Genomic DNA, 57,671 nt, shown 5'->3' with positions numbered 1-57,671 from the left:
AAACCGTTTTTCCCGGGTTGATCGATGCGCACTGTCATTTCACAGGTTTTGCAACCGATAAATGGAAATGCGAATTATGGGGCACAAAATCTTGGGATGAAATTGTTACAAGGATTTCAGATTACGCCAAGACCGCTCCAAAAGAATGGTTATACGGCAGAAGTTGGGATCAGAATGACTGGACTGTGAAAGAATTTCCGAATAAAGAAAAATTAGATGAGTTGTTCCCAAACCGTCCGGTTTATTTAAAAAGAATCGATGGTCATGCCGCTGTAGCCAATCAAAAAGCGTTGGATATTGCCGGGATTACAAAAGATTCAAAAGTATCAGGTGGCGAAATTGAAGTTAAAAATGGAAAACTGACGGGAATATTAATCGATAACGCAATGTTGTTGGTGGAAAAGCATCTTCCCGAAATTGAAGACGAAGAGGCCATTCGGTATTTCTCCGAACTTCAAAAAGAATGTTTCTCCTATGGGCTGACTTCGTTGCACGATTGCGGAATTACAGAAAAAACTTTAGGGCTTTTAGAAAAAGCACAGTCGCAGGATGTTTTGCAAATGAAAATTTTCGCTTTGTTGGAAGACAATCCTGACTATTACGACCGATGGATAAAAAAAGGAAGATATACCAATAAAAACATTACCGTTGGCGGGTTTAAGGTGTACTCTGATGGCGCACTCGGCTCTCGTGGTGCGTGTTTAATTCACGATTATACCGACAAAAAAGATTGGAAAGGTTTCCTATTGAGCGACCGAGAACATTTTGAAAATTTAGCTAAGAAATTGAAAGAAACTGATTTGCAGATGTGTACGCATGCCATCGGAGATTCTGCCAACCGCACCATTCTTCAAATTTATGGTGATGTTTTGGGCGTAAAAAATGACAGAAGATGGAGAATTGAACACGCACAGATTGTGGCTAAAAATGATTTCGATTTGTTCGGAAAATATTCCATTATTCCATCAGTACAACCAACGCATGCTACTTCTGATATGTATTGGGCGGAAGAACGATTGGGCAAAGACCGTTTAAAATATTCTTATGCCTATGAAGATTTACTGAAACAAAATGGATGGCTTCCGTTGGGAACAGATTTTCCGGTAGAGGAAATCAGTCCGCTAAAAACTTTTTATTCTGCGGTGGCGAGAAAGGATTCCAAACATTATCCGGCCAACGGATTTCAGAAAGAAAATGCTTTGACCAGAGAACAGGCGCTACGTGGAATGACGATTTGGGCGGCTAAAGCTGCTTTTCAGGAAAATGAAATCGGAAGTTTGGAAGTTGGTAAGTCTGCGGATTTTATTATTGTAGATCAGGATCTAATGACGGTTCCAGAAGTTCAAATTTTAAATACTAAAGTGTTAGAAACCTACAGCAACGGAATTAAAGTATTTTAATTTCACCTGCATGCTCATCATCTGAATTTTGAAAAAAATCGCTTATATTGAACTCGATACCCATGCAGAAATTGCAAGGAATTTCATGGTGCTAATGAATGAGTCAAAAGAATTTGTGGTGGATTACTATTTTTCGGAAAAAATTTTCAAACAAATAGGAAAGCATCAAACCAATATTTTTTTAACTGAAAGTACTGAACTTCTCAATCAATTAAATCTTAAGAAATATGATTTGATTATTATTGGGACAGTTCATCGGTATTTTAATTTATTTAATGAAATCGCCACAACGTATAATACGTCGGTTATTGTTCATAACATTAATTTTACGAAGATTTCACGATTTCAACTTTTTAAAAACATTTTTAAAAAAGATTTTAAATATCGATTGAAGTTACTACTAAAAGAAGATTTAATTTCTGCACCAAAAATTTTTAAAAAGGCAAAAAATCTTTTGGTTTTAGATGAAAGTTTCTCGCAAAAAAATCTAAAATATTTACCGCTTTTCTTTAATCAATACCAAGAAAATAAGCCCGCAGAAATTTACACGATTGTTATTCCAGGTGCGGTTTCGCAGGCGAGAAGAGATTATAAAAAAGTACTTGCGGAGCTGAAAAATTTCAGCCATAATCACGCTACTTATGAACAACCGATTCAAGTTATTTTTCTTGGAAAAGTACAAGGGAAAGAACTTTTATGGTTGAAAGATTTTGAAAAAGAGCTATCCAACGCGATTTCCATTCAATATTTTACAGAGAAAGTTTCTCAAAATATATTCGATCAATGGATGAATAAAGCGGATGTTTTATGGTGTCCGATCCAGCGATCAACCGAGTTTTTTAGTCATCCAGAAATCTACAGCAGAACCAAAATGAGCGGAAATATCGGCGATGCTATCAAATACGGAAAAGTTGCATTCTTTCCAAAGCGTAATCCCTCCAAACTTCCATTCATTATGAATGAGGAAAGTTTTGAAAAAATACTCCATGTTCAAACATTGAATTTGATGAATTTTCAGAAAGAATTTAATCAGAAAAAAATTGCTGCTGATTTGGAAGAGACTTTAAAAATGCTACTTTTAGAATTTAAAATTTAAAGAGGCTTTTGAAGAATTTTTTATTGAGGTATTGCTCAACAGGGAAAATTTTCATGACGTGGTTGGCGCCAAAAATAACTATTAACACAAAAGCCGGTTTGTAGCAGAGATTCACCAAATTGCTTGTCGTTTCAGGCAGCATAATCGCAATATTAATCGCCAGAGTACAAATAATCAAAACGTACATCATCTCGATGGTCAGCGGGAAAACTTTAAATTTCGAATAGTTAAAGTAAATTTTTATCATATTGAATAAGGTCAATGAAATCGCTGTTGCCATAGCAATTCCGATAATGCCAAATTCTGTTTTGGTAAGGAAAAGATAGTTGAGTACAATGGTGGTTATGGCTAAGAACAGCATCACCACAATATTAAATCGGTAGTGTTTTGAAAGTGAAATGATATGTCCGTTGAAGCCGGTAGCCAAATCAAAGATCATCGCACAACCAAGAATCCACACAACGGGTTCTGCCTGGCGCAATTGTTCGCCATTTTTTATAAAATTACTGAGGTAAGGAAATCCAACCAAAATACAGGAAAAGAGTACGGCACCTAGAAAAAATAAGGTTAATGAGGTCTTTTTATGAAAACGGTCGAGTTCTTCGAATTCGCCTTCTGCAATGGTTTTATTAATGATCGGCGCGGAAATATTATACAAGCCCATCTGCGGAATAAGAATAAAAGATAGAATCGACAAAATAATACTGTACACCCCATTTTCTTCGAAGTTTAGGAATTCGCCAATCATGAAATTATCAACTCTAAAGGCGATGTAATTCCCGATATTTCCTAGAAAACCGTAGAAACTATAGTTGAGAATTTCTTTCCATAGATGTTCTTTTTTTATATAATCGGTACTGAAATCAGGTTTAATTTTTTCGAGGGTGTTGGCGTAGAAGAAATAGCCGATTAAGGATAAGATAAACATTCCCAGGAAAAATCCATATGAACTTTTTTCAGAAACGCCCAAAAAGAAAAATAATGAAAACGCACCTAAATTCGCAATTTTCGGAAATAGATTTTCAAAAATATTAGGAATTACGATTCGCTTATAGTTGGTAATATACTTGCTGAAAACGGCAGAGAAAGCCATGACTAAAATAAGTGGCAGAATGAGCAGTTTCATTTTCCACAATTGTAAACTCTTGAACTGCGGGAAAAAGTAAAAGAAAAGGAAAAATAAAACAGAAAATAGGACGAAATTTAAAAATACACCCACCAAAGAGAGTGATAATAAATTTTGATTTTTACCATCTTTTTGCGCTTGATGAAAAAATTTAACATTAGAAAAAGAAAGTCCGAAAACTACGATGGGTAAAAGCATTTCTGCCGTCGGCATGATGTAACGCAATTTTCCATAAAACTCCATATCGTACGGAAAAATGAAGATTGCGGAAATTGTCCCGAGTAAAAAACCGAAATATCCGATTAAGGAATATTTAAAACCCTGACGTGCAACTACACTCATTTTTGGCAGGTTTTAAAAGGGTTTCGGGCTTTTCTGAATGGGAAATACGTCATTAATTTTTTATAAAAATTCTAGGCGAAATGTTGAAATTGTCTTTCGTAAAAATCGATCGCAATAAGGTGTTTTTTTTAATTCAAGAAAACAAAGATAATAAAATATGTTAAATAAATGTTAAAATGAAACCAAACCCTGAAATGATTTGTTGAAAAAGTGCTTTTCTTTCTTATGTTAGACCCTGCGTTTTCGCAGTTTTAGTTGTAAATTGCAAGAGTATTTTTATTAAATATTTCTCATGAAAAAAATTCTTATTCTTCTCGGTTTTGGTATTCTTACCTCGTGCGGTTCGGTAAAAAATAGTTCAGAAAAACCTTTTGTTTGGGAAGGAGCCAACGTTTATTTCTTACTGACTGACCGTTTTAAAAATGGGGATATCACCAACGATATTAATTTTGACCGAAAGGAAAAAGCCGCTGTTCTTCGTGGTTTTGAAGGCGGAGATTTACGAGGTATTATTCAGAAAATTGATGATAATTATTTTTCCGATTTGGGGATTAACGCAATTTGGATGACACCGATTGTGGAACAAATCCATGGTGCAACCAATGAAGGAACGGGTAATACCTACGGATTTCATGGGTATTGGACCAAAGATTGGACGGAGCTTGATCCGAATTTCGGAACAAAAAAAGACCTCAAAGAATTGGTAGAAAAAGCCCATCATAAAGGAATACGCATTGTTTTGGATGCGGTTGTTAACCATACCGGACCGGTTACGAAGAGCGATCCTGTTTATCCAAATTCCTGGGTGCGAACCTCACCAACCTGCAATTATCAGAATTATCAAAATACCACTGCTTGTACTTTGGTTGCAAATCTCCCGGATATTTTGACGGAATCAAGCGAACCTACTGCACTTCCAAAAATACTGATTGATAAATGGAAAAAAGAAGGAAAATATGAATCGGAAATGAAATCGCTTGATGCGTTTTTTGCCCGAACCGGTTATCCGCGTGCCCCGAAATATTACATCATGAAATGGCTTGCAGATTACGTTGAAAACTATGGAATTGATGGCTACCGGGTAGATACTGTAAAACATACCAATGAAGATGTTTGGAAAGATTTCCAGAAAATTTGTCAAGAATCTTTCGATATTTTTAAAAGAAATAATCCTTCAAAAGTACTCGATAACAATCTCTTTTTTACGGTAGGCGAAGTGTATGGGTATGGCATCTCGCAAAAACAAATTTACGATTTCGGTGATAAAAAAGTGAATTATTATCAAAATGGTTTTAAATCGCTCATCAATTTTGATTTTAAAGGAGATGCCAACAAATCCTATGAAGAATTGTTTTCTCAGTATTCAAAACAATTGCAGTCTGATCTGAACGGTAAAACAGTGATGAATTATTTGACTTCACATGACGACGGTTCACCGTTTGACAAAGATAGAAAGAGAACTTACGAAGCCGGTACTAAACTGTTATTAACGCCTGGAATTTCGCAAGTTTATTATGGTGATGAAACTGCCAGAACTCTAACAGTTCCCGGAGCAGAAGGTGATGCAACACTTCGATCCAACATGAATTGGAGTGATATTAAGGGAACAACCGCTACACAAAACATTTTGACGCATTATCAAAAACTAGGGAAATTCAGAGCGAACCATCCGTCAATTGGTGCAGGGATTCATCAGATGGTTTCCTCGTCGCCGTATTGGTTTACGAGAACTTACAATGATGATAAAGTTTTGATCGGTTTAGATTTGGATTCAGGAATCAAAGAAATATCGGTCTCTGGTATCTTTCAGGAGGGTTTACAACTTCGGGATGCTTATTCGGGAAAAGTTATTAAGGTTAAAAATGGAAAAGCAATCATTAATACAGAATATACCGTGGTCTTATTTGAAAAAATTTAAACAATGAAAAAACTCATTCAATTATTTTTGGTATCTGTTTCAGTCGTAATTTTTGCACAAAAAATTCCAGAAATCAACAAAAATGAATTTTCTAAAGAAGCACTGCAACAAAAGATCAGTTCTTTGGAAGGAAAAAAATCTTCTATTTCCGAAGTGTTAAAAAAACATGAAGGCCGAATATTGATTATTGATTTCTGGGCGAGTTGGTGTAGAGACTGTATTCTTGCTTTGCCGGCTACCAAAGCATTAAAAGAGAAAAACCCTGCAATAGACTTTGTTTATTTTTCGTTGGATCGTTCGCACGAGCAGTGGAAGAGGGGACTAAATAAATACAATATTGCCGAGCAGGAAAATTATTGGTTTGATGAAGGTTGGAAAAATAATTTCAACAATTACATCGATTTGAATTGGGTGCCAAGATTTATGGTGATCGATCAAACTGGGAAAATAGCCAAGTATTACGCCATTCATCCAAGTGATCCGGATATTCAGAAAACGATTGATCAATTAACACAAAATGCACTTTAACTAAAAGGCAATTGTAAAAAATCATTCAACGGTTGAATACTTTGAAATATTTTTGCAAATTTTTTAGTGGATTCTTTTTCCAAGAGGGCTTCATCAGCAATAGGATGGCTTACTGTAAAGCTTTTTAATTTTAGATATTCTGCCAGGGGATGATCTTTTTCAAAACCGGTAGGGACTCTTTGTAATTTGTGTTCCACACTTAATCCACGGAAATTATTTCGGAATTCCTTTTGTTTCAAAATCTTTAAAAAATCTTCGCCACTAGCCGAAATTTCTTTTCTAATTTCTTTTAACACGGCAGGTTCCGGCTTGTAAACCCCACCTGCTAAAAATGATTTTCCCGGTTCGATGTGCAAATAGTAACCCGAAATTTTAGCGCCTTTTCCCATGCCTAAACTTGCGCCAAAATGTGTTTTGTAGGGTGTTTTATCTTTAGAAAAACGGGTGTCTCGATAAATTCTAAAGAGTGCTTTTTTGGGCTCGATTTTTAAAATTTCTTCATCGAAGTGAGAAATTTCCTGGATTAAATCCTCAACAAACGAAATCACGTCTTGCTGAGCAGCCAAGTAAAGTTCTTTATTTTCATTAAACCAGTCGCGGTTGTTATTTCTGTGCAAGATCTTTAAAAACGTAAGGCTAGAGGCAGTAATTGATGGATTCATAAGTCTAGATTTTAACCAAATTTAAAGAAATAAATGGAGGTTAACTTGGATGAGATGATAATTAACAATTATTTAATAAACAGCCCATATAATTATCATAAATAAAAAACGTATCTTTGCACCCAATTTATAGACGATCTTTTACATGAATTTATTTACGGAGACCAATCTAAGTCCTGAAATCTTGAAGGCAATTGGCGAACTGGGCTTTATTAGTCCAACAGAAATCCAAAAACAGACTATCCCTTTTATCTCTACAGATACACGCGATCTAATCGCACTTGCGCAAACGGGAACAGGCAAAACAGCAGCGTTTACGCTTCCGATTTTGGATATGATTGACGACGGGAGTCGCAAAATCCAATTATTGGTGCTTTGTCCAACCAGAGAACTTTGTTTGCAAATTACCAAAGACATTATTAATTACTCGAAATACATGCGAAACATCAAAACTACAGCAGTTTATGGTGGAAGCAGTATTACAGATCAAATCAGATCACTTCGCGAGAAACCGCAAATTATTGTGGGAACTCCAGGACGTGTTATTGACTTGATTAACAGAAAAGCCCTTGATTTCTCAGAAATTCAATGGTTAATTCTGGATGAAGCTGATGAAATGCTTTCAATGGGTTTCAAAGAAGATTTGGCGACCATTCTACGCGAAACACCAGAAACCAAACAAACGCTTTTGTTCTCGGCAACGATGAACAGAGAAGTAGAAAGAATTTCTAAAAACTATTTGACCAATGCTCACCGTATTTCTGTGGGTTCCATCAATGAAGTGAAGAAAAACATCAAACACGAATTCTACGTGGTTGGGTACCGAAACAAAAAAGAAGCATTAAAGAGATTGATCGATGCAAATCCAAATCAATATTCGATTCTTTTTTGTAGAACCCGTATGGAAACTCAGGAAGTCGCAGACTTTTTGATGCAAAACGGTTATGCTGCAGATGCACTTCACGGTGATTTATCGCAAGCACAACGGGATACGGTGATGAAAAAATTCCGTTTGAAAAACATTGATATCTTAGTTGCGACTGATGTTGCGGCCAGAGGTTTGGATGTTGATTCATTAACGCACGTTATTCACTTTTCTTTACCAGATGATCCAGAAGTTTTTGTTCACCGTAGTGGTAGAACAGGACGTGCTGGGAAAGATGGAATCTCTATTTCTTTAATTAAACCGGAGGAATCAAGAAAACTAAAACAAATCAAATCGGTAACAAAAATTGATATTACAGAGAAGAAAATTCCAACCGGTAAAAAAATTATCGAAGCTCAGGTAGCTGGTGTTTTCGAAAAATTATTTACAGAGCACGAGAACCTTGTTGAATTCGACAACGAATTAATTCCAGATTTATCAGCCTTTACCAAAGAAGAATTGGTTCACCAGTTATTGCAATTGCAATTAAGAGACATGGCGCTTTATTATAAAGATAAAGACGATTTGGTTGATCAGAAATTCAACAATGATGACCGCGGAGGTGATCGAGGCAGAGATCGAGGCAGAGACCGTGATGGAAGAGGCAGAGATCGCGACAGAGGTGGCGATAGAAGAGACAGCGGAAACAGATTCGGAAATAGCCGTGATGGTGGAAGTCGTGATTTCGGAAGGGATCGAGATGGTGGAAACAGAGGTGAATCTAGAGATAGAAAACCAAGAAAAAATAGTGAAGACATGGTTCGGTTTTTCTTTAATTTAGGAAAAAGAGACCATTTGAAAAAAATCGACATGTTGGAAATCATTAACAAGTCGACTGAAAAATCAAGAAAAAGACCAGATATTGGGAATATCGAGATTCTGGAAAAATTCTCTTTCTTTGAAGTAGAAAAATCATTTAAAGATGAAGTTCTGAAAGGATTACAAACTCAGAAATTTAAAGGAAAGGAAATGAGAGCCGAAGAATCGAACTAATTCTTTCCTTTTGTTGCCAGCTATAAAGTCCCATTATCATTTATGGGGCTTTTTTTGTTAATAATTATTTTCGTTATGTTAATAAAACTTAATATAAAAGCGAGAAACCTATTGCTCTTTTTCCGAAATTTGCGTCACTAATTATAAATGAAAAATAATGGGAATCGGAAATATTTTTAAAATGTTCCAGCCGAAAGACAAAGTGTTTTTTGTACTGTTTGAAAAAGTGGCGGAAGAGCTTGTAGCGATGTCAAAAGAATTTCACGAGAGTTTACTCGATTTTGACATTAATGATGATACCATGTTGCAACACATGAGTGATTACGAACACCGAATGGACGATCTTACGCATGAAATTTTCGTGCAATTGGGCGAGAATTTTATTACCCCGTTTGATCGAGAAGACATCAGTCATTTGGCCAGTGGATTAGATGATATTGCTGATTTTATGTATGCTTCTGCCAAATATATTTATTTGTATAAAGCACCGCTAGACCCAGCATATACAGAGTTTACCTTGTTGATTTACAAGTCTTGTCTTGAGATTCAGAGTGCGCTAAGAAACTTAAATGATTTTAAGGATCCTAAAGCCGTGAAAGAGTCTTGCATTAAAATCAATTCCTTTGAAAATATTGCAGATGATGTATTAAGCCAAGCGATTGTAAAGTTATTTGACAGCGAAGATGCGATTACCATCATCAAAGTGAAATCGGTGTTGGAATATCTGGAAATAGTGACCGACAAAGCTGAAGATGTAGCCAATACGATTGATAGTATTTTAATTAAATACGCTTAATCTATTCATTAATTTTATTTTAAAAAAGAAGAATGGATTTACCAATTCTACTCATCATCATCATTGTATTAGCCCTAATATTTGACTATATCAATGGTTTTCATGATGCCGCAAATTCAATTGCGACCATTGTCTCAACAAAAGTTTTAACCCCATTTCAAGCAGTTCTATGGGCTGCACTTTGGAATTTTGCGGCGTTTTTCTTAGCCGCCTATGTTATCGGTGAATTTAAAATCGGAAATACGATTGCAAAATCAGTGAATATTGATTTCATCAACCTGGAAGTTATTTTTGCGGGCTTAATTGCGGCAATCTTCTGGAATTTATTAACCTGGTGGTTTGGGATTCCCTCGTCTTCCTCTCACACCTTGATCGGAGGGTTTTTGGGTGCTGCCTTGATGTACGCTTTGGTTTCTGACTATCATGTAGTTGCCCTAGCGAATCCCGATTTGTCTATTGTAGATAAACTGATACTCGCCTTCAAGCAACTCTTTACCCAAAATGTAGTTCGGTATGATAAAGTAATTCCTATTTTCTTATTCATATTCTTGGCACCGGTGATCGGGTCTTTAATTTCTATTTTGATTACGCTATTTATTGTAAATGTTTCTAAAAAAACAAGTCCAAGAAAAGCCGATAATATCTTTAAGAAATTACAATTGGTTTCCTCTGCATTTTTCAGTTTAGGTCACGGTCTTAATGATGCGCAGAAGGTAATGGGGATTATTGGTGCTGCTGTAATATTCCATCATACCCAAACTTTGCAAGATCCTGCTTACCTTAATTTAGATGGGTCACATCAATTTAATTATTTTGTAGATCATTATTTCTGGGTACCATTTGTATCGTTTTTAATGATTTCTTTAGGAACATTGAGCGGCGGTTGGAAGATTGTAAAAACCATGGGAACACGGATAACAAAAGTAACGCCCTTAGAAGGTGTTGCCGCCGAAACCTCTGGTGCAATTACGCTTTTTATAACCGAGCACTTTGGGATTCCAGTATCAACCACACACACCATCACTGGTGCTATTATCGGGGTTGGACTCACCAAAAGAGTTTCGGCAGTACGATGGGGAATTACCATCAGCTTACTATGGGCTTGGATTTTAACCATTCCAATTTCAGCGCTCGTCGCAGGAGTTACATATTTAGCAGTGATCTTTTTGAGGTAATTTGAACAGAACAAACCCATAAAATAGACACAAAAACCATCTCGTTCGAGATGGTTTTTTCTGGTTTATTTTTTTAATAGATTGACGATCTGATTGATTTGATTAAATACCAATTGTTCCGTGGGCTTTATATCTTCCGTTTGAGATTGTTTAAAAGCCATTTCCATATTGGCAATATTCAAGGGATCGAAAACCAGCGATGGTTTACAGACCGCATACGTATAGGGTAAGTCTGCACCGATAACTTTGCAGCCATTTTCGATCGCTTCTACGATGCCTAAGCCAAAACTCTCGGCAAGAGAGGGGAAAATGAGATATTCATTACTTTGGTAAATTTCAACCAAGTCATGGCGTTTTACAAAACCATGATTAACCAATGGATACCCTTCTTCAATTTTTTGGTTAATGAGCGAAATGAGTGCGGTAAATTCCGGGGCGATCGTCAAATGTAAAATTCCTTTTTTTTCAGCGTCATAAAAATTACAAAACGCTTCAATCAGGTTGAGGTGATTTTTGTGCAAAGATCCACTGCTGATATAGACAAAACCATCTTTTCTTCGCTCATATACTTTCTGCTGATGCTGGTCCAAAGGCGGATAAAACGGAAGCAATTGCACGTCATTAATATCCACTTTGTATTTTGAGGCAAGGCGGGTTTTTACTTGTTCAGATTGTACAAACCAAACGTTGGTGTTTGACTTTAGCGCATTTAAAACCATGGATTTTACTTTGGCTTTCATTTTGTCTCGTACCGACATTGATTCTGGAGTATCTAAAAATAGCAATTGATGAAAATAGGTATATACAGGTACATCCAGTGGAATGGTGGGAGCTAAATTCCCAAAACAAAATACATGGGAAAATTTCTTTTTTTTCCGTTTGTAGAAACTGTGTCTGTTGATTAAAGTTGCTTTCATAAACACTTTCCTTCTATTAGGGACCATAGGAAAATCGCCTTTACAGCGCTCATCAAATAAATAATAAGTTGGTATTTTATGGGTTTCTAATATTTCTACCAGATAATCCAGCAGGATTTTTCCGCCGCTGTTGTTGATGTATAAACTATCGAGTAGGAGCATTTTGAAGTGTTTTATATAGAAGATTATTTAAAATAACATTATTTTTTGATTCATACCTGTTCTGACAACTTAAATTTTGCCCATTTTTTCCACCAATAAACCGTTATGAAATGAGAGAAAGACAAAACTCCAAATTAAAATTCCAATTCCTCCAATTGAAAACAAAGTTGCTTCACCCATTATAGTTATTAGTGCGATTAATGGAAGAACCAATAAATTATTATAACTGTTCTGATGTAATTTTAGTAAAGCAATAATGGTTAAGAAAAGTATTACTGAACCTATTATACCCAATTCCTCTAGGCTTGCAAGAAACATATTTCCTTTTTCATAAGCTTTTCCTGTGGAAAAAATATCATCGATTTTTTTTAGATCTGAAGGATTTTTAAAACCTATTCCAAAAATAGGATTATTACTTATATTAAGTACTTGTTTGTCAATTAAACTTCCTCGCGATAATAAAACACTTTCTGTTATTGACCCAGTATTACTTTTATCTAGAAAATTAATAAAGTAATTGCTTAACGAGCCTAAATAAACAACAATAAAAGCTGAACTTACCACTAAAAAAACGATTAATTTACGAAGCACGACCACTCTTAATTTTCTATTTATTAAAATCGCGAATATGCAACCAAGAATTAATGCAAGTAAAGAGGTTCTAGATTGGGTTAGAATTAAAAATATAAAGCTAACTACTGTTATAAATAGATCTTTTTTATTAAATTTCAGAAGTAATTGTAATATCTTCCATCCTATATACGGGGCAATTACAACTCCGAAAGCATTTGGATGATTAGTAATACCCCTAAAGCCGTAGGTATCTTCACCGTAAGAAATAGATGGCAAAGCGAAAGAAAATAAAGATAAAAAGAGTAAAGCTAAATACATAGCTTCGATTGATGTGAAAATTCTATCTCTCTCTGTAATATTTTCGAAATAAGTATTTTTGAAGGTAAAAAAGAATAGTATTACAAAACTTAATAGTTCAAATAAACTATTACCTAAGTTATACGAAAAAATAATAGAATGCATTATTAGGAAAAGTAACAGTGCAGAAAAATACATTGGTTTAATAAAGATTCTATGGTACGTAAACATTTTTGTACCAATCGTTTTTAAAAAACTAATAGGAATTAATAGAAAACGAAGATTGTTTAAACCGCTTCCGATATCGTTAGATGTAGTATTTTGAATAAGAAAAAGCAGAAAAAATAAAATAATCAATTCAATATTATATATCCGGTTTTTAAAAAACAAAAAGATTGATATCCCGATTAAAAATATTGAGCCATATGGAATAAATAGTATCAATAGCATTACTATCGTCCATTTTATAATTTCTTTTATTAAAATATTCATTTATTTAAAAGTATTGTTTCAAATTCATGCACGATTTTATGAGAATATCTATTTACAAAATCATTCATAGCTAAAATACGAGTAGAATCTAATTCTTTTTTAAAATTTAGCAGAACGGTATAAATCGCAGTTTCTAATGCATTCTCTTCATTATCACGGTATACAACTCCACGTTGCATCTCTTCAACAATACAACTTGCACCGCAGTTAGTATTGGTAATAACTTTTACGCCTCTTGATAAAGCCTCATTAATTACAGCACCCCAACCATCAAATTTACTTGGTAAAATTAGGTAATCAGCTTTAGCAAGAATATCCATTGCATTATTGTTTTCTAAATTGCCATAGAAAACGACTTTATTTTCTAAATTATTTTCTTTTACTACATTCTCTAATTTCACTTTCAAGGGACCATCTCCTATTATTTCCAATAAAAACTGTTCATCTTTTAAATGTGTAAAAGCGCGTATCAAAGCAGTTATGTTTTTTCGGTCAATTAGCTGACCAATAAATATAAAATTTGGTATCGAATTTAAAGAATTAGAAGGAATAGATTGATAAGAAGGTAATTCAGTAAAGTACTGAAACCTGTGAATTTTTTTTGGAGGGAAGCCAACCGACTTATACCAGTCTACTCCCAAATTTCCCATTGCAAAAATATAATCTATTTTTCGATTGTATTTTAAATACTTAAAATAATAAAGCAATCTTTTAATATGTTTTTGCCAGCCAGATGTCGAAACAGGTTCCACGATAACACCAATAGTTTGTTTTTTATCTATTTTATTAAAAACTTCTTTTAAATTTTTATATACCGCGATACCAGAAAAAATATGTACTGCGCCTTCGTTTCTATTAAGTAATTCAAAAGCAAAATCCTTTGTGTTAAGAATAACAATTTGTGCTTTTCCGGTATCTGGTTTTTTCCAACCTTGCGTTATTCTATCAAATGATATTTCTTCATTAACTGCCAATATTACATCATTATTTTCTGCAAGCTTTCTAATAAAAAAAGATTGGTGGGGACTGATAATGTTCTGCCAAAAAACTATTCTCATATAAATTTGAAATGATAATAAAAGTATTTATTTTTCTTGGTACGAGAAACCTTTATAATTCTACAATGAATTTTTCATATATTCTCTTTACTGTAAATTCTTTATAATTTGCTTCAATAATATTTTTATCACAAATGTGATTATTATATTGTTGTATAAAAAGTTGTAGCTTACCTGCTAAAAATTTTTCATTTTCAGTATTTTCCATAATTAATAATTTAACAGGATAGCGTTCTAAAAGCTGCTCACAAATATCATTTTTCACAGTAGTCAAATTGATAATTGGTTTTCTAAAGCCAATGTAATCAAGAATTTTACTGGGCAATTGAATTGTGGTTACATTACTAATGTTAATTAGAAATGATGCTTCTTTAAGAATGTTTGGAATATCACTTCTAGGCACAGCATCGTGAATAACTAATTTATTACCCAATAAGTTGACATATTGCTCATCTAGTGCTGATCTGTCTGCTCCATAAATATGTAAAGTCCAATCTTCGTCCTTTATCATGCAAAACAATTTCAACATAAATGTAGGATCTCTAAATTTTTTAGAGAGCGCGCCAGTATATACAATTTTATTATCACTACCAGTATTTTTGACATAATTATCTGAGTGAATACTTAACATTGGAATTCCTAATTTCACAAATTTACTTTTAAATCGTTTATAAATATTATTGCTATAAAGATTATAAAGCTGATCCGTTAGAAATATTTTATTTGCGCTTTCAAAGACCTTTCTCTCCTTGATCCAGCGATAGGTAAATAATAGTTTGGGAAACCTTAAGAGAGAATTAAAAGCATAGGGGTCTAGTTGATAAATTATCAAGCTGATTTTTGGATTTGTTAATTTTACCTCTTTACCAATTTCTAAAATAATATAAGGAAATCCGACACAAACCAAATTATCAAAATGTTTATGTTTTGCTAGATCATTGATAAAATCTACGGCATCATCTTTAAATATATTTAGAACTTCTTTAATGTGAACGGAGTTATTATATTGGGAGTTTTTATTTAGGTTGTAGATGCAAATATCATCTATAAAGTATTTTTCCGGCTTTCCCGCAATGGAAGTTATTACAGAAAAATTGCTTTTATCCTCAACATGAGAAAGGAGATTATACATGCAAATTGCATTGGCATTACGGCTTTCTTCACCCTCATATTCATAGCAAAGAATTAAGGTTTTTTTACTGCTTTTATTCATTATGCATTATTTGTTTTAAATAGGTAGTTGAGTTGAAAATAAAATGTAATCCCTAAAATACCCATAAAAAAAACATTTGCGTAGATTACCCCAGGTATTCCATATATTCCTCCAAGATAAAAAGAGAACGGTATGTTCAAAATTGCAGCAAAGATCATTAAATACATCTGCAGTTTAATTTTTCCTAGGCCATTTATAATATAATTATGGCTCGCCTGAAAAGTAATTACTATACTGTAAATCATCATTGCAAAGGAAACTTTTGAAGAAATAATTATGGTATCTCCTATCCAGATTTTATACAAGAAAGGCGCTAATAAATAAAGTGCAATATTGCAAAATGAAAGTATAAGCCAAATTTTCCTAATAATTTGCAGATTTTTCCTCATCCATATAAAATCTTTTCTCGCCCACGCATCACTATACGCACTCCAATATGGTGTAAGAATTATAAAAGAAACCATTGTTGTTAGCGAAAATAACTTATAAGCAATATTGAATTCTGCTACAGCCTCTGGTCCCAATACTTTACTAATAACAAAATTATCTGTTTGAAAAAGAACTAAAGCACCAAGTTGTACAATAAAAAATGCACCTCCTAAATTGAAGATACTTTTCAAATGCTTTCTACTAACATATTTGACAGAAGGTTTTACATATTGTAAATCTGTTCGGAATAATATTATTGATGCTATAGTGATAATTATTATCGGAATTGAAGTTAAGACTATAAATAAATATAAGAGATTTGGTTGACAAAAAAGTTTCAGTAAATAAACACCCACCAAAACGCCAGCTTGACCTAGAAAAATCATAAAACCAGATAATGCCGCTTTATGCAAAGCTAAAAGTATGGAATTTATTACGCCAATTGTTAGTTGAATGCAAAAAGAAGTAACTACAACTAAAAAAAGTAATTGGAGTGTTTTATTATTTATGTTGTATACATTAAGAATCAGTTGCCAATCAAAAAAATGATTGCTGATGAAAAACAATAGAAGTATAAAAATTGATATAGCTCCAATTGCGGCATAAGTTGTACTGACATATTTTCTACTTTCATTTACATTTTTATTAGCGTTAGATTCACTTAATCTATTTCGTAAACCATTAGCCAAACCAATATCAAAAAATGATAACCAACTAACAATAGAACTGACGGTTAACCAAATTCCATATTCAGCGGGAGACACATATCCTAACGTAATTGGTACTAGTAATAATCCAACAACTATACTTCCTACCCTAACACCGAATGACATTAGAACATTTTTTAAAATAGTCTGCGATAATTCATTATCTCTAACTAAATATTTTTTAAATTTTTTTATAATCGAAAATTTATCAATAATCTTACCCAATTTTCAATTTTTTTAACTTTATATACTATCCATTATTGGTAATTTCAAACTGTAAATATGAAGAAAACTCCTTTAAAATATTTATAGAAAGAATACACCTTATTTTGGAAATAATTTTATTTATTATAAAAAAAACTCCAGAAATTTTTCTTTTCTTCTGAGTAATAACCATAACCATATTTACCTCCGTAGCCGTATCTTAATTCATCTTTTTTTACATCATTTAAAACTATTCCTACTTTTTTAACATTTTCATCATCAGCAACTACATGCACATATTCTAATAGTTTTTTCTCCGTATAATTGGCTCTAGACACATATACTAAAATATCCGCTTTATTTAGAATGTGAAAAGTATCACTCACCATCATCATCGGCGCCGAATCTATTAATACATAGTCATACATGGTTGCCAATTCGTCCAAAAGCTGCTGTAAACGGTTGTCTTCCAACAGATCTGTCGGATTAGGAGGTATGTTTCCAGAGCCTATAATATCTAAGTTATTGTCCAAACCTGAGGGAATTATGATTTCGGCTAATTGCATGTTAGAAGTTGCCAAATAATCTGATAAACCTATATGTTTACCTGAGATATATCTTCCTAATTGCGGGTTTCTTAAATCGGCTCCTATTAATATAACTTTTTTATTAGAACTCAAACTTAGGGCAGAATTTATAGAAACTGTGGTTTTACCCTCACCCTTTACAGACGAAGTAAATAAAATTACTGGTGCTCTACCTACAACTTTACTAAGCATAAATTTTAGATTTGTAGTAAGAATCCTGAAAGATTCTGCAAAAACAGAAAGGTCATTTTTCAAAAAGAGATCTCCAGCTTTAGAATCTGCAGTTGGTATCTCTGCAAGTAAAGGTATATTAGGCAAAACTGCCAGAACATCAGATTTATTAGAAACTTTTGTGTCAAGTATAGATTTAAAATAGATTATCAGAAAAGGTAGCATTATAGCTAAAGCAAATGCGACTAAATAAATTTTAGATTTCTGTGGTGCCACAGGGTTTAGAAAAGTATACGCCGGATTCACAACCCTTGCTTTCGGAGTGGTAACCGCTAAGGAAATTGAGGTCTCTTCCCGCTTTTGTAACAGGAAAAGATAAAGGGCTTCCTTAATATTTTGCTGTCTGTCTATGTTTCTGAAAATCTTTTCTTGCCCTGGAAATCTCCCCACTGCCGCTTTATTTTCATTCACCTTTTCTTGTAAAGAAGAAATGTTGGATTGCAGTGAAGCACGTGATTTTTGTAAATTTTCTTTAATAAGACTTCGCATGGAAGCAATGTCTCTATTGAACTGAATAACAGCGGGGTTCGCAGCGGTCGCTTGTCGTAATGTCTTATTTCGGGTCAATACCAATTGATTATACTCATTGATCACCTGGTCTAATCCAGAAGGCATCCCCATATTGCTGGGCAACAATTGTTCATTGTTCGCAGAATTTGCATAATTCAAAACAGAATTCACCATCTCTAATTGCGTACCGACTTCCATAATTTTTTTTGTAGCCTCATTCGCATTCTCTACGGAGATTTGTGCTTGGGTTACCAAATCGGTGATTTGATTGCTTCTTTTAAAAGAAGCTTTTTGGTCTTCAATATTGCCTAATTCTTTGGTAATGAGATCCAAACGGGCATCAATAAAATTGGCGGTATTTTCAGATTCAAGATTCTTATTGTCAATCGCATCTTTATTATATTGCTTAATCAGTTCATTTAATATATTCTCTGATTTTTGCGGGATCGCGCCTTGTATACTGAGCGTAATAATATTCGATTGATTCTTGGTGTCCTGATCACCAATAATACTTTGTTCTAAGGAGTTTACAACCTCTTGTGGATGAACGAGGGCGATGTTTACAGGTTTTTCAAATTTGACCAACGGTTGCCGATAAATTGTAAAATTGCCATGTTTTAAAGGGATTTTCTGACCGTATTGATGCGTTTTTTCCGAAATCCCCTCTTGCTTTAATTTAAATTGGGTCGCATTAACGGGTATAAACGAAAAATATTGACTTTCAAATTTCTTCGGATTAGTCACTTCTAAATTTCCGAAAATGGGAGTTTCATCATAAATATTGGTCGTAATTAACCGGCCTTCATTGGAGACCTGAACGTCTAAGTTTAAATTTTTGACCAAATCATACAGAATCGGTTTTGATTTCATTATCGCAATTTCATCTTGTAAATTGTTTCCACCAAACCCTCCGCCCAGCGGCATGTTTGTGAAATCTTGCATCGAGACAGAACTGCTTTTGTTTTTCGAGGTAGAAACTAACACTGAAGCATTGGTCAAGTATTGTTTAGGCGTATACCTAAGGTATAACCAAGCGAGAATCATTGCTACCAAAAGAGATAGCAAAAACCAGGGCCACTTTTTCAAATACTTATTAAGTTCTGCTTGCAGGTCAAAAGAAGAATGATCCTCTTGTTCTTTGTATTGGTTCATTTCTGTGAAAGTTATCTGGTTAATCCAATAATTAAAGATAATACGCCCAAAGCTGCCCCACCGATTTGAAACCAAAGGTTACGATTAGGATTTGAGTTGGCAGCAATCTGGCTGTTTCGATCTGGTTCAACATAGAGTACATCATTCTGTTGCATATAGTAATACGGTGAAGAGGTCATGTTTTTATCGGTAAGATTGATGAGGTGTGTTTGGTCAATTCCATTTTCGTGGCGCAGTAGTTTTATTTTCGTGCGTTCTCCACCAGGCGTTAAATCACCTGCCATTCCCAATGCTTGAAAAATAGTTACTTTATCGTTAGCACTGGTGTATCGACCAGGATTTTTTACTTCTCCTAAAACCGTGATATTGAAATTGAGCTGCCGGATTGAAACCATGGGATCGGAAAGATATTCAAGCAATCTTTTTTCCAGGTCAGCACGCAATTCAGACATTGTTAGATTCTGAACATAAATTTTACCAAGAACAGGAAAAATGAGATACCCTTCATTACTTACCAAATAGCCATCGGGAATGGTTTGGGCAGCAGGACTTTGTATCATTTCATTGGTGTTGCCTGCCTGATTCATCGAGTGCAGGTTAAATGGTCGTACTGCGTATTCATCAAAAGCAGTCACTTTAATATCCAGCAGGTCACCTGCTTGTAAATGAGTGCCTTGAAATACGGCATTCTTTACTTCCTGATCCATCGTAGAAACATTATTTTCCATATAGACCATGTTCTCTTTCGGTTTGCAAGAAAATAGAGTCGTAAACACGGCTCCTATTACTATTAAACTTTTTAATTTTTTCATTATGTTTTTTTGCTGGTGCAAAAATAGAAAAAATTAACCACTTATAATTCGTGATTGAAGTATATTGTACTTGGCTTATTATGTTTTGCGAAATATAATCGATGCCTTTGTAATTTAACTGGAAAAAATTTAACTTTCATTGGATTTTTCTTTAAAGTTTTTTTTAAATAGTAAAATTTGCACCCTCGCCTCACCGTTAAAAATATTAAAAAAAGTCACAATAAATCCTATGAAAACGAAGAGTTTAGAAGTCTTTTAAACCGACTAAATACAGCGGCTTTTCTCTCCGATACGATGGCAGAGATCAATAATTTTTGTTACGCCGTAAGGTCGTGTAATTAAAAACTGCTTCTAAATTTTACCAATGAATAGTCTTTATTTCAAAGAATAACAAAGCGTGTTCACCCTATTTTTAAAACGAATCAAGGCAAATTTTTTTTATCCCTTATTTTAAAGGAAAAAACTTTTTTAAATCGTATTTTTGCACAAACAAGAAATTTATGCAGTTTTTAGATGAATATCAGGAGATGGTTGCCACGGCAATCGAAAAATATATCTTCAAAGATAAACCCGAGGAACTTTACGCTCCCATGAATTATATCATTTCGCATGGCGGAAAAAGACTTCGTCCCATGATGGTCCTGATGGCCTGCGAAATGTTTGATGGCGATTTAAAAAAAGCTTTGAAACCCGCTTTAGCCATTGAGTTCTTTCATAATTTCACCCTCATTCATGATGATATTATGGATGAAGCGCCACTTCGTCGTGGGAAACCTACCATTCACACTTTACACGGTATCAATACCGGAATTCTTTCTGGTGATGCCTTGATGTTTAAAGCCATAAAGTTTTTTGAAGACCTGGAGGCTGAGTTGTACAAAGCATGCATGCGCGTATTCATCCACACCGGTTTATTGCTTTGTGAAGGTCAGCAATATGATATTAATTTTGAAACTCAGGAAGAAGTAACCTACAATGATTATCTCAGGATGATTACCTATAAAACTGGAATATTAAGTGCCTCATCGTTTGAAATAGGTGCGTTAATTGCTGGTGCCGACTTTAAAGCGGCAAAAGCAATTTTTAATTTCGGAAAACATGTCGGCATCGCCTTCCAGATTATGGATGATTATTTGGATGTCTTCGGAAACCAGGAACAATTCGGTAAAAAACATGCGGGCGATATTTACGAAAACAAAAAAACCGTCTTGTATTTGTTGGCAAAAGAACATGGCACCGAAGAAGAAAGAAAAGAACTCGAATTTTGGTATTCTAAAAAAACAGATAATGTGGACAAGGTTTACAGCGTAGAAAAGATTTTCCGCCGAACAAGAGTCGACGAAAAAACTTTGCTGTTGATTCAGGAACACAATGAGTTGGCTCAGAAATACCTGCATGAAATTAATGTTTCTGATGAAAAGAAAAAACCGTTTATCGAACTGGCTAATTATTTACTGCGCCGAGAAAGTTAAAGGAATCTTTCAACTCCCAGCAATCCATCAACCCATCATCATGGTAAAAAAATGAAATTCCGAACAGAAGTAGAAATTCCGAATTCAAATAAAAAAATAGAAGTTGAAGATCACCTCTTTTCAATCGGCTCCTGCTTTGCGACTGAAATCAGTGATTTGCTTCAAAACGGACAATTACAAACTGTTAATAATCCGTTCGGAACGCTTTTTAACCCATTTTCAATCAATACCGCGGTAAAAAAATTACATGAGGCTCAGTATTATGAGGAAAGTGATTTAATCAGTTTTAATGAAGAGGTGATTTCTCTGGATCACCACAGCTCGTTTAATAGCCGCTTTGTTCATCAAACTTTAGACAAGATTAATTTTCAAATTGAACAAGGAAATCAGTTTCTTCGAAAAACCAACTGGATCGTGATTACTTACGGCAGCTCATTTATTTACGAGTTTTTACCCAAGAAAAAGCTGGTTGCCAATTGTCATAAAATTCCCGCCAAGTATTTTGAAAAAAGGCTGCTGACGAATGTTGAGTTAACCGATTCTATCAGGGAGACCATCGTTAACCTAACAGACATTGGTAAGGAAGATATTCAGATTTTATTTACCGTTTCGCCCGTTCGTCACACCAAAGATGGCATGGTCGAAAATAATGTAAGCAAATCGAAATTAATCACAGCGCTACAAGAGGTTTTACCTCAGTTCGAGCATTGTCATTATCTGCCGGTTTATGAAATCGTTATGGATGATCTTCGCGACTATCGTTTTTACAAAGAAGATTTAGTGCACCCTAATTCTCAGGCGATCAATTACATCTGGGAGAAATTTGGGAATGCTTATTTTTCTGATGAAACCATGGATTTTATCGAAGAGAATTTTAAAATTGCAAAATCGTTAGGCCATAAAACGACGGATGAAAAAAATCCGAAATACCAGGAATTTTTAGAGAAACTGTATTCAAGGATTTCCGTACAGCAAGCAAAAGTGAAACACAAAATATTTTAAAAGGTTCACCTACTTTGTACCTTATACAATTGTTTAACAAATGATCGATACCCACACCCATTTATATTCCGAAGAGTTTGATGATGATCGAAAAGAGATGATCGACAGAGCAATTTCAAAAGGAGTTTCTAAATTTTATCTTCCCGCCATTAATTCTGAAACGCACGAAAAAATGCTCGCTTTAGAAAGCGAATACCCAGAACAGATTTTCTCGATGATGGGTCTTCATCCTTGTTATGTAAAACCAGAATCCTGGGTGCAGGAGCTGCAAGTGGTTGAAGATTATCTGAATAAAAGAACCTTTGCTGCCATTGGAGAAATCGGAATAGATTTGCATTGGGATCAAACCACTTTGGATATCCAGGTAAAAGCTTTTGAGCAGCAAATCGACTGGGCGATTGAAAAAGATTTGCCAATTGTCATTCACACCAGAGAAAGTTTTGATGAGGTTTTTGAAGTATTAGACCGAAAAAAGCATCCTCAATTGCGCGGTATTTTTCACTGTTTTTCCGGAACTTTAGAGCAGGCGCAGCGCGCCATCGACCTTCAGTTTATTTTGGGAATCGGTGGAGTAGTCACCTTTAAAAATGGAAAAATAGATCAGTTTTTAAGCGAGATCCCTTTAGATAAAATTGTTCTGGAAACAGATTCGCCTTATCTCGCGCCTGTTCCACATCGGGGAAAAAGAAATGAAAGTTCTTATCTGGATTTAGTCGTTGGAAAACTGGTGAATATTTACCAAAAAGATTTTGTAGAAATCGAGCGGATTACTACAGAAAATTCGGAACGCTTGTTTCGTTAATGTAAACTTTAAAACAATAAAAAAAACCGTCTCTTTAAAAAATGAAGGGACGGTTTTACGTTTTTCCTCAATAGAAAGTTACCTTCCTCTAGAGAAATTATTTTTGTTATTGGGTTTTTTAGTTCCACTATTGTTGCTCGCTTGAGGTCTCGGTCGGAAAGGTTTATTGTTAGAATCTCTCTTTTCGGCCACCAAATTATCCGTGTGGAAAGGGTGATCTCTTTCAATCGGAATTTTTTTACCAATTAATTTTTCGGTGTTTTTTAGATTTAATAAGTCTAAACCATCAACGAATGAGATAGAACTTCCTTCTGCACCAGCTCTTCCGGTTCTTCCGATCCGGTGAACGTAGGTTTCAGAAACGTCAGACAGTTCAAAATTCACCACATATTTCAGCTCATCAATATCAATTCCTCTTGCTGCAATATCAGTCGCCACCAAGATTCTTGTTTTCCCAGATTTAAAGTTTGAAAGTGCATTTTGTCTTTGGTTCTGCGATTTATTTCCGTGAATGGCTTCTGCAGAAATTTTGTGGCTTTGCAATTTACGAGCGATTTTATCAGCACCATGTTTGGTACGTGAGAACACCAAAACCGATTCCTTGATGTCTTGCTGTAAAATATGAGTCAACAAATCGAGTTTGTTGTCTTTATCTACGAAATACACCTTTTGTTGAATGGTATCTGCCGTAGCTGATACGGGTGCCACTTCAACTTGAATGGGGTTGGTCAACATGGAGCTGGCCAATTTGTTAATCTCTTCTGGGAAGGTTGCCGAGAAGAAAAGGGTCTGTCTTTTGGGTGGGAGTAATTTAATAATTCTCTTCACATCGTGTACAAAGCCCATGTCGAGCATTCGGTCGGCTTCGTCTAAAACGAAAACTTCTAAATGTTTTAATGAAATAATTCCTTGTGAAATAAAATCCAATAATCTGCCGGGAGTTGCCACTAAAACATCAACTCCTCTTTTCAAAGCGTTTTCTTGGGCTCCTTGTTTTACGCCGCCGAAAACCACGAGATTTCTTAATCTGAGGTGTCTTCCGTAGGATTTGAAACTCTCATCAATTTGAATGGCTAATTCCCGCGTTGGCGTAAGAATCAATACTTTGATGTGATTGTTTTTTTGGTTTTTAATGGCCAGGTTTTGCAGAATCGGAATCGCAAATGCTGCGGTTTTTCCGGTTCCTGTTTGTGCAGTTCCTAATAAATCTCTGCCCTGTAAAATATGAGGAATCGATTTTTGTTGAATAGGTGTTGGTTGGGTGTAACCCTCTTCCTTAAGCGCTTTTGCGATAGGATCAATAAGTTGTAAGTCGGTAAAATTCAAATGAAATGTTTTTAATTAAAATGAAACTCGTGTCATTCTATAGTATATGTAACGAAGAAAATGAAGTAAAAAAACTTTTTGGGTTTTCAGTTCCGCAGGCAGCGGATTCATCTAGAATGACTACGTCCATAAAAAATCCTTCCGCGAAGAAGGAATTTAGTTTTGCAAATATAGTTTAATTATTTTTAGTAATGATTCTGTCGGAATTATTCGATTTTAGCCATGCAACTGTTTCCAAATTGCATCTTTCAACTCCATTAATCCTTCTTGGGTAACGGCTGAAAAATAAATGGGCTGTTTGTTTTCTGGGAATTCTTTAGAAATTTCAGCCTTTAATTCATCATCTAATAAATCAGCTTTGGAAACAGAAATAATAAAATCTTTATCTAAAAGCTCTGGATTGTATTCTTGTAATTCATTTTCTAAAATCTTAAACTCTTCGAAATGACTTTCTGAATCGGCTGGGATTAAAAATAGAAGAATAGAATTTCTTTCGATATGTCTTAAAAAACGATGGCCAAGACCTTTGCCTTCCGCTGCACCTTCAATGATTCCAGGGATATCTGCCATTACAAATGATTTGTAATTCCGGTAATCTACAATTCCTAAATTGGGAGTTAAGGTGGTAAATGCGTAGTTCGCGATTTTTGGTTTTGCTGCAGAAACCGCCGCGAGTAAAGTTGATTTTCCAGCATTTGGAAATCCTACGAGACCTACATCTGCCAATAATTTTAATTCAAAAGTGATATAACCTTCTTCACCCGGAAGTCCTGGTTGTGCATATCGTGGCGTCTGATTGGTAGAAGATTTAAAATGCTCATTTCCTTTTCCTCCTTTGCCACCATGTTTAAGAATGATTTCTTGGCCGTGTTCCAAAATTTCTGCAACGATTTCTCCTTCTTCATTTTTTGCAATGGTTCCTAAAGGGACTTCAATATAAACATCTTCACCATAAGCGCCAGTTAATTGGTTTTTACTCCCGTTTTTACCGCGTTCAGCTTTAATATGTCGTGTATATCTTAAAGGAAGTAAAGTCCATTCATGCGAATCTCCTCTTAAAATTACGTGACCACCACGTCCGCCATCGCCACCGTCTGGGCCACCTTTGGGAACATATTTTTCACGGTTAAGATGCGCTGAGCCAGCACCGCCATGACCACTTGTACAATGGATTTTTACATAATCTACGAAATTTGACATATTTATTTAGGTTGTCGGTTTTAGGGTTTAGGTAGTAATTTGTAGGTTGTTGCAATTTTCTTATTTTTAAGTAGATTTAAATCATTTTAATTAAAACTATAGACCACCACCTATAACCTATAACCTATTTAATTTTTTCTACTTCCGCGAAAAGTTTTTCCGAGATTACGGCAATTTCGCCAACTCCGTTAACCTCTACATATTTACCTTGCTGCTTGTACAACTCGGCAACTTCTGCAGTTTTTGCGTAGTATTCTTTAATTCTATTGCTGATGATTTCTTTGTTAGAATCATCGGTTCTTCCGCTGGTTTCTCCTCTTTTTAAAAGACGCTCTACTAAAACTTGATCTTCTACAATTAAAGAAAGGCATACGTTGATCTCACCATTTAAAACGTCTTTTACGATTTGTTCTAAAGCTTCGGTTTGTTTCGCTGTTCTTGGGAATCCGTCGAAAATAAATCCTTGTGCATCACATGGTTTTTTTAATTCATCCGTCAACATATCGATGGTCACTTGGTCTGGAACCAATTCGCCTTTGTCGATGTATGATTTTGCCAATTCACCCAATTCGGTGTTGTTTTTCATGTTATAACGAAATAAGTCGCCAGTCGAAATTTGTTTTAAATTGAATTTTTCAATCAAATTCTGCGCTTGTGTACCTTTTCCGCTTCCTGGAGGACCGAAGAGAACGATGTTTATCATTTTTATCAGATTTATTTTTAGTGATTTATTCTTCCTTCAGACAATTGATAGAGATCTGGAAGATTTCTTCCCAATTCATCGTAATCAAGTCCGTAACCTAAGACAAATTTATTTGGAATTTCTTTCGCAACGTAATCAATTTTAAATTTTTTCGTGTAGACATCGGGCTTTAATAATAAAGAGGCTACCCGTAGAGATTTCGGCCGTTGCGTGTTTTTAAAGTATTCGAAAAGACTTTCAATCGTATTGCCAGTATCTACGATATCTTCCATCAAGATGATGTGGCGACCTTCTACTTCTTTGGTTAATTCCATTTTTTTGTAGACAATTCCCGTAGACTGCAATCCACCGCCATAAGAACTCATTTGTATAAATGCGATTTCACATTGACCAGGATAATGTTTTAGAAAATCTGAAAAGAACATAATCACGCCATTCAAAACCCCAATGAAAACGGGAACTTCGTCTTTATAATCTGCATACACTTTCTGTGCAAGGTCTTTGATGAGGGACTGAATTTCGTCGTTTTTCAGGTACGGAACGAACTCTTTATCGTGAATTTTAACTATATCCATATGTTTTTCTAAAGTGCAAATTTAAGGAAATAATTCGAAAGTGAAGTGGCTTACTCAACCCTATGACGTAGCGGGTGTAAATAATTATCTCTAAATTTTGTGCAAGATTATTATTAAAACTATTTTTGTAGAAATCTAAAAAAAAGTAAAATATGGCAACTTACGTTGTGGTTGGTCTTCAGTATGGCGACGAAGGCAAAGGAAAAATTACGGATGTTCTCTCTGCAAAATCGGACTATGTTGTGCGTTTTCAAGGTGGTGATAATGCCGGACATACCGTCTATGCAGGCGAAGAAAAATTTGTTTTACACTTACTTCCCTCGGGAGTTTTGCAGTGCAAAGGAAAGTGTATCATCGCAAATGGAGTCGTGGTGAACCCAAAAGCATTTTTGAAAGAAATTTCACAAATCGAAGAAAAAGGGATGCGTACCGATCACGTTTTTATCAGCAGAAGAGCGCATGTAATTATGCCGTATCATATCTTGCTCGACACCTATCGGGAAGAAGAAGCAGGCGGAACACACATCGGTACAACAAAAAAAGGAATCGGCCCTTGTTATGAAGATAAAATCGCACGGGTAGGAATCCGCATGGTGGATCTACTGAATCCTGAAGTTCTCGCTGAAAAGATCCAGAAAAACTTAAAAAATAAAAATTCACTTTTCGAAAAGTATTTTGAAAAACCTACTCTAGAGTTTAACGAAATTTATAATGAGTTTTTAGAATTGGGTCAAAAACTGAAAGATCGCATCGTAGACACGGAAGTTGAATTGAATCAAGCCATCCACGACGGAAAAAATATTTTGTTTGAAGGTGCACAAGCTGCAATGTTAGATATCGATTTCGGAACTTATCCTTACGTCACCTCCTCATCGCCAACTACAGGCGGCGTTTGCTCAGGTGCTGGAGTTCCTCCTACAAGCCTTCAGAATTTGATTGGCGTAGCAAAAGCGTACACCACAAGAGTGGGCGAAGGACCTTTTCCTACGGAATTAGACAATGAACTTGGAGAGGAAATTAGAAAAATCGGATTTGAATTTGGCGCTACTACAGGAAGGCCGCGCAGAACCGGTTGGCTCGACTTGGTTTCTCTAAAACATGCAACCATGATTAACGGAATCAATAATTTAGTAATCACTAAACTGGATGTCCTTTCCGGAATTTCACCGTTGAAAATCGCAACGAAATACAAAACGGAAGACGGAAAAATTATTGATTATTTCACGTCCTCAACCACGAAATTGTACAATTATGAACCCATCTATGAGGAATTAGAAGGTTGGGATGAAGACCTTACCAAAGTACGCAGTTACGATGAACTCCCAGAAAATGCTAAAAAGTACATTAAGTTTATAGAAAATTATTTAGGAATCAGTGTTTATCTCGTTTCGGTTGGTCCGGAAAGAAGTCAAAATATTATTCGAAAAGAATTATTTTAATTATTTTACACGTTTTTTAGCAAAATAGTAAGCATTACCACTCTGAAAAGGGTGGTTTTTTGTTTTAAAAGTTAAAAATATTATTATGCTATGTTTTGAATGGTTTTATTTGATGATTGATAATTAGTTGGCTTTAATTTTGATAGTAAATCATTAAAATTAAGTATAAAGTATAAAACTAATAATCGCACGTAATTTTTAAAACCAACCAATTAAAATAATTTAGTGATGAAAAATTTACTACAAAACAAAGAATTCCAACTTGATGAAATCCTTTTCGAAAACCGAAACAAAAACTACGGTGCGTATGTTCTACGAAACGAATCTGACCGAATTTTAACCAAATCAATGTTTATAGGAATTGGTGTTTTTGCCATGATTGCACTTACGCCTTTGATGATTAATGCATTTAACAGCGCGGAAAAATCGGGAACTACAGAGCTTCCGCCACCTTATATTATGAAAGATGTTAATGAACCGCCGGAAGTAGCTCCTGTTGCTCCCGTAATTCCTCCAGCAGCAACGCCAGTGAACACCTTGGATTCTACGGTTCCGACTCCTACTAAAAACCCAGACGTGGAGAAGGTAATGCCGAAACAATCCGATTATATCGACGCTGTTCCAGGTACGAAAGACATTATTGGCGATCCTCCTGTCATAAATTATATCCCACCCGCAGTTCAAAATATTCCCGTCAAAGGTCCAGAGATTAGTCTTCCAAAGCCGGTAGACAATTCCCCAAAAACAACAGTTGATGTTTCTGCAAATTTTGCAGGTGGCATTGATGCCTTCAGAAATAAAGTTGTGAATCAGTTTGATACTTCCGTCATGGATGGAACTGGAGAAGTCGCAAAAACAACCATCATTTTCATTGTTGAAAAAGATGGAACAATTAGTGAGGTAAAAGCAACAGGACCCAACGCAGATTTCAATCGTGAAGCCATCAAAACGATTAAATCGGTTAAAGGAAAATGGGTTCCTGCAAAGCTAAATGGCGAAAATGTAAGAAGCTATTTTAAGTTTCCTATTTCAATGCAATTTGAGTAAATATTTCGTTTTAATAAGATGAAATGGACTTATCCACAAAATACCTTATTTTGTGGATAATTATTTTTTTGATTAAATCGCTAAATAACAATACTTTAACTTTATTACAAAGTTTAGTTATCGTTTGAAAATGATAAAAAAGTGTATTTTTGGAGCTTAAATTTAAAGAATGGCTAAAATTATCGGTATTGCTAATCAGAAAGGTGGCGTTGGTAAAACCACAACTGCGGTTAACCTCGCTGCAGCATTGGGGGTGTTAGAAAAGAGAATTCTTCTTATTGATGCTGATCCTCAAGCGAATGCAACTTCTGGATTAGGGATTGAAGATGCAACATATTCTACCTACCACTTACTGGAGCACAGCGTGCAGGTCGAAAAATGTATTCAAAAAACCGCCTCTCCTAATTTAGATATTATTGCCTCACATATTGATTTAGTCGCCGCTGAAATAGAACTAGTGGATCGTGAGAATCGGGAATATATGCTCAAAAAAGCTTTGCAACCAATCAAAGGAAACTATGACTATATCATTATCGATTGTGCGCCGAGTTTAGGCTTGATTACCGTGAATGCTCTTACCGCAGCAGATTCTGTAATTATTCCGATTCAATGCGAATATTTTGCCTTAGAAGGTTTGGGTAAATTACTGAATACCATTAAAAATGTTCAGAAAATTCATAATAAAGATTTGGATATTGAAGGATTGCTTTTGACCATGTTTGATTCCCGTTTGCGCCTATCCAATCAAGTAGTAGAAGAGGTTCATCTGCATTTTCCGGAAATGGTTTTCGAAACAATTATTAGCAGAAATGTGCGTTTAAGTGAAGCGCCAAGTTTCGGAGAAAGTATTCTAAATTACGATGCAGAAAGCAAAGGAGCCATTCAGTATCTTCAGTTGGCTGAGGAAGTATTACTGAAAAATGAAAATTTAATCAATAAGTAAGAAACGATTTTTAAATTTTAAAGTCGAGAAAATTTTATAAGAATGAAAGATAAGAAAAGGGCAATGGGACGTGGATTAGGTGCGATTTTGAGCGCTGAATCAAAAGCGTCTGTCAACTCCGCTACTGATGAAGGTGCCGACAAATTTGTAGGTAATATTATGGAGGTCTCTTTAGAAGATATCGATCCGAATGCAACGCAACCACGAACCTATTTTGACGAGAAAGCCCTGAATGATTTAGCGCAATCCATCAAAACATTGGGCGTTATTCAGCCGATTACCTTACGAAAAGAAGGAAATCGATTTGAAATTATTTCCGGTGAAAGACGATTCAGAGCCAGTAAAATGGCAGGGTTAAAAAGTGTGCCGGCGTATATTCGATTGGTAAATGATCAAGAATTACTCGAAATGGCTTTGGTGGAAAATATCCAAAGAGAAGATTTAGACGCGATTGAAATTGCACTGACCTACCAAAGATTGTTGGAGGAAATTGGTCTGACCCAAGAGAATTTGAGTCAAAGAGTTGGCAAAGAACGAAGTACCATTACCAATTCGATTCGATTGTTGCGTTTAAACCCTGACGTGCAGAATGCCATTAGAAGTGGTGAGATTTCTGCTGGTCATGGTCGCGCGATTATCAGTTTGGAAGATTCAGAAAAGCAATCCGAACTTTTTCATAAAATTCTAAAGAATACCTTGAGTGTTCGCCAAGCAGAGCAAGAAGCGAGTTTGCTGAAAAATCCTAATGAAGCGAGTAAGAAACCAAAAGCGCAATTGCCAAACCATTTCAAAAAAGTAGAGAAGAATTTAGCGGATATTTTAGAGGTAAAAGTTGAAATAAAAACCGCTGCCAATGGCAAAAAAGGAAAAATCGTTCTCGATTTCAAAAACGAAGAGGAATTAGCACAAATCCTCTCACATTTTAAATAATGCAAAGACTTACCGTTTTATTTTTGATCCTGTTTTCCCTTAAAGCTTTCGCACAAATCAGTCCGAAAGATACCATTCGTGTAGAGAATTTTCCCACAGATTCTGTTTCTACACAACAAACTCCTTCGGAAATTGAAGTACTAGCCGATATCAAGGAATCCAACGCTCCAGTTAAAACAATGAAATACAATCCTACGAAAGCAGGATTATATTCTGCAATTCTACCAGGTTTAGGGCAATATTATAATAAAAAGTACTGGAAAATTCCAATTGTTTGGGGTGGCATCGGAACAGGGGTTGGCGTTACCTTATGGAATCAAAAACAGTATAATCGGTACAGAGATGCTTTTGTAGCGGAACTTAATGGTCAACAACATGAGTTTTCAAACATTCCTGGCGTGACCAAAGAAGTTTTAGGAAGGACACAAGACCGTGTAAAGCGACAACGCGATTATGCCATTGCAATTACCAGTTTGGTGTATATCCTGGGAATCGTAGATGCAGTCGTAGATGCACATTTATATGAAGGACGAAAAGATCCCGATTTGGCGCTAAAACCAACCGTTATTTTTGATGAATTTGGAAAAACAAATTCTAAAGCTGGGTTAAGTTTAAGTTATAATTTTTAATTAAAATCAAACGCTTATGCGTTCTAATACGATGAAAATAGCACTTGTAGGATACGGAAAAATGGGACATATTATTGATGAAATTGCGACCAAAAGAAAACATGAAGTGGTGGCGAGATTAAATCAAACACCAAATGCTGAAAATCTAAATAAGCCAGATGTTGTAATCGAGTTTTCAAACCCTGAAGTGGCTTTTAACAATATTAAAATTTGTTTGGAAAACAAAATCCCGGTGATCTGTGGAACAACAGGTTGGCTCGATCGAAAAGCAGAAATTCAGGAAATTGCCTTAAAAAATAATACTGCTTTTCTTTACGGATCGAACTTTTCCTTGGGCGTCAACCTTTTTTTTGCTTTGAATGAAAAATTAGCAAATCTGATGAAAGACTTTTCGGAATATACGATTCAGCTGGAAGAAATTCACCATACCCACAAAAAAGATGCACCGAGTGGAACCGCCATTTCCTTAGCCGAAGGAATTATTAAAAATGATCAACGATTTGATGGTTGGAAATTAAATGAGACTCAGCATAGCGAACTTGGGATTTTTGCCCTTCGCGAAGATGAAGTGCCAGGAACCCACAGTGTATTCTACAAAAGCGATGTGGATGAAATTGAAATCAAACATACCGCTTTTAACAGAAATGGCTTTGCCGTAGGTGCCGTAATTGCCGCCGAATGGATCCTGGGAAAAACCGGAAATTTTACCATGAAGGATGTTCTTTTTAATCAATAATTGATAAGTAGTAATAAGCAATTGCTCATTATTCATCATTAATTAGGTATGATCATGTAACAATTTCCAATTATAATAAACCAATAGTGATAAGCATACAATATGGATTACTTTCTTACTTATACGATTTATGTTCTGATTCTCTCTTTATTAATGGGAGTTTCTACCTGGCAACTTTTCAAAAAGATGGGCTATAATCCACTTTTTGCATTCATTCCATTTTACAACTATTTCATTATTCTTAAAGAAACCGAACATTCAAAGTGGTGGGCGGTGTTATCATACGTTCCGATTGTCGGCCCAATCATGTTGACCGCTTTTCATTTGTTTTTAATGAGGCATTTCGGAAAGAAATCTTTTGTGCAGACACTGTTAACGATTTTTCTTCCTTTTATTTACTTAGCAGTGGTCAACTACTCTAAAGATGCGGAGGTTGAAAAGGAAGAAGCCCTATATTTAAGTGAAGAAGAAGTAGTTGCAAAAAAGAAAGATACGTTTGCTGGTTCTATCACTTTTGCAGTGGTATTTGCAACCATCATACACGTTTTTGTGACCCAGCCTTTTGGGATTCCAACCGGCTCGATGGAAAGAACACTTTTGGTTGGTGATTTCTTGTTTGTCAATAAATGGACCTATGGTTTCAGAATGCCGATGCGCCCTGTTGCGCTTCCATTCTTACAGGGAACCGTTATGGATACAGGCCAAAAAGGAAATCCTAAAGATGATTCGAAATCCTATGTGGAGGCGGTTAAACTTCCTTACACCCGCATTTTACAGTTAAAAAAACCACAGAAAAATGATATTGTAGTTTTCAATTATCCGCAAGATTCTGTACATACAGCCATTGATCGAAAAGATCCATACGTTAAAAGATGTGTTGCAGTAGCTGGCGATGTGCTAGAAATGCGAGCCGGCAGATTGTTCGTTAATGGCAAGCCAGAAGTGGTTTTAGGAGATCAACAAAAGCAGCATAAATATATCGCAACCACTGGCAGTCAGTTAGATATTCCGGCTTTATACAAAACATACGGCTTTTTACCGGTACAGGAAACGCAAACTCAAAACGGATTTATTTATGATTTCCAGGGCTTAACTGATAAAACCGCCAAAGAAATAAAAGAACTTCCCCAGATTATCGACCTCAAAGAACATATTTGGGACAAGGATTCTGCTGCAATCTCATACAAAGTTAATGCAGCCAGAGATGCCTATACCAAAAATATAGATACAACCCAATCTATTTTTCCGGTCAATAAAAAATGGAATCAGGATTGGTACGGTCCTTTAAGAATTCCGAAAAAAGGTGACATCGTTACCTTAAATCAAGAAACCTTACCAGAATATCAGTGGATTATTTCCGAATATGAACACCACCATCTGGAAAATAAAAACGGAAAAATCTATATCGACGGTAAAGAATCTACGCAATACACGATTCAACAAGATTACTATATGATGGTTGGTGACAATCGCGATGCCTCCCTAGATGCCCGATTTTTCGGCTTCGTTCCAGAAGAAAATATTGTTGGATCACCCATGTTTACATGGATGAGCGTACAGGGACTCTTCAAAGATGGAGGCTCAACTTATCAGGCCGACACCAAAGTTCGTTGGGACCGAATGTTCAAAGCGACCAACACTGGAGAATTGCACAAAACCTCCTATTGGTGGGTGGCAGTCTTAATTCTAGGTTTGTTTTTCGGTTGGGATTTCATCATGAATCTCTTTAAAAAGAAAGAAGAAGAAAATTAATTCTTTTGAGGAGCTTTTTCCCGCTGTCCACTATATCTTTTTTGCCTGGCTAATTCCAACGCGAAAAAAAGGATGCCGTTTCCATCGGGGCTAGGATTCAGGTTGCCCCAAAAAAATATGAGATAGTTGCTGCAGTTGAGCCATCATCAAAGCAGTATTTTTTATTATTTTCAAAATAAAGATTTATAAAAATGCAGATTCTATTACCTATATTTTATCTTCCGCCAATTTCATGGTTTGCCATCTTTTTGCAGGATGATGCTGAGATTGTTTTCGAGCAGTATGAGAATTTTCCGAAACAAACCTACCGTAATCGAACCAATATCTATGGAGCCAATGGTAAATTATCATTGATTATTCCCATGAATCATAATGGCACCAGAGTGCTGAAAGATATTCAAACCTCAACCCGCGAAAAATGGAAACCACTGCACTGGAAATCCATTAAAATAGCCTATCAAACCTCTCCTTATTTCGAATATTACGAAGATCAATTGGAAGCAATTTTTACCTTTAAGGCAAATTCATTACTGGATTTTAATCTAAATGCTTTAAAAATTATCCAAAAGATTTTAAAAACCGAGAAGGCATATTCTTTGAATAACGAGTTCCTCAAACAACCACAGGGTTTTAATTTCCGCGATCAATTTTCCGCGAAATCAGAGACTGCATTCCTTATGGAAGTTTATTATCAGGGTTTTTCAGACAAATATGGTTTTTTAGAAGACTTGTCGATTATTGACCTTATTTGTAACAAAGGACCGGAATCATTGACCTATATTAGAAATGTTAAACATAAATAAAATGAATAAAATACTTATTGCAGCTTGTTTTATGACAGGTTTTGCCACATTTGCGCAGAAAGCAGATGCGGTTCCTTTAGATCCAATGAAAGATAAAAATTTGATGACGTGGTATCATCAGGATTTTTCTTCTAGTAACACCTATGGTGTTAATACCCAAAATGCGTACAAGTATTTAGAATCCAAAGGATTAAAAGCGAAACCTGTAATTGTGGGAGTTTTAGACAGCGGAGTAGAAGTAGATCATCCCGGTTTAATAAAAAACATGTGGAAAAACGTAAACGAAGTTCCAAATAATGGTAAAGATGACGATGGAAATGGTTATATCGATGATATCTACGGCTGGAATTTCAGCGGCGGAAAAAAAGGGGATGTCGATATAGATAATATGGAAGTTACCCGTGTTGTGAAAAAATTCCAGTCGATTTTTGAAGGTTCAAATTCAACCCAAAACAAAGCAAATCAAGCAAAGATGCCTGAGGAATTTGCAATGTACATGAAATCCAAAGAAATCTTCACCAAGAAAAGTGTGGAGGCTAAACAGAATTATGAGACGTATAAGAGAATCCAAGGAATGATTCCGCTGATGATCACCATGCTGAACGGGAAGAACTTAACACAAGAAGTAGTAGGAGCAATCAAACCAACCACTGCGGAACAAGCGATGGCAGCCGCAGTTCTAAGCCAAATCAGTCGCGACCCTTCTATTGCCGACAAAGGTCCAGCAGAAGTGCAAACGTTTTTAGAAGCCCAGATGAAAGAGGCGTTGGATTATTATGAACCGCAAGCTACAAAACAGTATAATTTGGATTACGATCCTAGAGCCTCTATCGTAGGTGATAATTATGAGGACTATTCTGAAAGAAAATATGGAAATAACCACTATGAAGGCCCCGATGCACAACATGGAACACACGTTGCGGGAATTATTGCAGGTCTGCCACAAGGAACAGAAGTGCAGTATGGAGTAGGTTATAAGACGGCAAAAATCATGACTGTCCGTGCAGTTCCAGATGGTGATGAAAGAGATAAAGATATAGCCAACGCTGTTCGTTACGCGGTGGATAACGGTGCTAAAATTTTGAATATGAGTTTCGGTAAACCGGTTTCTCCAGGTAAAGAGGTCGTGTGGGATGCGTTTAAATATGCAGAATCGAAAGGCGTTCTACTGGTAAAAGCAGCTGGAAACGAAAATGAAAATATCGCAGAGAATGTCTACTACCCAACCAATTTCAAGAATGTAGAAGATGCCAAACCCTTCATTAACAATATGATTGTTGTTGGTGCATCTACAAATGACAATGATTTTCTAAGAGCAAGTTTTTCCAACTATAACCAAAAAATGGTGAATGTTTTTGCGCCAGGTGACAAAATCTATTCTACTGTGCCTGATGGTAAATATGAATATTTGCAAGGGACATCCATGGCTTCTCCGGTAGTTGCCGGCGCGGCTTCTGTTTTACTCGCCTACATGCCGAATTTAACTCCAGCCCAAATGATTGAAGCATTGGTAAAGACTTCCAATAAATCATCGGTGAATGCAATGATCAACTCCAACACCAACAATCGATTTGATTTGATCTCGGAAGCAGGCGGGGTAATAGATTTGAAAAAAGCCGCCGAATATGCCTATACACATTTTTATAAACCATCGGCAATCACTATTCCTTCCAAATCAACCCCTTCCAAATCAAAAAAGAAAGTAATTCCGAAAAAAGCAGTTACTAGAAAATAGAAAGAGTATTCTTATAAAAAGCCCGATTTTTTCGGGTTTTTTTTGTAATTTCGTTTAGTTGGCACGGTTTTTTGTACTTCTAAATTAAATAATTATACTACTATGAAAAATTTATTATTAGCAGGGATTTTTGGAGCAGCGATGACTGTTTCATGTTCTACCGCAAAAACAGCTCAAGCAGACAGAGCTGAATTTTTGAAAATGAAAGGCGACTGGGAAATAACCAGTGTAAACTATGACAAGAACTATAAGGTAAAACCATTTGATGAAGGAGCTGATGCGCAATGTTTCGTTGGCAGCCATTGGAGGTTAATTCCAAATAATTGGTCTGGGTCTTATACGATGAATGGCGGAGGAGATTGCCCAAGTGTTATACAACCAATTAAGTTTGAAGTAACAAATGGTAATGAATTCAAATTCAAAAAAATGCTTGAAGGTTCCAAAGCCAAATCTGTTACCGTAGGATATTCTTTAAATTTAATCAGCCAAACCACTGATTCTTTTAGTTTAGAGCATAATATTCCATCTAATGGTGAAAATGTACGAGTGGTTTACAATTTCGCAAGAACGGGAATGAAACAATAAAATAAATATAACATTATGAAAATTTTTAACAAAACAAATATTGCCGCTTTATTCATCTCAACATCATTAGTAATGACGAGCTGTGAAGCAGTAAAAAACTCAAACAATCAACAAAAAGGTACCGTGATCGGAACTGCTGCCGGAGCAATTATTGGTGGTGTACTTGGTAACAATTTAGGAAAAGGTAAAAACGCACCTTTAGGAGCGGTTTTAGGTGGCGTTGTTGGTGGCGTTGCCGGTAATGTAATCGGTGGCAAAATGGATAAGCAAGCCAAAGAGATTAAAGAAACTTTGCCAGGTGCAGAAGTGGAGAGAGTGGGCGAAGGAATTAGAGTAACCATGAAAGAAAACATGGTGAATTTCGGTTTCGATTCTTCTAACTTAACAGAAACTGCTAAAGCGAATTTAGATAAATTAGCTCAGGTCTTAACCAATAACCCAGACACCAACATTAATATTTATGGCCATACCGACAGCAAAGGAGCTGACTCTTATAATCTTTCCCTTTCGGAAAGGAGAGCTGGTGCAGTTAAAAGCTATTTGATGGCGAAAGGCGTTTCTAGCAGTAGAATGCTTGCAATGGGAATGGGCGAAAACGAACCTATTGCTTCCAATGATACCGATGCTGGTAGAGCACAAAATAGAAGAGTAGAATTTGCCATTACCGCAAATGAAGATATGATTAATGAAGCTGCTACTAACCAATAGTAGTAAACTAAATTTGAAATTTTAAAATCCGCTTTGGCGGATTTTTTTATTTAAAATTCACTAATTTTACCGCTGAATTTTATATTAATGATGAAATATTTAAAACTGCTCCGCGTGGAACAGTGGGTCAAAAATCTTTTCGTTTTTGCACCACTGTTTTTTTCTGGCAATATCACGCACTACGACTTACTGGTTAAAAGTGTTTTTGCTTTTATTATATTTTCCTTGGTAGCCAGCAGTATTTACATTATTAATGATTATTCTGATATAGCGTCCGACCGAAAACATCCCGAAAAGAAAAATAGACCCTTAGCAAGCGGAGCTATATCCAAGCAAACCGCCAGAATTATATTAGCAATTCTATTGCTGATTATTGGAGGATTGATATTTTTAAGTCAAGATTTTCTTTCGAAAAATCTCTGGAAGTTCGCCAGCATCATTGGTTTTTACTTTATCATGAATTTAGCATATACCTTTAAGCTAAAGCATGTTGCTATTGTTGATGTCATGATTATTTCAACTGGATTTGTACTTCGTGTATTAGCGGGAGGCTATGCCACCGGAATTTTAATTTCGCAATGGGCAATTTTGCTCACCTTTGTTTTAGCTTTGGTTTTAGCAATTGGCAAAAGAAGAGGTGAGCTAATTAATGCGCAAATTTCTGGAAAAACAAGAAAAGCACTTGATGGTTACAATGTACAATTTGCCGATATTGCACTTTCAATAAGTTGTGCCTTAGCAATCGTTTGTTATTTAATGTTTACCCTTTCACCAGAAGTTCAGCAACGATTTCACCCTCGGGTTTTTTACACGGTCATCTTCGTTGTTTTTGCTTTTTTACGCTATTTGCAACAGACTTTGGTGTACAACAGAACCGAATCACCTACCAAAATTATTTATAAAGACCGCTATATTCAAGTGACTTTGGTGCTTTGGTTAGCTGCGTTTTTATTACAAATTTATTTTAAGAAATGAAACCAAATTATAAACAGACGGTAACGAATTGGGGAAATTTCCCAGTGGTGGAAAAAGAAATGAAATCCGAAGACTCCGCTGTTAAAATACAACAATACGTTCGCAATCATCACGATATTATCGCCAGAGGAAATGGCAGGTGTTACGGCGATGCAGCCCTATCTGAAAATATTTTCTCTACCAAAAGACTAAATAAATTCATCAGTTTTGACCGGTTAAATGGTGTTATCGACTGCGAAGCCGGGGTTTTACTTTCTGATGTTTTAGAAGTTATTGTGCCGCAAGGCTATTTCCTTTTTGTAACGCCGGGGACTAAATTTATTACCGTTGGTGGTGCCATCGCTTCTGATGTGCATGGCAAAAATCATCATGCCGAAGGTTGCTTCTCCGAATATGTGATTGAATTTTCTTTAATGAATGAAAAAGGAGAAATTCTGCGATGTTCCCGTATAGAGAATCCTGAAAAATTCTGGTCAACCATAGGTGGGATGGGACTTACCGGCATTATACTTTCGGCAAAATTCAAATTGAAAAATATTGAAAGCTCCTACATTCGCCAAGAAAGCATCAAAGCTGAAAATTTAGATGAAATTTTTAAATTATTTGATGAAAGTGAATCGTGGACTTATAATGTAGCCTGGATTGATTGTCTGCAAAAAAATAAAAATGTAGGCAGAAGCATCATGATGCGCGGTGAGCACGCTTTTAAACATGAGTTGCCCAAAAAGTTACAGGTAAATGCTTTGAAATTAAAGAAAAGCATTTCACCCTCAATCCCTTTTTATTTCCCAAATTTTGTTCTGAATAATCTTACAGTGAAATTGTTTAATCTTTTATATTACTTTAAGCAAAATAAAAAAGAAGTTAAAAATGTTGTGCATTACGAACCTTTTTTCTATCCGCTTGATATCGTAAATGATTGGAACAGGATTTATGGTAAAACAGGATTTATTCAATATCAAATGGTTATTCCTAAAGAACAAGGGAAAGAAGGAATGAAAAAAATTCTAGAAACCATTGCGAAAAGCGGAAATGGATCATTTTTAGCCGTTTTAAAATTATTTGGAAAAAATAATCCGCAAGCGTACAATTCATTTCCAATGGAAGGCTATACTTTGGCCTTGGATTTTAAAGTAAATTCAAAATTGAAAAAATTAGTTGCGCAACTCGATGCTATTGTGGAAGAGTTTGGTGGAAGAATTTATTTAACCAAAGATTCTATGAGTAAACCATCATTAACCAATTATTTACAAAATGTTCAGAATCCTAAATTCATTTCGATGCAGCAAAAAAGAATTCAAAATAATTAAAGGAACTTCTTGTGATAAATAATTTGAATTCCGTTCAAAAATTCTCCATTTAGAAATAACAGAAATAGACTATGATCGTTTTAGGAAGCAATTCAGAAGTTGCGCAGGCATTTGTTGAGGAAACTTTGAGTGCCGGCGATAAATTTTCAAAAATATACCTCTTTACTTCAAATAAAGAAACTACAGAGAAATTTGCAAAACATTTAGAAGTGAAATTTGTCCAACAATCAGAGATTGTCGAACTCGATCTGTTACGCCCAATCGATTATGCAAAATTGGATGGTATGGAGTCGGATCTTCTTTTCTGCGCCACAGGTTATCTGGGTGAAAGCACCGAAGAAGGGCTTTACGAACATCGAAACACAGAGAAGATTATCGATGTAAATTACGCGAAGTTGATTCCCGTACTAACCTATTTTGCCAGTAAAATGGAGCGTAGAAGAGCAGGAACGATGATTGTTCTTTCATCCGTTGCAGGCGAACGCGGACGCCAAAGTAACTTTATTTACGGGAGTGCAAAAGCTGGATTAACTGCCTATCTAAGTGGTTTAAGAAACTATTTATTTGCCAAGAAAGTACATGTTCTTACGGTAAAACCAGGATTTATGGCAACGAAGATGACCGAAGGACTACCCTTAAATCCAAAATTAACAGCAAGTCCAAAACGAGCCGCAAAATATATTTACAAAGCATACAAAATTAAGAAAAACGTGGTCTATGTCTTACCAATCTGGAGCCTTATCATGTTGATTATTAGGAATATTCCTGAGTTTGTTTTTAAAAAATTAAAATTGTAAATTCTAAAAAGAATTGGATAATAAAAATCATGAAAAAATTATATTGCTTTGATTTTGATGGAACCTTAACCTATAAAGACACCATGTTTTTATATCTACAATTTTACGATGCTTCGAAATTTAGAATACAGTTTATTAAACATATTCCACTTTTTATATTGTTGAAAATGAACCTTTTAGAAGCTGATAAAGTGAAGAGGAGTTTTGTTTCTTCTGTTCTTAAAGGACAAACCAAATCGAAAATTGAGAAAAAATCTCAGCAATTCTTTGATCAATATTACCCAGAAATTTTCAGAGAAAACGCTTTGGATTTTATTAAGAATATCGATCATTCACAAACAGATTGCTATATTGTTTCTGCTTCCCTAGATATTTGGGTGAGACCATTTGCAGAAAAATTCGGGATGAAGCTTTTGGCAACGCAAGCAGCATTTGAAAATAACATTTTTACCGGCAAATTTGTAGGAAAGAACTGCAATGGCCTTGAAAAAGTAAACCGAATTAAAGAAGCAATTAACGAAAAAAAATACGATAAGACCATCGCTTTTGGAGATACTTCCGGGGATCAAGAAATGTTGGATTGGGCAGATGAAGGTCAGTTTAAATTTTTTCATTAATTTTAAACTCTGAAAAAAATCTAAAAATAAAAAGTCAAAATGAATAAAATTTATTTGGATAATGCTGCCACAACGCCGCTCTCCGAGGAGGTTATAGATGCCATGGTAGAGGTGTTGAAGAATAATTTCGGTAACCCATCTTCTACGCATAGTCTTGGGCAGGAAGCTAAAATCCTTATCGAAAATGTACGAAGAGATGTTGCAAATTATCTGAAAGTGACACCTGCGGAAATCATTTTCACTTCGTGTGGAACCGAGTCCAATAATATGATTATCCAATCTTGTGTTAATCATTTGCATGTCGAGCGAATTATTACCTCGCCCATCGAACACAAGTGCGTTGCAGAAACGGTTTTAGACATGAAGAAAAGAAACGGAGTTGAGGTTGCCTATCTTCGTCCTGATCAAAAGGGAGATGTAAGTTTGTCACAGTTAGAAAATCTTTTAAAGAGCTCAGACAAAAAAACCTTGGTTACTTTAATGCACGCCAACAATGAAATAGGAAACTTGCTGGATATTAAAAAAGTAGCCATACTTTGTAAAGAAAACAATGCCTTATTTCATTCTGATACCGTACAATCAATGGCGCATATGGATTTAGATTTTTCTGATATTCCCATTGATTTTGCGTCTTGTAGCGCCCATAAATTTCACGGTCCGAAAGGGAGTGGTTTTGCTTATATCAGAAAAGCTTCCGGGTTAAAAGGCATTATTACCGGTGGTCCACAAGAAAGAAGTTTGCGCGCAGGCACAGAAAATGTGTGCGGAATCGTAGGTTTAGGAAAAGCATTAGAAATATATTTAAAAAATATGAGCAGTTACGCTGATCATATTAAAGAAATCAAGCAATATACAATTGATCAACTTTCAAAGGAAATTGAAGGTGTAAAATTCAACGGACGAAGCGCCGAAATGGAACACAGTTTATACACAGTCTTGAGTGTTTTGTTACCTTTTAAAGATCCAATGATTGGCCTGAAATTAGACATGAAGGGAATTGCTATTTCACAGGGAAGCGCCTGCTCATCTGGCGCCGCAAAACCGTCGATGGTAATGATGATGGTGCTGGATGAAGAAGAGATGGATCATACGACTCCTTTACGGGTTTCTTTTAGCCACTTTACAACAAAAGAAGAAATTGATACCTTGGTTGAAGCGTTGGTAGAAATTACGACGAGTTTTCAAATAGAAAAAGTAAATAGCGAACATAGATAGACAAGAAGGTTAATTGGCAATATTGTTGTAAATTTGTAGACTAAAAATTAATATTAAAAATATATAAAAATGGCATTAGAGATTACAGATCAATCATTTCAGGAAATGGTTTTAAATTCAGATAAACCCGTATTGGTAGATTTTTGGGCAGTATGGTGTGGACCATGTAGAACCTTGGGTCCAATTATCGAAGAAGTAGCGACAGATTTCGAAGGAAGAGCAGTGGTAGGAAAAGTAGATGTAGATAACAACCAACAAGTTTCTGTAGACTACGGAATCAGAAATATTCCGACTGTTTTGATTTTCAAAAATGGAGAAGTAGTAGATAAAATTGTAGGCGTTGCACCAAAAGAAGTGATCGCTGAAAAATTATCTGCACATTTATAAAAAATAAATTGCTTGAAAATGAGTGCTTTCCTAATTAGGGAAGCATTTTTTTTTAAATATTGTTTGCAGAGTCTGATTAATATTGTACTTTTGCACTCACCAAAAAGAAAGACGTTCTTTGCAAACTAATGATCCGGTAGTTCAGCTGGTTAGAATGCCGCCCTGTCACGGCGGAGGTCGCGGGTTCGAATCCCGTCCGGATCGCTTTTTTATAAATTTCACCCCTTTTATAAAAATCAGTATAAAAGTTTATCAATACTTTTCAAAAAAATTGATCCGGTAGTTCAGCTGGTTAGAATGCCGCCCTGTCACGGCGGAGGTCGCGGGTTCGAATCCCGTCCGGATCGCAACTACAATATCAAAGTAGTACAAAAAGCTTTAAAACATATGTTTTAAAGCTTTTTTTGTTTTATGGGTGTTCAAAAAGAGTTAAAAAAGCACAATCTGAAAGTGACCTATTCAGTGACCTGTTGAAACAGGTTAAAATAGGTCACTGGAAATTCAGATAAACCATGTTCAGAAGCTAGTTCAGCAACTGAACATCTTGTGCTTAGGTTTTACTAAGGTTAATTTTAAATCTTAAAACCACACAATATGAACAAGACCTTTAATTTACTTTTCTATGTAAAAAAAGCCAAAATAAATTCTACGGGAGAAGCTCCTATTTATTTACGAATTACCATTGACGGTAAAATATCCGAAATCAGTACAAAGCGTACTGTAAATCCTTTAAAATGGAATTCTGCGATGCAGAAGGTGAGTGGTTCTTCAGAAGAAAGCAAGTCGCTTAATTTTTATCTAAAAACATTTGAGCAGAAAGTTTACAATATTTATCACGAATTGATGAGAGATAAAGAAACGGTGACTTGTGAAGCGCTTAAAAACAAGTTATTAGGTAGAGGAGAACTTTCAAGAACACTTATTCCGGTTTTTCAGGACCATAATGATCGAATGGAAAAGCTTGTAGGGAAGGAGTTCGCTCCTGGAACATTAATCCGCTATAAAACCACTCTAAAACATACCAAAGAGTTTTTGAAATGGAAGTATAATATTTCAGACATTGATATTAAGAAAATAAATTACGCTTTTCTGAATGATTTTGAACTGTTTTTAAGAACCGAAAAGTCCTGTAATAATAATTCTGCTGTCAAGTATATCAAAAATTTTGGTAAAATTATTCGTATTTGCCTTGCAAATGGATGGATGGAAAGAGATCCTTTTATGAATTATCAATCGAAATATGATGAAGTAACTAGAATGTTTCTCAATGAAAAGGAAATAGAGGTGCTTTTTACTAAAGATTTTAAAAATGAGAGATTGTCTTTGGTAAGAGATATTTTCCTCTTCAGTTGTTTCACAGGATTGGCATATATTGATACTAAAGAACTCACCTATCACAATATCAATTTGGGATTGGACGGATCTCAGTGGATTTATACCAAACGTCAGAAAACTAAAACGACCTCTAATATTCCTCTGCTTTCTCAAACTGAACAAATCATTCAAAAATACAAAAATCATCCTGTATGTGTGAATAATGGAAAGCTACTACCTATTCTTAGCAATCAAAAAATGAATGCTTATTTGAAGGAGATTGCAGACTTATGTGGTATCAACAAAGAATTAACTTATCACATTGCCCGTCATACTTTTGCCACAACTATTACTTTATCCAATGGAGTTTCTATTGAAAGTGTAAGTAAAATGCTTGGTCACAAAAGTATTAAGACTACCCAGCATTATGCAAAAATCTTAGACAAAAAAGTAAGTGAAGACATGATGCTATTGAAACAAAAATTTGTTGATAAAAAGAAGGTGGCAGCAAATTCTCAGGTAATTGGTTCGTGTTGAAGGTTTTCTGAGACCTCAAGAAACTATGTTCAGACCATTTATTAACAGATATTGATAATATTTTAAAGGTATTAAATTATATTTAATAGTTGTTTTTATCTCTCTTGCAATAAGTTGTTATGAAAATACAGTAGACAGACTTGTTAATTTTAATTATAACACATCTCCTTTTCATTCTGTTAGTGAATTTGTAAAGGATATAATGCAGATCTATTGTTTTTTTCATTTCACTTGATTTTCGGAATTTTAAATAATGCTATCTGACTTTCTTTTCATAATTTTATAAACTCTTTAAGTTTAAATTTCATATCTAAATAATGCTTGTAAATAAATCTGTAATAAATGATATAAAGACCATTATTACTCAGTCAAAGGACAATGCTATTCGCGCCGTTGATCATCAGCGAACTTTGATGTATTGGAATATTGGTAAACGTATTTTTGAAGAAGAACAGCAAGGGAAAGACCGTGCTGATTATGGAAAATATCTTACCCAGTACATTGCGAAAGAATTAGAACCTGAATATGGAAGTGGATATTCTAAGAGACAAGTTGAGTTATTTCGGCAGTTTTATCGCACATTCCCAATTGCGAACGCACTGCGTTCGCAATTGAGCTGGACGCAATATAAATCACTCGTAAGAATTGACAATGAGGACAAAAGAGAGTTTTATATTGGCGAAACTGTAAAAAACAATTGGACTTCTCGACAGTTGGAAAGACAGATTTACAGCAGTTTGTATGAGCGTCTTTTGTTGAGTAATGACAAAGAAAGTGTTTTGGCGATTGCCAAAAACGAAAAGCAACCATCCGATGCCAAAGCAATCATCAAAGACCCGATGTTTTTAGAATTTCTTGGTTTGAAAAGAGAAGCATCTTATTACGAAAGAGATTTAGAAAATGTTATTATCACACATTTACAGGATTTTTTGTTGGAGTTAGGCAACGGTTTTTCATTTGTGGCTAGGCAGAAAAGAATGCATATTGAAGGCGATGAATTCTTTGCAGATTTAATTTTCTACAACCGCTTACTGCAATGCTTTGTCATTATCGAAATCAAAACACATAAACTCACACATCAGGATATTGGACAGTTGCAGATGTATGTAAACTATTATGACCGTATAGAAAAATTGCCACGTGAAAATTCAACCATCGGGATTTTGCTTTGTGCCAACAAAAACGATGCAGTTGTACGCTTCACATTACCTGAAAATCAGAAGCAGATTGTCGCAAGCCAATATGAATTGTATTTACCAACTGAAGAACAATTACTGGATGAAGTGAGTAAGGAGTTGGAGAGTTTTGAGGATAAAGGGGACGAAAATAATACTAATACACAATAAAGAGATAGAAAACTATGTGGGCAGATAACGAAACATCAGAAGACCTTTTAGGATTTAAAGTACATGCAGATTTGTTAGTCAATATTATTAATGACGAATCTGTTCTGCCTATTACAATAGGTGTTTTTGGCGATTGGGGAAGTGGAAAATCTAGCATCTTGCAAATTGTAAAAGAAGAATTTGATAAGGAAGATGATAAAGATTCTCTCTGCATATATTTTAATGGATGGACTTTTGAGGGGTATGATGATGCTAAAGCTGCATTGCTCAATTCAATTCTCAAAGAATTGGAAAACAACAAAAAAATTTCCGCTGAAATAAAGGACACGATAAAAGAAAAGGTAAAAAAGCTTTGGAAATCTGTTGATTGGATGCGTGGTGCTGGTATGGTGATGAAAAATGTTGCTCTACCTGCTGTTTCTGCATATTTTACAGGAGGACTAAGCTTAGTTCCTTACGCAATTCAGAAGCTAACAGAATGGGGAGATAATCCAGAAAAAATAATTGAAAAACTTCAATCAGAAGAAGGAAAGGAAATATATAACGCTTTTGTAAAAGAAGGAAAAGAAGAAAATAAAAACTCTACAAATGCAGTAGCGGAATTTAGAACAGACTTTTCGGAACTACTAGAAGCAACAAATTTTAAAAGACTAATTGTAATTATTGACGATTTAGATAGATGTAGTCCTGAAAGAATTATTGAAAATCTTGAAGCGATTAAACTTTTTCTAAATGTTCCTAAAACAGCATTCATTATTGGAGCAGATCCTCGAATTGTAAAATATGCGATTGAACATAAATATAAGAATAACAAAGAAATTGAAGAAGACAATAATAGGATTGTAATTGATTACTTAGAAAAATTAATTCAACTGCCTTATTCTTTACCAAGACTTTCTGAATCAGAGGTTGAAACTTATATATCAATGCTTATCTGTAAAAAAGAAATAAACGAAATTAAGTTTAAAAATGTAATTGATGAATTTAAGAAATATAGATTAACTAATAAATATTCTGCATTTGGACTCTCAAATTTTGAGAAGGTTTTAGAAGCTGAAGATTTTCAGAAAGTGAAAGATAATGTAATTACGATTCCTTCATTAGTTCCCTTACTCACAAATAGCTTGTATGGAAATCCCCGACAAATTAAACGGTTTCTAAATACTTATACTATCAGAAAGAGGCTTGCAGAAGTAGCATCGTTAACAACTTTTAATGATGCCGTTCTTGCAAAAATGATGATACTTGAATATTCTGAACCCAAGTTATTCAAGAAATTATTTGAATGGCAAATTGTCCAAGACGGAGTACCAAAAGAAATAACAGAGATTGAAGCTCTATCTAAAGAGAAAGGAATTGATGATGTTATTTCGGAAATAAAAGAGACAGATTTTAAAGAATGGAGTAAACCCAAAATAATAAAATGGTTTCAAATAGAACCTTTGTTATCAGGAGTTGATTTACGAGATTATTACTGGATTGCTCGTGATAAGTTAGAAAATTCTATCACTGCAACCAGTATGATTCCACCAGTAGTAAGGGCATTGTTCAATGAGTTATTGCCTGAAAATATGACGGCTACAGTTACGAAATCTTTACTCTCTGAAAAGTATCAACCTTTTAGTGATATTGAAAAAGATGCGTTTTTCAATCTTCTAACTTCAAATTTGAAAAGGAATCCTCAGCAAAAGCGGTTTTATGACATTTTCAATGCAATGACAGAGGGTCAAATTGAAAACAGCGTTTATAATTATATTGAGACTCTTAAGATAATTAGTGTATCAGATATTGAACCTGCGGTTGCTACAAGATTAGCAGACTTTAAATCAGAACCTGAATTTGGGGAATTCTTAAATGATTATTTCAAAGATGGAAAATCAAGAGCAAGTAAGGCATATAATCTAAAAAAATAAAAATGGGAACATCTAAATCATTTTCTGATGTAAAACACTCAATGGTTCCGAATTGGGGTACACTAAGTTCTTCGCTTACCTCAAATTGTGATTCTTCTGTTCTTCCTGCCCAGAAGCTACAAAATATTATGGGACATTTTGTATCAGCATTGGGTGGAGCATCAGCAGGCGGACGTGGCGGTTCAAAGGCAGGAGGAAAAAGTAGTATCAGAACTGCAAAGAAAATCGGGGGAGTTTTTTCAAAGTTTATTAGTTCCGGTAATAATATTAGACAGACACTTGAATCTACCGGATTAACAGATATTGATAATAAAACAGTTGGTGATGTAATTAACCACCTGATTGAATATTGTTCTGGTAGTGCAACTTCAATTGATGATAATGCCGCGAAAGAAGCTACAAGATTATTGTTAGAAGAACTAATGGGACAAGCTGAATCCATTGATGAGGTACAAACTTTTTTGCAAGAAACTTTTACAACCAATACTTTGGAAGATGTAATAATAAAATATTTCGGGTATTATGTTAATGAACTTTTGTCAAAATGGTTCTATGAAAATCTAATAAAAAGTAAGAATGAAAGTGATTGTAATAATCTTTTCAATCAAATTAAAAATTTCATAGTTGAACGAGTTGGTGATATGCACAAAAGAAACCCATTGCAAAACATTGATTGGAGTTCTGATGAAGCTGATAAACTTATAAAAAATATTCAACAAGATATATTAACAGTATTTGAATAATTATGAGAGTAAAAATAATCATTGATGATGCAGATTATGGCAAGTTTTCAGATTTGAAACTTTGTTATACAGATAACGGAATAGAAAGAAAAGTACCATTGTCTTTTTTACAATATGAAAGAGTTTTTGATTTTACAAATGATTTCACATCTGTGAAATTTGATTTCTTTCTTATATCAGCAATAGTGTACGGTATTGACAACTTACTTAGTAGGGCTATTTATTCAAATGATGGTTGGACAAGAGACATAGAAATAGAACTTCCTGTAAATAATCTATCTGTTTGGAATGGAAAAGAAGAAAAATTGAAACAAATATTAGATTTCTTAACGGGAGATAATTGGATTGTTAATTTTAGGCAAAACACACAAGATTCGCTTTATTATCCGCGCCCTTTATCAAGAAGAAGAAAAATCCCACCAACCTATGAAATGGATTCAATAAAATCTGTAAGTTTGTTCTCAGGCGGATTAGATTCTTTAATCGGTGTAATTGATGAATTAGAAAAGCTTAGAAATAATGAAAAAATACTTTTAGTTTCTCATTTTGATTCTAAATCACCGGGTCCGAATGGAGACCAAACAAAGTTACTGAGACATTTAATAACTCAATATCCGAATAAAACATATTGGGTACAGTCAAAATTGGCATTGTCAAGAAAAGATACTGACGGCAACAGAGTAACGATAGAAAACAATTATCGTAGCCGCTCGCTATTTTTCATTGGATTAGGGTGTTATCTATCTCCGATTGATGAATTAATAATTCCTGAGAATGGAACAATTTCAATCAATTATCCATTGACCCCATCAAGAGTTAGTTCTTTGAGTACCAGAACGACCCATCCTTATGTTTTAAAAAATACTCAAGAACTGCTTACTGAATTGGGGTTATCTACTATAATACATAATCCTTATACTTTTAAGACAAAAGGGGAAATGTTTATTGAATGTACTAACCAAACATTTATACAAGGCGTTTTTCAAGATTCGGTTTCTTGCGGCAAAAGAGGCAGAAAGCAAAATTGGCAAGTAAAGACTGGCATTCAAGAGTGTGGAATATGTATGCCCTGTATTTATAGAAGATCAGCGTTAAATAAAGCAGGATTAGATAATGAAAACCACTATGGTAATTTTATTACTAAAGCCAATTCACGAAATTATAGTAAAGATTTACCCGCATTAATCAGCTATCTAAAAAGAAATATTTCATTGGAAAAAATGAAAAGAGATTTGTTGGTGAATGGAAATATTGAGATTGATAATCTTGAACAATATGCAAATATGGTATTAAGGTCTAGAGAAGAAGTTTTAGAATTATTTAGAGAAAAAGGAAATAGATTTGTAAAATCTGAGTTAGGGATAAGATGATTATTGATACACACTGCCATATAGATCTATACCAGAATCCAAAAAAAAAATTACAGGATTGCGTAAAAGCTGATATATCGGTATTAGCAATGACTAATCTTCCAAGCCATTTCGAAATGGGATATGCTCATTTTCAATCATTGAAAAAAATAAGATTAGCTTTAGGAATGCATCCCTTAATGGCAGATTCACACAAAAAGGAATTCAATTTATTTCTAAAGAACATTAATAAAACATCATACATTGGTGAAATTGGTTTAGACTTCTCCAAAGGGGGTATTACTACAAAAGAAATTCAAATAGATACTTTTTCAAAAATACTAAATGTAGTTTCTGGACAAAAAAAAGTCTTAAGTATTCATTCCAGAAAAGCGGAGAAAGAAGTTTTAGAGCTTTTAGTAAAAAACAATATACAGTCCGCAATTTTCCATTGGTATTCCGGTGGGCTAAATTTGATTGATGCTATTGTAGAAGCTGGTTATTTTTTTTCTATTAATCCTGCAATGGTAAAATCTATATCAGGTAAGAAGATTATATCAAAAATTCCTAAAGAATTTATTTTGACAGAAACTGATGGTCCATTCATTTCTGAAAATGAATTACCTATCCAGCCTGGCCAAATACAACCTGTCATTACCTTTCTAGCTGAAGAATGGATGATAAGTAGTGATGAAGTAAAAAAAATAATTTGGTCAAATTTTCAGAATATTATTAAGCGTTTAAAATAAACAAGGTGCTTTTTTAATATGAATGAATCTATTTCTGACAACATCAACTCGTTTCATACCCTATTTCAAGGTCGCGAAGAAGTATTTTACATCCGTTGGGAAAAATCAGGAAAAGCAGCAGGTTACATTCCCGCTTATCATTACAACCCATATCATTGTCATCCTTTCAAGTTGAGCTTACATTGAAAGTGTAAGCAAGATGCTTGGTCACAAAAGTATTAAGACCACCCAGCATTATGCAAAAATCTTAGACAAAAAACTAAGCGAAGACATGATACTATTGAAAAAAAATTTGTTGATAAAAAGAATGTGACAGCAAGTTTTCAGGTAGTTGGTTAGTGTTGATGTTTTTTGATAAAAGAAAGCATCCAAAAAATTGCAAAGAATTTGGAAAGCCATGTCTCTTTAATTCTGCACAGAAAACTTATTTCTTGGCAATCCAATTTCATGTTCTTGGGGATAAGGTTTTCTATGCGTCATACTTACGTCTTCTTGTAGGTTTCTTGCAGTTTCTAGAGATTTTTCTTTATCCATCGAATATCTGGGATCGGGTATAAAAGGCATTTTTGCCATTTTATGAATGGTGATTGTTGGAAAATGGAAGTCCACTTCCACCGTTCCCAACAACAAATAACAGCCACCACCTTGAAAAGGATACTGTTCCAAACAATTCGGAAAATGAGCCGTGTCAAAATATTTACCTTCGGCATCGATCCAGGTTCCGAAAAACATCGTTCCTCTTTTTGTGGGAACATGTTTTCTGGAAATCAGATACGCCAACATTTTCACTTGTCGCTTATGATATTTTGCTAAATCTTTAGCCATGACGCTCCCTCTGTATCGGGTTTGTAAGAGGTCAAAAGGGTTGAATGAAACAGGGAATCCTAAGATCTCAATTTCATCAAACGCATCTTCAAATGGATTTCTTTCTATTTTTGGGAGTTGATAGTTTTTCTGTGGTTCATCTAATAACGTGGGATGTTTGAAAGTTGCTTTATGTTTTCCTAAAATAAATCGGGCTTCGATTAGCAATTCGTGTTTCTGTTTTCCTGTGAATCTAAATGCTCCGATGAAAATCAAAATCTGTAAGGTTTCAATACCGATAGGAATTCTTTTTACAAAATTGTCTAAAGAATTATAATCGCCATTTTCCTTTCTTTCTTCAGGAATTAATTCCGCCAATTTCCCTTCAACTTTTTCGATGTGCATTAATCCTAAATACAGATCAGTTCCATAAACGGTGGTCTTGAATTCACTGAAATTCACGCACGGATTATGAATCGTCGCACCCGACATTTTTGCTTCGTGAACATACACTTCGGTTCGGTAAAATCCGCCACCATTATTAATGGCACAAACCATAAATTCAATAGGGTAGTAAACCTTCAAATACAAACTCTGGTAACTTTCCACGGCATAAGATGCCGAATGCGCTTTGCAAAAAGAATATCCTGCAAAAGATTCAATCTGACGGTAAACCTCTTTTGATAATTGTTCGGGATGTCCGAGTGCTTTGCAGGATTCAAAAAAATGATCTTTCACTTTTTGTAATGCCGATAGTGATCTGCCTTTGCCACTCATTGCTCTTCTTAAAACATCACCATCAGGTGCAGATAAACCACCAAAATGAAGCGCAATTTTAATTACATCTTCCTGATAAACCATAATGCCATAGGTTTCCCCCAATTCTTTTTTAAATACATCATGAAAATATTCAAACTTGGTGGGATTATTATGCCTGAAAATATATTCCTTCATCATTCCGCTTTGCGCTACTCCAGGACGAATGATGGAAGAAGCAGCTACCAAAACCTTATAATTATCGCATTTTAATCGTCTTAATAATCCTCGCATCGCAGGACTTTCAATATAAAAACAGCCAATGGTTTTTCCGATGCTCAAAAATTCATTGCATTTTGTTTCATCTTTTGAAAGCGTAGTGTCTTTAATATCAATGCAAATTCCTCTTTTTTCTTTGATGAGTTCTACGGTGTCTTTGATGGTACCCAATCCTCTCTGTGATAGAATATCGAATTTTTCCAAACCGATTTCCTCAGCCGTATGCATATCGAACTGTACAATCGGAAAACCTTTGGGCGGCATTTCCAACCCTGAATAATTGGTGATGGGTTCCTCAGAGATTAAGATTCCACAAGAATGCATACTTCTTTGGTTCGGATATTTTTCTAAAAGTTTCCCATATTGATGAACCGATCTGAATACCGAATTATCATCATGTTGATCCATCGGCTTTTTGGTCAGTACATCCAGTTCTTCTTTTGGCAGTCCAAATGCTTTCCCGACCTCCCGAAAAATAGATTTGTACTTAAACTCCACATTCGTTCCGCAGAATGCTACATGATCTTTTCCATATTTATTGAAAATGTATTCTAAAATTGCATCTCTGTTTTGCCAGCTCCAATCGACGTCAAAATCAGGCGGTGTTTTCCGATTAAGATTTAAAAACCTTTCAAAATATAAATCCAGTTCCAAGGGACAGATATCCGTAATTCCGATGCAGTAACTGACAATGGAGTTCGCGCCGCTTCCTCGTCCCACGTGCATAAATCCCATACGATTGCTATATTGAACAATATCCCAAGTAATCAGAAAATAGGCGCAAAAATTCAATTGTTCAATCACCGCTAATTCTTTTTCTATTCTTGCTTTCGCTTGAAGATGATCTGCTGAATATCTTTTGCTCAGTCCTTCATAAGCTAATTGGCGCAAGAGTTTAGAATCATTTTCCTTACTGTCGGTGAAATGCTTCTTGTTTTTAGGGGTCGAAAAATCAAAATCAAAATTGCATTCATTGACCACGAATTTGGTATTCGCAATAATCTGTGGATGATATTTGTATTTTTCTAAAAGCTGCTTTTTGTTCACAAATGTTTCGCTTTCTTTACAATAATCACCCTCTGAAAGTTTGGTGATGAGCGTGTTAGAGTCTATTGCTCTTAAAATTTGATGCAATTCATATTCTTCATCAGTTTTAAAAGTAACAGGATGTAGAATAACCATCTTGTGAACCCATGTTTTCAGTTGAGGTTGTATCAACAGGTTTAATTCATCTTGTCTGATTCCTATAAATTCATGATTCAATAATTTTTCAGGAATATTCTGCAAAGGATAAATAACAAACGTGTTTTCAAACTCGGGATTTGCTTTAGGAATTGAAATTCCATCACAATTGGATGCCGTTAAAAGCCTGTTGATTTCTGCAATCCCTTTTTGATTCTTTGCTAAACAGATATAATACAACTCATTTTCAACCCGAATTTCAGCGCCAACGATGGGCTTAATGTTATTTGCAGTACATAATTTATAAAAATCATAAATCCCCGTAACCGTATTAATATCCGTCAAAGCCAAGGTTTTGACATGATAATCAAGCGCCTGTTGAACCAAATTTTCAACAGAAATAGTCCCATATCGAAGGCTGTGATAGGAATGGCAATTCAAAAACATACTCCAACTATTTTAATAAACCAGATGCTCTTCCTACGCTTGCAGTACCAAATCGGTTTTTAATTTTATCCATTGTTTGATACAACGAAATCAACTCTTCTGTATCTTCAAAAAGATTCATCTGATGACAGCCGTGTACCAAACTGGTGAATTTTACCCCAATCAATCGAATTCTCATTCGTCTGGTATATACTTTTTTGAAAAGTTCTAAAACATACCTGAGCAATGTGTGATCCGCCGATGTATAAGGAATTCTGCACTGCTTAGTCTCCGTATCAAAATTCGAATACCTAATTTTCACAACAATCGTTGAAGTCAGCCATTTTTCTGTTCTTAACTGAAAAGCCAACTGTTCTACCATTCCAGATAAAAAACTTCTGATATTCTGAACATCAATCGTATCTTCTGAAAAGGTATTTTCTTTAGAGATTGACTTTCTTTCGGAGTAGGGAATAACAAGCGATTCATCAATTCCATGAGCTTTCTCCCAAAGTACACTTCCGTTTTTTCCAATCAGTTGCTGCAATACCTCAACAGGTATTTCAGAAAGCGTTTGAATCGTTTTGATACCCAATCTTGAAAAGAGTTCAAAGGTTTTAGCCCCAACCATAGGAATTTTTTTTACCGATAATGGATTTAAGAAAGATTGAATATTCTGTTCTCTAATCTCAAATTTCCCGATCGGTTTAGATTCTCCGGTTCCGATCTTGGAAACCGTTTTATTCGTTGATAAAGCAAAGCTTATGGGCAATCCTGTATTTTTTGTTACGGCATCAGCAATTTCGCTTGTCCATTTGTAGCAACCAAAAAACTGATCCATTCCCGAAAGGTCCAAATAAAATTCATCAATGCTCGCTTTTTCCAATACTGGTACTTTTTCCTGAATAACCTCGGTGACCAAATGGGACATATTGGAGTAATGATCCATATCACCTTTAATCACTTTTGCTTCTGGGCATAATCTTAATGCCATTTTAATGGGCATTGCACTTCGAACTCCAAAATATCTCGCTTCATAAGAGCAAGATGCTACCACACCACGGTCTCCACCTCCGATGATGACAGGTAATTTCTCCAATTGGGAGTTTTTAAATCTTTCGCAGGAAACAAAAAAAGTGTCCAAATCCATATGTACAATTGCACGATTCATTTTACAAAACTATCACTATTTGTATCAAATTTAATTACCTTTGTTGCTATAAATTATAACAATGTCAATTTTATCCGATAACATGCGCTTTTTGAGAACGAATCAAAAATTCTCCCAACAAAAAATTGCAGACACGCTTTTTATTACACGAGGTCGATATGCAAAATACGAGGACGGAAGCTCCGAACCACCGATTGAAATTTTAATGCGAATTTCAAAGTATTACAGTATTAGTATTGATCTTTTGGTTGGGGTAGATCTTAGAAAGTATCCTTTGGAAGATATGCTCAATCTTCCTGATAATCGTATTCTAGTCCCGATAACGGTAGATATTTCCGGGAATAATCAAATTGAAATTATTCCGCAAAAAGCTTCGATGGGTTACTTGAATGGTTACAGCGATCCTGATTATATTGAAAGTTTGCAAACCATTTCTTTACCATTTCTTAGAAACGGAAAATACCGTGCCTTCCCTGCAAGTGGAGATTCGATGCCGCCGTATAAAGACGGAACTTACATTGTTGGGAAATATGTTGAAAATTTAGCCGATCTAAAAACCGATAAAACCTATGTTTTTATCACCATGAATGATGGGATTATTTATAAAAGATTTCAGTTTCATGAAGGCAATTTCATTTGTGTGAAATCGGATAATAATTTTTATGAACCCCTAAAAATACCTTTGATTGAAATTAAAGAAATTTGGGAATTTGCGTGCAGCATCAATACTGAAGAATTTGATGCAGAAGAATTTTCAGGGCAAAATGTTAGAGGTTTATTTTTAGAATTAAAGCAAGATATTAAGAAGATTGATCATAAACTTTCAAGGCAAGGTTAAGATTTAATATCGAAATACTATCAGGTTTTCCCCAAAGTTTAAACCCTTGATGCCGGATCACGTTCATTTAAAAGGAATGATAGGGGATTTGAAAAAAACGATTCAAGATCTTGAAAGTAATATTTCGGGTTTAATACTAAATGAGGAATTATTTTTATCATTCATTGGTAGTGTCCCACTAACTGTGTAAGTTGAAAAGTTATTCTGAAAAATTTTGAGCCCTTAAAGCTCAAAAAAAATTTTCGGAAATAACTTTTTTACTATTTTTAAA

The 57,671-nt window shown here is 35.1% G+C and carries 50 protein-coding genes, 2 tRNA genes and 1 pseudogene (1 of these 53 running past the window's edge); 38 read left to right on the top strand and 15 right to left on the bottom strand.

What is annotated here, in order from left to right:
• Together QWY78_RS11825 and QWY78_RS11820 are read left to right on the top strand one after the other, a co-directional pair.
• Positions 1–1,400 carry the 3' portion of an amidohydrolase gene (locus QWY78_RS11825; RefSeq protein WP_290220054.1) on the top strand. It extends 223 nt beyond the left edge of the window, so only the last 1,400 of its 1,623 coding nucleotides appear in the window; its start codon lies off the left edge, out of view; its stop codon occupies positions 1,398–1,400.
• A 28-nt stretch (positions 1,401–1,428) separates the two neighbouring features.
• A complete protein-coding gene (locus QWY78_RS11820; RefSeq protein ID WP_290220052.1) occupies positions 1,429–2,496 on the top strand; it encodes a hypothetical protein in 1,068 nt (355 codons plus the stop codon).
• Here QWY78_RS11820 and QWY78_RS11815 read toward each other — a convergent pair.
• Entirely contained in the window at positions 2,486–3,964 is a 1,479-nt protein-coding gene (locus QWY78_RS11815; protein ID WP_290220050.1) for a lipopolysaccharide biosynthesis protein, read from the bottom strand. The two genes, QWY78_RS11820 and QWY78_RS11815, sit on opposite strands and share 11 nt — an antisense overlap.
• A gap of 292 nt (positions 3,965–4,256) precedes the next feature.
• Between QWY78_RS11815 and QWY78_RS11810 the strand changes: the two genes are divergently transcribed.
• Both QWY78_RS11810 and QWY78_RS11805 read left to right on the top strand, forming a co-directional pair.
• Positions 4,257–5,882, top strand: a complete 1,626-nt coding sequence (locus tag QWY78_RS11810; RefSeq protein WP_290220047.1) for an alpha-amylase family glycosyl hydrolase — start codon at positions 4,257–4,259, stop codon at positions 5,880–5,882.
• A gap of 3 nt (positions 5,883–5,885) precedes the next feature.
• On the top strand, positions 5,886–6,410 hold the full coding sequence (locus QWY78_RS11805; protein ID WP_290220046.1) for a TlpA family protein disulfide reductase: 525 nt from the start codon (positions 5,886–5,888) through the stop codon (positions 6,408–6,410).
• On the opposite strand, the gene QWY78_RS11800 is transcribed toward QWY78_RS11805, so the two are convergent.
• Positions 6,407–7,072 (bottom strand): DUF2461 domain-containing protein, encoded by a 666-nt coding sequence (locus QWY78_RS11800; protein ID WP_290220044.1) that lies wholly within the window; start codon positions 7,070–7,072, stop codon positions 6,407–6,409. The genes QWY78_RS11805 and QWY78_RS11800 overlap by 4 nt on opposite strands.
• 145 nt (positions 7,073–7,217) lie before the next feature.
• Between QWY78_RS11800 and QWY78_RS11795 the strand changes: the two genes are divergently transcribed.
• From QWY78_RS11795 to QWY78_RS11785, 3 genes are all read left to right on the top strand, one after another.
• The gene (locus QWY78_RS11795; protein WP_290220042.1) at positions 7,218–8,990 is read left to right on the top strand and encodes a DEAD/DEAH box helicase; all 1,773 of its coding nucleotides are present in this window, start codon (positions 7,218–7,220) and stop codon (positions 8,988–8,990) included.
• 157 nt (positions 8,991–9,147) lie between these two features.
• Complete coding sequence (locus QWY78_RS11790; RefSeq protein ID WP_290220040.1) at positions 9,148–9,786, top strand: DUF47 domain-containing protein; 639 nt, start codon at positions 9,148–9,150, stop codon at positions 9,784–9,786.
• A 32-nt stretch (positions 9,787–9,818) separates the two neighbouring features.
• Complete coding sequence (locus QWY78_RS11785) at positions 9,819–10,961, top strand: inorganic phosphate transporter (protein WP_290220038.1); 1,143 nt, start codon at positions 9,819–9,821, stop codon at positions 10,959–10,961.
• Between the two features lie 65 nt (positions 10,962–11,026).
• Here QWY78_RS11785 and QWY78_RS11780 read toward each other — a convergent pair whose 3' ends face one another.
• The 7 genes from QWY78_RS11780 to QWY78_RS11750 all read right to left on the bottom strand — a co-directional run bounded on the left by QWY78_RS11780 (position 11,027) and on the right by QWY78_RS11750 (position 20,305).
• Entirely contained in the window at positions 11,027–12,040 is a 1,014-nt protein-coding gene (locus tag QWY78_RS11780; RefSeq protein WP_290220036.1) for a glycosyltransferase, read from the bottom strand.
• A 69-nt stretch (positions 12,041–12,109) separates the two neighbouring features.
• Positions 12,110–13,402: an O-antigen ligase family protein gene (locus QWY78_RS11775; protein WP_290220034.1), complete on the bottom strand. Its 1,293-nt coding sequence runs from the start codon at positions 13,400–13,402 to the stop codon at positions 12,110–12,112.
• Positions 13,399–14,460 (bottom strand): glycosyltransferase family 4 protein, encoded by a 1,062-nt coding sequence (locus QWY78_RS11770; protein ID WP_290220032.1) that lies wholly within the window; start codon positions 14,458–14,460, stop codon positions 13,399–13,401. The genes QWY78_RS11775 and QWY78_RS11770 overlap by 4 nt, the downstream gene beginning before the upstream one ends.
• A gap of 52 nt (positions 14,461–14,512) precedes the next feature.
• On the bottom strand, positions 14,513–15,673 hold the full coding sequence (locus QWY78_RS11765) for a glycosyltransferase (RefSeq protein ID WP_290220030.1): 1,161 nt from the start codon (positions 15,671–15,673) through the stop codon (positions 14,513–14,515).
• Complete coding sequence (locus QWY78_RS11760; protein WP_290220029.1) at positions 15,673–17,034, bottom strand: lipopolysaccharide biosynthesis protein; 1,362 nt, start codon at positions 17,032–17,034, stop codon at positions 15,673–15,675. Before QWY78_RS11760 ends, QWY78_RS11765 begins: the two co-directional genes overlap by 1 nt.
• 116 nt (positions 17,035–17,150) lie before the next feature.
• Positions 17,151–19,493 carry a GumC family protein gene (locus tag QWY78_RS11755; protein WP_290220027.1) on the bottom strand — a complete coding sequence of 781 codons (2,343 nt, stop codon included), beginning with the start codon at positions 19,491–19,493 and terminating at the stop codon, positions 17,151–17,153.
• Positions 19,494–19,504: 11 nt separating this feature from the next.
• Entirely contained in the window at positions 19,505–20,305 is an 801-nt protein-coding gene (locus tag QWY78_RS11750; RefSeq protein WP_290220024.1) for a polysaccharide biosynthesis/export family protein, read from the bottom strand.
• 500 nt (positions 20,306–20,805) lie between these two features.
• Between QWY78_RS11750 and QWY78_RS11745 the strand changes: the two genes are divergently transcribed.
• The 3 genes from QWY78_RS11745 to QWY78_RS11735 are packed head-to-tail and all read left to right on the top strand — an operon-like array spanning position 20,806 to position 23,581.
• Positions 20,806–21,777 carry a polyprenyl synthetase family protein gene (locus QWY78_RS11745; protein WP_290220022.1) on the top strand — a complete coding sequence of 324 codons (972 nt, stop codon included), beginning with the start codon at positions 20,806–20,808 and terminating at the stop codon, positions 21,775–21,777.
• Between the two features lie 51 nt (positions 21,778–21,828).
• Entirely contained in the window at positions 21,829–22,779 is a 951-nt protein-coding gene (locus tag QWY78_RS11740; protein ID WP_290220020.1) for a GSCFA domain-containing protein, read from the top strand.
• 40 nt (positions 22,780–22,819) lie between these two features.
• Positions 22,820–23,581: a TatD family hydrolase gene (locus QWY78_RS11735; RefSeq protein WP_290220018.1), complete on the top strand. Its 762-nt coding sequence runs from the start codon at positions 22,820–22,822 to the stop codon at positions 23,579–23,581.
• Between the two features lie 78 nt (positions 23,582–23,659).
• On the opposite strand, the gene QWY78_RS11730 is transcribed toward QWY78_RS11735, so the two are convergent.
• The 4 genes from QWY78_RS11730 to hpt all read right to left on the bottom strand — a co-directional run bounded on the left by QWY78_RS11730 (position 23,660) and on the right by hpt (position 27,385).
• Positions 23,660–24,907, bottom strand: a complete 1,248-nt coding sequence (locus QWY78_RS11730; RefSeq protein WP_290220015.1) for a DEAD/DEAH box helicase — start codon at positions 24,905–24,907, stop codon at positions 23,660–23,662.
• A 216-nt stretch (positions 24,908–25,123) separates the two neighbouring features.
• The gene (obgE, locus tag QWY78_RS11725) at positions 25,124–26,107 is read right to left on the bottom strand and encodes a GTPase ObgE (RefSeq protein ID WP_290220013.1); all 984 of its coding nucleotides are present in this window, start codon (positions 26,105–26,107) and stop codon (positions 25,124–25,126) included.
• Positions 26,108–26,231: 124 nt separating this feature from the next.
• A complete protein-coding gene (locus QWY78_RS11720) occupies positions 26,232–26,810 on the bottom strand; it encodes an adenylate kinase (RefSeq protein ID WP_290220011.1) in 579 nt (192 codons plus the stop codon).
• Positions 26,811–26,827: 17 nt separating this feature from the next.
• Entirely contained in the window at positions 26,828–27,385 is a 558-nt protein-coding gene (gene hpt, locus QWY78_RS11715; protein ID WP_290220009.1) for a hypoxanthine phosphoribosyltransferase, read from the bottom strand.
• Between the two features lie 152 nt (positions 27,386–27,537).
• Between hpt and QWY78_RS11710 the strand changes: the two genes are divergently transcribed.
• From QWY78_RS11710 to QWY78_RS14895, 27 genes and pseudogenes are all read left to right on the top strand, one after another.
• A complete protein-coding gene (locus QWY78_RS11710; RefSeq protein ID WP_290220006.1) occupies positions 27,538–28,824 on the top strand; it encodes an adenylosuccinate synthase in 1,287 nt (428 codons plus the stop codon).
• A 228-nt stretch (positions 28,825–29,052) separates the two neighbouring features.
• Positions 29,053–29,871 carry an energy transducer TonB gene (locus QWY78_RS11705; RefSeq protein ID WP_290220005.1) on the top strand — a complete coding sequence of 273 codons (819 nt, stop codon included), beginning with the start codon at positions 29,053–29,055 and terminating at the stop codon, positions 29,869–29,871.
• A gap of 169 nt (positions 29,872–30,040) precedes the next feature.
• On the top strand, positions 30,041–30,814 hold the full coding sequence (locus QWY78_RS11700; protein WP_290220003.1) for a ParA family protein: 774 nt from the start codon (positions 30,041–30,043) through the stop codon (positions 30,812–30,814).
• A gap of 42 nt (positions 30,815–30,856) precedes the next feature.
• Positions 30,857–31,744 (top strand): ParB/RepB/Spo0J family partition protein, encoded by an 888-nt coding sequence (locus QWY78_RS11695; protein ID WP_290220001.1) that lies wholly within the window; start codon positions 30,857–30,859, stop codon positions 31,742–31,744.
• Positions 31,744–32,373 carry a DUF5683 domain-containing protein gene (locus QWY78_RS11690; RefSeq protein ID WP_290219999.1) on the top strand — a complete coding sequence of 210 codons (630 nt, stop codon included), beginning with the start codon at positions 31,744–31,746 and terminating at the stop codon, positions 32,371–32,373. Before QWY78_RS11695 ends, QWY78_RS11690 begins: the two co-directional genes overlap by 1 nt.
• Before the next feature lie 31 nt (positions 32,374–32,404).
• Entirely contained in the window at positions 32,405–33,109 is a 705-nt protein-coding gene (dapB, locus tag QWY78_RS11685) for a 4-hydroxy-tetrahydrodipicolinate reductase (RefSeq protein WP_290220067.1), read from the top strand.
• A 102-nt stretch (positions 33,110–33,211) separates the two neighbouring features.
• Positions 33,212–34,861: a signal peptidase I gene (gene lepB / locus QWY78_RS11680; RefSeq protein ID WP_290219997.1), complete on the top strand. Its 1,650-nt coding sequence runs from the start codon at positions 33,212–33,214 to the stop codon at positions 34,859–34,861.
• 191 nt (positions 34,862–35,052) lie between these two features.
• On the top strand, positions 35,053–35,664 hold the full coding sequence (locus QWY78_RS11675; RefSeq protein ID WP_290219995.1) for a WbqC family protein: 612 nt from the start codon (positions 35,053–35,055) through the stop codon (positions 35,662–35,664).
• A gap of 1 nt (position 35,665) precedes the next feature.
• The gene (locus QWY78_RS11670; RefSeq protein ID WP_290219993.1) at positions 35,666–37,399 is read left to right on the top strand and encodes a S8 family serine peptidase; all 1,734 of its coding nucleotides are present in this window, start codon (positions 35,666–35,668) and stop codon (positions 37,397–37,399) included.
• Between the two features lie 102 nt (positions 37,400–37,501).
• Positions 37,502–37,984, top strand: a complete 483-nt coding sequence (locus QWY78_RS11665) for a lipocalin family protein (RefSeq protein ID WP_290219992.1) — start codon at positions 37,502–37,504, stop codon at positions 37,982–37,984.
• Positions 37,985–37,999: 15 nt separating this feature from the next.
• Positions 38,000–38,692, top strand: coding sequence for a YiaD family glycine zipper/OmpA-like lipoprotein (locus QWY78_RS11660; protein WP_290219990.1), 693 nt, complete (start codon positions 38,000–38,002; stop codon positions 38,690–38,692).
• 87 nt (positions 38,693–38,779) lie between these two features.
• On the top strand, positions 38,780–39,667 hold the full coding sequence (locus QWY78_RS11655) for a decaprenyl-phosphate phosphoribosyltransferase (RefSeq protein WP_290219989.1): 888 nt from the start codon (positions 38,780–38,782) through the stop codon (positions 39,665–39,667).
• Entirely contained in the window at positions 39,664–40,977 is a 1,314-nt protein-coding gene (locus QWY78_RS11650; protein WP_290219987.1) for an FAD-binding oxidoreductase, read from the top strand. Before QWY78_RS11655 ends, QWY78_RS11650 begins: the two co-directional genes overlap by 4 nt.
• Before the next feature lie 71 nt (positions 40,978–41,048).
• On the top strand, positions 41,049–41,774 hold the full coding sequence (locus QWY78_RS11645; protein WP_290219985.1) for an SDR family NAD(P)-dependent oxidoreductase: 726 nt from the start codon (positions 41,049–41,051) through the stop codon (positions 41,772–41,774).
• Positions 41,775–41,803: 29 nt separating this feature from the next.
• Positions 41,804–42,391, top strand: coding sequence for an HAD-IB family hydrolase (locus QWY78_RS11640; protein ID WP_290219984.1), 588 nt, complete (start codon positions 41,804–41,806; stop codon positions 42,389–42,391).
• 39 nt (positions 42,392–42,430) lie between these two features.
• Positions 42,431–43,606: a cysteine desulfurase family protein gene (locus QWY78_RS11635; protein ID WP_290219982.1), complete on the top strand. Its 1,176-nt coding sequence runs from the start codon at positions 42,431–42,433 to the stop codon at positions 43,604–43,606.
• Positions 43,607–43,675: 69 nt separating this feature from the next.
• Entirely contained in the window at positions 43,676–43,993 is a 318-nt protein-coding gene (trxA, locus tag QWY78_RS11630; RefSeq protein WP_290219981.1) for a thioredoxin, read from the top strand.
• 130 nt (positions 43,994–44,123) lie between these two features.
• Positions 44,124–44,197: transfer RNA gene (locus QWY78_RS11625), tRNA-Asp, on the top strand.
• 69 nt (positions 44,198–44,266) lie between these two features.
• Positions 44,267–44,340: transfer RNA gene (locus tag QWY78_RS11620), tRNA-Asp, on the top strand.
• Positions 44,341–44,587: 247 nt separating this feature from the next.
• On the top strand, positions 44,588–45,844 hold the full coding sequence (locus QWY78_RS11615; protein ID WP_290219979.1) for a site-specific integrase: 1,257 nt from the start codon (positions 44,588–44,590) through the stop codon (positions 45,842–45,844).
• Between the two features lie 317 nt (positions 45,845–46,161).
• Complete coding sequence (locus tag QWY78_RS11610; protein ID WP_290219977.1) at positions 46,162–47,190, top strand: PDDEXK nuclease domain-containing protein; 1,029 nt, start codon at positions 46,162–46,164, stop codon at positions 47,188–47,190.
• 14 nt (positions 47,191–47,204) lie between these two features.
• Positions 47,205–49,103 (top strand): KAP family P-loop NTPase fold protein, encoded by a 1,899-nt coding sequence (locus tag QWY78_RS11605; RefSeq protein ID WP_290219975.1) that lies wholly within the window; start codon positions 47,205–47,207, stop codon positions 49,101–49,103.
• A 2-nt stretch (positions 49,104–49,105) separates the two neighbouring features.
• Entirely contained in the window at positions 49,106–49,846 is a 741-nt protein-coding gene (locus QWY78_RS11600) for a Qat anti-phage system associated protein QatB (protein ID WP_290219973.1), read from the top strand.
• Between the two features lie 2 nt (positions 49,847–49,848).
• Complete coding sequence (gene qatC, locus QWY78_RS11595; protein ID WP_290219971.1) at positions 49,849–51,216, top strand: Qat anti-phage system QueC-like protein QatC; 1,368 nt, start codon at positions 49,849–49,851, stop codon at positions 51,214–51,216.
• Positions 51,213–51,944: a Qat anti-phage system TatD family nuclease QatD gene (gene qatD / locus QWY78_RS11590; protein ID WP_290219969.1), complete on the top strand. Its 732-nt coding sequence runs from the start codon at positions 51,213–51,215 to the stop codon at positions 51,942–51,944. The genes qatC and qatD overlap by 4 nt, the downstream gene beginning before the upstream one ends.
• 18 nt (positions 51,945–51,962) lie before the next feature.
• Complete coding sequence (locus tag QWY78_RS14900; protein WP_435389068.1) at positions 51,963–52,130, top strand: TOTE conflict system archaeo-eukaryotic primase domain-containing protein; 168 nt, start codon at positions 51,963–51,965, stop codon at positions 52,128–52,130.
• Positions 52,126–52,257, top strand: a pseudogene (locus QWY78_RS14895) (site-specific integrase); the annotation flags it as partial. The gene QWY78_RS14900 and the pseudogene QWY78_RS14895, both read left to right, overlap by 5 nt.
• 92 nt (positions 52,258–52,349) lie before the next feature.
• On the opposite strand, the gene QWY78_RS11580 reads toward QWY78_RS14895, so the two are convergent.
• Positions 52,350–55,412, bottom strand: a complete 3,063-nt coding sequence (locus tag QWY78_RS11580; RefSeq protein WP_290219968.1) for a DNA polymerase III subunit alpha — start codon at positions 55,410–55,412, stop codon at positions 52,350–52,352.
• Between the two features lie 7 nt (positions 55,413–55,419).
• The gene (gene dinB, locus QWY78_RS11575; RefSeq protein WP_290219966.1) at positions 55,420–56,562 is read right to left on the bottom strand and encodes a DNA polymerase IV; all 1,143 of its coding nucleotides are present in this window, start codon (positions 56,560–56,562) and stop codon (positions 55,420–55,422) included.
• 61 nt (positions 56,563–56,623) lie between these two features.
• Here dinB and QWY78_RS11570 point away from each other — a divergent pair, with 61 nt between their 5' ends.
• Positions 56,624–57,400, top strand: coding sequence for an XRE family transcriptional regulator (locus QWY78_RS11570; RefSeq protein ID WP_290219964.1), 777 nt, complete (start codon positions 56,624–56,626; stop codon positions 57,398–57,400).
• Positions 57,401–57,671: the final 271 nt, after the last annotated feature.

The sequence above is a fragment of the Kaistella yonginensis genome (assembly GCF_030409525.1).
Lineage (GTDB): Bacteria > Bacteroidota > Bacteroidia > Flavobacteriales > Weeksellaceae > Kaistella > Kaistella yonginensis.
Note: the sequence above shows the minus strand (reverse complement) of the source record. Positions and strands in the feature narration are given on the sequence as shown.

Bases quoted from the DNA above. Each gene is read 5' to 3' on its own strand.
- QWY78_RS11815 (WP_290220050.1), bottom strand. From the start codon at position 3,964: ATGAGTGTAGTTGCACGTCAGGGTTTTAAATATTCCTTAATCGGATAT.
- QWY78_RS11810 (WP_290220047.1), top strand. From the start codon at position 4,257: ATGAAAAAAATTCTTATTCTTCTCGGTTTTGGTATTCTTACCTCGTGC.
- QWY78_RS11805 (WP_290220046.1), top strand. From the start codon at position 5,886: ATGAAAAAACTCATTCAATTATTTTTGGTATCTGTTTCAGTCGTAATT.
- QWY78_RS11800 (WP_290220044.1), bottom strand. From the start codon at position 7,072: ATGAATCCATCAATTACTGCCTCTAGCCTTACGTTTTTAAAGATCTTG.
- QWY78_RS11795 (WP_290220042.1), top strand. From the start codon at position 7,218: ATGAATTTATTTACGGAGACCAATCTAAGTCCTGAAATCTTGAAGGCA.
- QWY78_RS11790 (WP_290220040.1), top strand. From the start codon at position 9,148: ATGGGAATCGGAAATATTTTTAAAATGTTCCAGCCGAAAGACAAAGTG.
- QWY78_RS11785 (WP_290220038.1), top strand. From the start codon at position 9,819: ATGGATTTACCAATTCTACTCATCATCATCATTGTATTAGCCCTAATA.
- QWY78_RS11780 (WP_290220036.1), bottom strand. From the start codon at position 12,040: ATGCTCCTACTCGATAGTTTATACATCAACAACAGCGGCGGAAAAATC.
- QWY78_RS11775 (WP_290220034.1), bottom strand. From the start codon at position 13,402: ATGAATATTTTAATAAAAGAAATTATAAAATGGACGATAGTAATGCTA.
- QWY78_RS11770 (WP_290220032.1), bottom strand. From the start codon at position 14,460: ATGAGAATAGTTTTTTGGCAGAACATTATCAGTCCCCACCAATCTTTT.
- QWY78_RS11765 (WP_290220030.1), bottom strand. From the start codon at position 15,673: ATGAATAAAAGCAGTAAAAAAACCTTAATTCTTTGCTATGAATATGAG.
- QWY78_RS11755 (WP_290220027.1), bottom strand. From the start codon at position 19,493: ATGAACCAATACAAAGAACAAGAGGATCATTCTTCTTTTGACCTGCAA.
- QWY78_RS11750 (WP_290220024.1), bottom strand. From the start codon at position 20,305: ATGAAAAAATTAAAAAGTTTAATAGTAATAGGAGCCGTGTTTACGACT.
- QWY78_RS11745 (WP_290220022.1), top strand. From the start codon at position 20,806: ATGCAGTTTTTAGATGAATATCAGGAGATGGTTGCCACGGCAATCGAA.
- QWY78_RS11740 (WP_290220020.1), top strand. From the start codon at position 21,829: ATGAAATTCCGAACAGAAGTAGAAATTCCGAATTCAAATAAAAAAATA.
- QWY78_RS11735 (WP_290220018.1), top strand. From the start codon at position 22,820: ATGATCGATACCCACACCCATTTATATTCCGAAGAGTTTGATGATGAT.
- obgE (WP_290220013.1), bottom strand. From the start codon at position 26,107: ATGTCAAATTTCGTAGATTATGTAAAAATCCATTGTACAAGTGGTCAT.
- QWY78_RS11720 (WP_290220011.1), bottom strand. From the start codon at position 26,810: ATGATAAACATCGTTCTCTTCGGTCCTCCAGGAAGCGGAAAAGGTACA.
- hpt (WP_290220009.1), bottom strand. From the start codon at position 27,385: ATGGATATAGTTAAAATTCACGATAAAGAGTTCGTTCCGTACCTGAAA.
- QWY78_RS11710 (WP_290220006.1), top strand. From the start codon at position 27,538: ATGGCAACTTACGTTGTGGTTGGTCTTCAGTATGGCGACGAAGGCAAA.
- QWY78_RS11705 (WP_290220005.1), top strand. From the start codon at position 29,053: ATGAAAAATTTACTACAAAACAAAGAATTCCAACTTGATGAAATCCTT.
- QWY78_RS11700 (WP_290220003.1), top strand. From the start codon at position 30,041: ATGGCTAAAATTATCGGTATTGCTAATCAGAAAGGTGGCGTTGGTAAA.
- QWY78_RS11695 (WP_290220001.1), top strand. From the start codon at position 30,857: ATGAAAGATAAGAAAAGGGCAATGGGACGTGGATTAGGTGCGATTTTG.
- QWY78_RS11690 (WP_290219999.1), top strand. From the start codon at position 31,744: ATGCAAAGACTTACCGTTTTATTTTTGATCCTGTTTTCCCTTAAAGCT.
- dapB (WP_290220067.1), top strand. From the start codon at position 32,405: ATGAAAATAGCACTTGTAGGATACGGAAAAATGGGACATATTATTGAT.
- lepB (WP_290219997.1), top strand. From the start codon at position 33,212: ATGGATTACTTTCTTACTTATACGATTTATGTTCTGATTCTCTCTTTA.
- QWY78_RS11675 (WP_290219995.1), top strand. From the start codon at position 35,053: ATGCAGATTCTATTACCTATATTTTATCTTCCGCCAATTTCATGGTTT.
- QWY78_RS11670 (WP_290219993.1), top strand. From the start codon at position 35,666: ATGAATAAAATACTTATTGCAGCTTGTTTTATGACAGGTTTTGCCACA.
- QWY78_RS11665 (WP_290219992.1), top strand. From the start codon at position 37,502: ATGAAAAATTTATTATTAGCAGGGATTTTTGGAGCAGCGATGACTGTT.
- QWY78_RS11660 (WP_290219990.1), top strand. From the start codon at position 38,000: ATGAAAATTTTTAACAAAACAAATATTGCCGCTTTATTCATCTCAACA.
- QWY78_RS11655 (WP_290219989.1), top strand. From the start codon at position 38,780: ATGATGAAATATTTAAAACTGCTCCGCGTGGAACAGTGGGTCAAAAAT.
- QWY78_RS11650 (WP_290219987.1), top strand. From the start codon at position 39,664: ATGAAACCAAATTATAAACAGACGGTAACGAATTGGGGAAATTTCCCA.
- QWY78_RS11645 (WP_290219985.1), top strand. From the start codon at position 41,049: ATGATCGTTTTAGGAAGCAATTCAGAAGTTGCGCAGGCATTTGTTGAG.
- QWY78_RS11640 (WP_290219984.1), top strand. From the start codon at position 41,804: ATGAAAAAATTATATTGCTTTGATTTTGATGGAACCTTAACCTATAAA.
- QWY78_RS11635 (WP_290219982.1), top strand. From the start codon at position 42,431: ATGAATAAAATTTATTTGGATAATGCTGCCACAACGCCGCTCTCCGAG.
- trxA (WP_290219981.1), top strand. From the start codon at position 43,676: ATGGCATTAGAGATTACAGATCAATCATTTCAGGAAATGGTTTTAAAT.
- QWY78_RS11615 (WP_290219979.1), top strand. From the start codon at position 44,588: ATGAACAAGACCTTTAATTTACTTTTCTATGTAAAAAAAGCCAAAATA.
- QWY78_RS11610 (WP_290219977.1), top strand. From the start codon at position 46,162: ATGCTTGTAAATAAATCTGTAATAAATGATATAAAGACCATTATTACT.
- QWY78_RS11605 (WP_290219975.1), top strand. From the start codon at position 47,205: ATGTGGGCAGATAACGAAACATCAGAAGACCTTTTAGGATTTAAAGTA.
- QWY78_RS11600 (WP_290219973.1), top strand. From the start codon at position 49,106: ATGGGAACATCTAAATCATTTTCTGATGTAAAACACTCAATGGTTCCG.
- qatC (WP_290219971.1), top strand. From the start codon at position 49,849: ATGAGAGTAAAAATAATCATTGATGATGCAGATTATGGCAAGTTTTCA.
- qatD (WP_290219969.1), top strand. From the start codon at position 51,213: ATGATTATTGATACACACTGCCATATAGATCTATACCAGAATCCAAAA.
- QWY78_RS14900 (WP_435389068.1), top strand. From the start codon at position 51,963: ATGAATGAATCTATTTCTGACAACATCAACTCGTTTCATACCCTATTT.
- QWY78_RS11580 (WP_290219968.1), bottom strand. From the start codon at position 55,412: ATGTTTTTGAATTGCCATTCCTATCACAGCCTTCGATATGGGACTATT.
- dinB (WP_290219966.1), bottom strand. From the start codon at position 56,562: ATGAATCGTGCAATTGTACATATGGATTTGGACACTTTTTTTGTTTCC.
- QWY78_RS11570 (WP_290219964.1), top strand. From the start codon at position 56,624: ATGTCAATTTTATCCGATAACATGCGCTTTTTGAGAACGAATCAAAAA.